The organism is Caballeronia humi, from assembly GCF_001544475.1.
GTDB classification, from domain to species: Bacteria; Pseudomonadota; Gammaproteobacteria; order Burkholderiales; family Burkholderiaceae; genus Caballeronia; species Caballeronia humi.
Map to the genome: position 1 here is coordinate 113849 of NZ_FCNW02000010.1, position 53701 is coordinate 167549.

Below are 53701 nucleotides of genomic sequence, written 5' to 3' on the forward strand. Positions count from 1 at the left end.
AGCGCGCCGAACGTCCGGAAGCCGCAGAACGCCAGGAGCGTCGCGAGCGGCCGGAGCGCGGTGAACGCCGTAAGCCGCAGCCGGAAGCCGCCGAAGCACTGACGCAGGGCGAAACGGCGGCATCGGATATCGTCGAAACCGCGCAGGCCAACGCGGATGCGCAGATTGAAGGCATCGATCCGACGCTCTCGCCCGCTGATCAGGCCGCCGCAGCGCGTGACGGCGAAGAACGCCGTCGCCGTCGCAGGGGCCGTCGCGGTGGACGTCGCGAGCGCGACGAGGAAGGCGTGAACCACGCGGCCGATGTCGCAGAAAGCGAAGGCTCGGCTGAAAGCATGCCGGCGCAAGCGGGCGTGTTTGATACGGGGTCGTCGCAGGAAGCGGGCGAACGGCGCGAAACGCGTCCGGTTGCACCGGTGGAAGCGGCTGTCGCCGCAGTGCCGGTCGCCACAGCGGCTGCTGTTTTCAGCGTGACGGAGCTGCGCGAGGAGATCCGCGCGGAAGCAGTGCAACCTGTGGAATCGAAGCCGGTGCAACCGGTCGAGACCGCTCCGGCAGAAACGCCGCCGGTCGAGCCGACGCCGGAAGTCGCCGCGCCGACGCCCGATCTGTTCGCGAAGCCCGCTGCGCCTCAGCCGGTCGAGAACCCGTTCGGTGCAGAGCCGAAGGTCGCTGAAACGAAGCCGGTCGATCCGTTTGCTCCGGTCGAGCAGGAAGCACCGAAGGCAGTGGAACAAGCGGCGGAAGCGGTCGAAATGCCGGCTGTGCAAGTGGAAGCGCCTGTCGCAGCCGAGCCGGCAGTCGAGGCAGAACCGCTGAAGACGGCTGCGGTCGCCGCGACGCCCGAGTCGGACATCGTCGCTGAGCAGGTCGTGACGCAGGCGACCGAATCGGCCCCGGTCGAATCGGAGCCGGTGAAGGCGTTCGAACCGGTGGCAACTGTCCCCGTTCCCGCGCCCACGCAGACGCCGATCCAGCCGACCCCGCTGAAGGAAGACGCTCTGAAGCCGATGCTTGAAACGGCCGGCCTCGTATGGGTGAACACCGACGCCGACAAACTGCGCGCAGCCAGCGCCGCCGCCGAGCAAGTCGAAGCGCCGAAGCGCGCGCCGCGTGAGCGCAAGCCGCTCCCGCCGCTCGACGCCGCGCCGATGCAGCAAGTCGAAACGGGCAAGGACGCGCACTAAGCGCGTCAGCAGGATCGAAGTGGTACGACGAAGCGCCACCGGCTCACGCCGCGTGGCGCTTTTTTCGTGGGAATAGGTCAAGAATAGGCAGGACAGACCTACCGAAAGGTATAAGCGCCCCGCCGTCCGCATCCGGCTAAAATAGTCATTGCAGCCCGCACACATATCTATAACGACCGCCATGTCCCGACGCATCATTCCCGTTGCCGATGTCAGCACGATCCCGGATTTTTCCGGCATCGCGACGGCGCCGTCGGGCCTGCTCACCGACACTCTCGCGCGGCCGCTGCGCGACCTGCGCATTTCGGTCACGGATCGCTGCAATTTCCGCTGTGTGTACTGCATGCCGCGCGAAGTCTTCGACAAGGACTACCAGTTCCTGCCGCACGCCGCGCTGTTGTCGTTCGAGGAAATCGAGCGGATCGCACGGATTTTCGTCGCGCATGGCGTTGAGAAGATCCGGCTGACGGGCGGCGAGCCGCTGCTGCGCAAGAACATCGAATTTCTGATCGAGCGGCTGGCGCTTTTGCATACCCCGGAGGGCCGTCCGCTCGACATCACACTCACCACCAACGGCTCGATCCTCGCGCGCAAGGCGCGGTCGCTGAAGGATGCGGGCCTGTCGCGCGTGACGGTCAGCCTCGACGCCCTCGACGACCCACTCTTCCGCCGCATGAACGACGCCGACTTCGCCGTCGCGGACGTGCTCGAAGGCATCGATGCCGCGCACGCCGCCGGCCTCGCGCCGCTCAAGGTCAACATGGTGGTCAAGCGCGGCACGAACGACGGCGAAATCCTGCCGATGGCGCGCCACTTCAAGGGCAGCGGCACCGTGCTGCGGTTCATCGAATACATGGACGTGGGCGCGTCGAACGGCTGGAACATGAGCGAAGTGCTGCCCTCCGCGGAGGTCGTCGCGCGCATCGCCCGGCACTTTCCGCTCGCGCCGCTCGAAGCGCACTCGGCCGCCGAAACGGCGCAGCGCTGGGGCTACGCGGACGGCAGCGGCGAAATCGGCGTGATCTCCAGCGTGACGCGCGCGTTTTGCGGCACCTGTACGCGAGCGCGGCTGTCGACAGAAGGCAAGCTCTACCTCTGCCTCTTCGCGAGCTACGGTCACGACCTGCGCGGCCTGATGCGAAACGGGGCGAGCGACGAAACCATCGCGACCGCCGTCGCGCGCATTTGGGAACAGCGCACCGACCGTTATTCGCAACTGCGCGGCAGCAACGCGCTGCCCGCCGCCGACCGCGACGCGCCGCGCGTCGAGATGTCGTACATCGGCGGCTGAAGTGGTTGACGTAACCGATTCGCGCGTCGGCCGCGAGAACATCACGGGCGTCGTGCTCGCTGGCGGACGCGGTTCGCGCATGGGCGGCATCGACAAGGGCATGCAGCCGTTCGACGGCGCGCCGCTCGCGCTCCACGTGCTGCGGCGCCTCGCGCCCCAGGCCGCCGCGATGCTGATCAGCGCGAATCGCAGCATCGATGAGTACGCGTGCCTCGGCGAGCCGTTCGGCGCGAAAGTCGTCACCGATACGCTGCCCGATTTCCCCGGCCCGCTCGCCGGCATCGTCGCCGCGATGCGCGCCGCGCCGACCGGGTATGTGCTGACCGCGCCCTGCGACGCGCCCTTCCTCGACGAAAACCTGGCGCAAACGCTGGCCCATGCCCTCGCCGCGCACGACGCCGATATCGCGACCGTAGTCGTCGAAACGAACGGCCGGCGCGATCTGCATCCCGTGTTCGCGCTCTTGCGCGTGTCGCTCGCCGATGACCTGGAAGCCAGTCTGCGTGCGGGCGAGCGCAAGGTCCGCGCGTGGTACGCGCGCCACAGGACGGTGGAAGTGGCGTTCGCGAATGTGCACGCGTTTTACAATGTCAATGATTTGCAGCAGCTCGCCGAACTGGAACGCCGGTAGTCTTCGGCTCCAGTGGAACCGGTTTTCACCGAGCGCCTTCTCCTCCCGACCCGCCCGCGTCCAGCACAACCGGCGTCGCGAGACACCCGATCCAATCGCCCGACTTCAGTCGCGACCCTCCCGATTCATGACCACGTCCAGGCCATTTCCCGATTGCGTCGCTCATTACGATCCGAACGCCCTGCCCGTCAGCGCGGCGCAGGAAATCGTGCGCCAGTGGGCCGCGCCTCGGGGACCGGCGCCGGCCGAGCGCGTGAGCCTCTTCGATGCGCTCGATCGCGTGCTGGCCGAGGACGTGATTTCACCGATCGACGTGCCTGCGCACGACAATTCCGCGATGGACGGCTATGCGTTCGCGGGCGCGAAGCTCGAAAGCGCGGGGGAAGTCGAACTGACGGTGATCGGCACGGCGCTCGCGGGTCAGCCGTACGCGAATGCGTTGGGCGCCGCGCAATGCGTGCGCATCATGACGGGCGCGCTGATTCCGCCCGGCTGCGACACGGTCGTGCCTCAAGAGTTCGTCAAGCGCGAAGGCGACGCGATTCGCTTCGCGGCGAGCGCGCTGCGTCAGGGACAAAACCGCCGCCTCGCGGGAGAAGATCTCGCGAAAGGCCGGCCGGCGCTTCGCGCGGGACGCATCGTGCGCGCGTCGGACCTCGGCTTGCTGGCGTCGCTTGGGATCGCGGAAGTCGCGGTGCGGCGGCGTCTGCGGGTCGCGTTCTTTTCGACCGGCGACGAGTTGCGCTCGGTCGGCGAGACGCTCGCGCCCGGCTGCGTCTACGACAGCAATCGCTACACGCTTTATGCGATGCTGCGGCGACTAAACGTCGAGCCGGTCGATCTGGGCATCGTCCGCGACGATCGCGCCTCGCTCGAGATCGCACTGCGCCGCGCGACCGAAGTGGCCGACGTCGTCATCAGCTCGGGCGGAGTCTCCGTCGGCGATGCCGATTTCACGCGCGAGCTGATGAATTCGCTCGGCGACGTCGCGTTCTGGAAGATCGCGATGCGCCCCGGCCGGCCGCTCGCCTTCGGCCGGCTGTGGTCCGGTCCGCGCCCGGGCGACGGCGAATCGGCGCTCTTCTTCGGCTTGCCCGGCAACCCGGTCGCGGTGATGGCGACGTTCTACTTCATCGTGCGCGAGGCGTTGCTCGCGATGTCGGGCGCAGCGCGCGAGGCGCTACCGGTGATCGAAGCCGTGAGCACCGAGCCGCTGAAGAAACGCGCGGGCCGCACCGAATTCCAGCGCGGCGTCGCGAGGCGCGGCGACGACGGGCGCTTCACCGTCGTGACGACGGGCCCGCAAGGCTCGGGCGTGCTGAGTTCGATGAGCGAAGCGAACTGTTTCATCGTGCTCGAGCACGAGCGCGGCGACATCGACGCGGGCGACGAAGTCCGCATCGTGCCGTTTGCCGGACTGATCTGAACCACGCAGCAACGCATTTGATACATCGACAGCAGGGGATTTTCCTTCAATGAAAAAGCAGATTTCCTTCATCGCGCCGGGTCAGACGGCCAAGGCGCTGATCCTCGTGTACCTGACGTTCAGCGTGCCGATCGTGCTGATCGGCGTGCTGGTCGCGTTCTTCCGCTTCGGTTCCGTCGAGCTCAGCACGGTGACGAGCGCGCTCCTGCTCAACGCTATCCTCGGCTTCGTGCTGCTGTGGATCGCGTGCCACGCGTACAACTGGGTGGCGTCGCGCTTCGGCGGCATCGAGATCGTGCTGTCCGACGCGCCGGAGGAGGCGTGATGAGCACGTCGATCCGCGCCGCCAAACCCGCCGATATCAGCGCGATCTTCGGATTGATGAGGGAGCTCGCCGAGTTCGAGAAACTCACGCACCTCTTCATCGCGACCGAAGACGGCGTGCGCGACGCACTGTTCGGCGCGCGTCCGGCGGCGGAAGCGCTCGTTGCGGAAGAAAGCGGCCAGATCGTCGGTTATGCGCTCTTTTTTCACAACTACTCGACATTCCTCGGCAAGCGCGGCCTCTATCTCGAAGACCTGTACGTGCGCCCGACATTGCGCGGCAGCGGCCTCGGCACCAAGATGCTGCGCACGCTGGCGGCTCTCGCGATCGAACGCCAGTGCGGCCGTTTCGAGTGGTCGGTGCTCGACTGGAACCAGCCGGCCATCGATTTCTACGAAAAGATGGGCGCGACCGTGCTGCCCGACTGGCGCATCGTGCGCATCACCGGCGAGTCGCTCGACAAGCTGGCGCACCAAAGCTGAAGCTCACGCCTCGTCGGGATCGTCCCCCGGCGACGCCCCGAGCAACCCCGCCGCCTGCTCACCCGGCAACGCCTCCACGTCGCGCAGCTTCTTGCTCATCTGACGCGTGCGCGTCTCCGCCGCTTCGATCGAGCGCGTCACGGTTTCGAGCTGGCGTTTCGTGTTCGCGAGCACATCGCCGAATTTGCGGAACTCCGTTTTCACTGCGCCGAGCACCTGCCAAACCTCGCTCGAGCGCTTCTCGATCGCGAGCGTCCTGAACCCCATCTGCAGGCTGTTGAGCAACGCGGTCAGCGTCGTCGGCCCGGCGATGCTCACGCGGTACTCGCGCTGTAAAAGATCGGTCAGGCCCGGCCGACGCAGGATTTCGGCATACAAGCCTTCGGTCGGCAGGAAAAGCAGCGCGAAATCGGTCGTGTGCGGCGGCGCGACGTACTTCTCCGCGATCGCCTTCGCCTCCGCGCGCACGCGCCCTTCCAGCGCGCGCGACGCTTCCTCCACCGCGACCACGTCCGCGCGCTCCTGCGCATCGATCAGGCGCTCGTAATCCTCGCGCGGAAACTTCGCGTCGATCGGCAGCCACACCGGCGTCGCGATGCTGCCGGCCGTGCCCGGCGCGTCGTGGCGCCCGGGAAGCTTGATCGCAAACTCGACGCGTTCGTTGCTCTTCGGAATCGTCGCGACGTTTTTTGCGTACTGATCGGGCGTGAGCACCTGTTCGAGCAGCGATTCGAGCTGCACTTCACCCCAGGTGCCGCGCGTCTTCACATTCGTCAGCACCTTCTTCAGATCGCCGACGCCGGCCGCGAGCGTCTGCATCTCGCCGAGTCCGCGATGCACCTGCTCCAGCCGGTCCGACACGAGCTTGAACGATTCACCGAGCCGCTGTTCTAGCGTCGCGTGGAGTTTTTCATCGACGGTGCGGCGCATTTCCTCCAGCTTCGCCGCGTTGTTCGACTCGATGTCCTTCAGCCGCGCTTCGAGCGTCTCGCGCACTTCGCCGAGGCGCCGGTCGTTCGTCTCCGAGAGTTGCGCGAGCTGCAGCGTCAGCGCGTCGCCGAAGCGCTTGAGCGCGTTGCCCTGCTCGTCGCGCGCGTGCTGGAGTTGCAGCGCGTTGCTCTCCGTGAGCTTCACGAGTTGCTGCGAAAACCCATCGATCTGCGCGTTCTGCACCGTCGCCATGCTGGCGAGCTGCGTCGCGAGCGTCTGCTGGAATTGCGCGAAGCCGCTGCTCGCCTCGGTGCGCGACGCGCGCGAACTCTCGGTGATGTCGCCGCGCAGGCCGCGTTCGAGCCGTTCCTGCGCGCGGGCATGCGCTTCGCCCATGTCGTTGATGCGATCGGTCAGCGCGCTAAATTCCTGCTCGACATCGTCGCGCGCGTGGCGACGCACCAGCGCGAACAACACGATGAGGGCAATCAGAAGCGCAATCGCGAGCAACGCGACCGCGCCGGGTAACAGCATTGTCATTTCTTGAGAACGTCCGGGTTGATTGGATTCGGGGGATTGCCAGCGCGCGGACCTTCGCCCAAACCGGCGATCAGGTTGTCGGCGGCGAGGTTCGCCATCGCGCGGCGCGTCGCTTCGCTCGCGCTCGCAATGTGCGGCGTGAGCACGACATTCGTGAGCGTCAGGAAATCGCGATTGAAATTCGGCTCGCCTTCGAACACGTCGAGTCCGGCGGCCGCGATCTGACCGCGCCGCAGCGCGTCGATCAACGCCGCATCGTCGACGATTCCGCCGCGCGCGATGTTGGTCAGCGTCGCGCTCGGCTTCATCAGCGTGAGTTCCGTCGCGCCGATCGTGTGATGACTCTCGCGGCTGTAGGGCACGACGAGCACGACGTGATCGGCGCGCTTGAGCAGGTCTTCCTTCGACGCGTATTCCGCGTTCAGTTCCGTCTCGATCTCCGGCGCGACACGCGAGCGGTTGTGATAGATCACACGCATGTTGAATCCGCGCGCGCGCCGTGCCAGCGCCTGCCCGATGCGTCCCATGCCGATCACGCCGAGCGTCGAGCCGTGGATGTCGGAGCCGGTGAACGCGTCGTACGACCATTCCTGCCACTTGCCGGCGCGCAGGTAATGCTCGGATTCGGTAATGCGGCGCGCGGTCGCCATCATCAGCGCCCAGCCGAAGTCGGCAGTGGTTTCGTTCAGCACGTCGGGCGTGTTGGTGCCGAGCACGCCGTGCGCGTTGAACGCCTGCATGTCGAAATTGTTGTAGCCGACCGCCATGTTCGACACCACCTTCAGGTTCGGCGCGCCTTCGATCGCCTTCGCGCCGACGGGGTCGCCCGCGATGAACGCGCCGTCCTTGTCGGCGAGACGCTCGGCGATCTTGTCGGCGGGGAGCGCGGGGCCGTCGTGGGCATCGACTTCGAAATACTGCTTCAGCCGTTCGATCACGTCGGGGAAGATGGGGCGCGAAACGAAAACCTTCTTCATCGATTGCTCCTAGAAAAAAAACCAGCCGGTGACGATAAAAATCGGCAAGAGCACGACCGCCGCCCAGCCGAGATAGGCGAAAAAGCCCGGCATGCGGACGCCGCGCGACTCGGCGATCGCCTTCACCATGAAATTCGGCGCGTTGCCGATGTAACTGTTCGCGCCCATGAAGACGGCGCCCGCCGAGATCGCGGCGAGCGTCGAGGCGCCGGTCGTCATCAGCGTTTGTGCGTCGCCGCCCGCCAGGTTGAAGAACACGAGGTAGGTCGGCGCGTTGTCGAGGAACGACGAGAGCAGGCCCGTCGCCCAGAAGTACGCGATGTCAATCGGCTTGCCTTCGGCGTCCGTCACCAGATGCACGATGCCCGCGAATGCGCCCGCTTCGCCCGCGCGCAGGATCGTGATAACCGGCGCGATCGTGATGAAGATCGCCGCGAAGAGTTTCGCGACTTCCTCGATCGGCGCCCAGTTGAACGCGTTGCCCGCCCGCGCGCTCTTCGGTGTGAGCACGAGCGACGCAAGCGCCACCGCGACGAGCAGCACATCGCGCACTAGGTTCTGAAGCGCGACGTGCGTGCCGAACACGTCGAACTGGATGCCCGGCTTCCAGATGCCGCTCATCAGCACGAGCCCGATCACGGCAGCAAGCAGCACGAAATTGACCTTGCCGTCGATGCCGAGCGGCGGCGTGTCGGGCGTCGGATCGAGGAACGCGGCGCGCGCCTCTTCCTTCATGCGGAAATAGTAGCTGTCGAGCGCGTAGAAGAGCGCGAGCAGCACGGCGCAGATGAAGAGCATTGGCAGCGCGAGATGGACCGTCGTCCAGAAAAAACTGACTCCGTTCAGGAAGCCGAGAAACAACGGCGGATCGCCGAGCGGCGACAGCGACCCGCCCGCGTTCGCCACCAGGAAGATGAAGAACACGACGACGTGAACGACGTGCTTGCGGTTGTCGTTCGCACGCAGGAGCGGCCGGATCAGCAGCATCGCCGCGCCGGTCGTGCCCATGATGCTCGCGAGCGCGGTGCCGAGCGCGAGCAGGCCCGTGTTCAGACGCGGCGAGCCGTGCAGGTTGCCGCGCACGCAGATGCCGCCCGCCACGGTATAGAGCGTGGCCAGCAGAATGATGAAGGGCAGATATTCTTCGAGCATCGCGTGGACGAACGCGCCGAAGGCCGTGCCCGCGCCGAACGCCAGGGCGAACGGAACGAGGAACACGACCGCCCACGCTGCCGAAACTTTGCCGAAATGGTGATGCCAGAACGCCGGCGCGACGAGCGGAAAGACAGCGATCGAAAGCAGGATGCCCGCGAACGGGATGCTCCACAGCGCGGAGAGCGTGGCGCCGTCGAGCGTCGCCGCCGATGCGCCGATCGGCAGCGCAGCGAGCGCGCCGCCGGAGAGCAAACGCCGCATCGTGCTCACGCCCCGCGCACGATGATCACATGCACGCGATACGGCCCATGAGCGCCAAGCACGATGGTCTGTTCGATATCGCCGGTACGCGACGGCCCCGACACGAAATTGACGGCGCGCGGCAACTCGCCCCGCTCGGCACGCATCAGCGCGAACGCGTCCTCGTGCGCCGCGACGATGCGCGATGCCGGCACGATCGCGACGTGCGTCTGCGGCAAGAGCGCGCCCGACGCAGGCGTCTCGGGCCCCGAGAGCAGCACGAGCGAACCGGTTTCGGCCGTTGCGCAAAAGCATCCGGTGATGCCGACGAGATCGGCGTCGGCGGGCTTGCGCAGTTGCACGTCGAGACCCGCGGCGCTCCAAGGAAGATCGCCGAGCGACAGCCACGCGACGGCATCGATGCCCAGGTTCAACGATTGAAGATAGCGATGCGCTTCGGCGGGCGCGTCGTTCAGCGCATTCACTTCGGCCACGGTCGTCGAAAGGCGCTCGGCCTCGAGCGTGAAGCGCGCGACGAGTTCCGCCGGCGTCGACGGCAACTCGGGACGCGGCCCCGTCGGATGGCGCGCGAGGTAGTCTTCGGCGGCGGCGCGCTCGGCGTCCGTGGGCGCGGCCGGCCGGCCCTGAGCGCTGCGAATCCTCGCGAGAATGTTCCGGCGAGCAGCCGATGTATCCATGTTGCTGTCCTCGTTGGCCTTCGTCGATGTGGACACGATTATAGCCAGCGGTCCCTGCGGCAAGCCCTCTGCCGAGCGGCTAAAGCAACTCTTCCTCCACCGGTTGCTCGATGCCGAACACCTGCCGCAGATAGGCGAGATACGCCTTGTCGTCGCACATGTTCTTGCCCGGTGAATCGGAGAGCTTGGCGACCGGCTGGCCGTTGCAGCGAACCATCTTGATGACGATCTGCAGCGGCTGGTAGCCGAGGTCGTTCGTCAGGTTCGTGCCGACGCCGAACGCGAGCTGGCACCGCCCGCGAAAGCGTTCGTAGAGTTGCAGGACTTTCGGGATGTCGAGCGCGTCGGAAAACACGAGCACCTTCGTGCGCGGGTCGCAGCGGTTCTCTTCATAGTGTTTGATGAGGCGCTCGCCCCAGTCGAACGGATCGCCGGAATCGTGGCGGGCGCCGTCGAAGAGCTTGCAGAAGTACATGTCGAAGTCGCGCAGGAACGCCCGCATGCCGTAGACGTCCGACAGCGCGATGCCCAGGTCGCCGCGATATTCCTTCGCCCACATTTCGAAGCCGAAGGTCTGCGAGTCGCGCAGACGCGGGCCGAGCGCCTGGCACGCCTGCAGGTATTCGTGTGCCATCGTGCCGAGCGGACGCAAGCCGTGTTTCATCGCGTAGAAGACGTTGCTCGTGCCCGCGAACTGCGCGCCGAGGCCTTCCTTCAGCGTGAGCGCGACTTCCTCGTGCCACTGCTTCGAGAAACGGCGGCGCGTGCCGTAGTCGGCGATCTTGCAGTCGGAAAATTCGGGCGGTGTGGCGAGCAGCTTGATCTTGTCGCGCAGACGCTCGCGTCCGATCGCGTAATCGGGCTTGCCCTGCGTATTGCGGAAATAGACCTCGTTGACGATCGCGAGCACCGGGATCTCGAAGAGGATCGTGTGCAGCCACGGCCCTTCGATCACGATGTCGATCTCGCCGTTCTTCTTCGCCGACGGCGCGATCGTGATCGATCTTTCGTTCAGGTGAAAAATGGCGAGGAAATCGATGAAATCGCTCTTGATGAAGCGCATCCGCCGCAGGTAATCGAGTTCTTCTTCCCGAAAGCGCAGGTTGCAGAGCTGACGCACTTCGTCGCGAATCTCGTCGATATACGGCACGAGATCCACGTTGGGCGTGCGGCACCGGAACTTGTACTCGACGTTCGCCGCCGGGAAATGATGCAGGACGACCTGCATCATCGTGAACTTGTACAGATCGGTATCGAGCAGCGAATTGATGATCATGGTTTTGGTCGGAACATCGATGAAACGCGGCCAACGCGTAACGGGGCGCACCGCCGGGCCTTCTGCGTCTCATGTTACCCGAATGCGGGCGCCGTCACGGAGCGCGATCGGCGGGCCGTCGTATCCCATAAAGAAATCACGAAACGATATAAAGCCCACGGGCTAAGGCTCGCGCTGAAATTGAGCGGTACGCTACAATATTGGTTTTGGCGCGCGAAGCGTATGAACCTTTGCAAAACCCGGTTCACGGCCCATGTAGCCGCACCGCCGCCGCCCCCACGAATTCCGCATGCAGGAGCCTGAATGACTCACGTTGTGACCGAAAGCTGCATCAAGTGCCGCTATACCGATTGCGTCGACGTGTGCCCGGTGGATTGCTTCCGCGAAGGTCCCAACTTTCTCGCGATCGATCCGGACGAGTGCATCGACTGCGCCGTGTGCGTGGCCGAATGCCCTGTGAACGCCATCTATGCCGAAGAAGACGTCCCCGGCGACCAGCAGCATTTCACCGACCTGAATGCCGAACTCGCGCGCGGCTGGCCGAGCATCACGAAGACGAAAGCGCCGCTTCCCGAAGCCGACGAATTCAAGGACGTGAAGGAAAAGCTCGACCTGCTGGAACGCTGATCGAGGCCGTCCGCGCGCCGCGTAATCCGGTCAAAAAAATGATATCGAGATGAACGCGGGGTGTTGACAGGGTAGAAAACGCTCCATATAATTTCATTTCTGTGCTGCAGATGTTCCCCGATAGCTCAGTTGGTAGAGCGCCGGACTGTTAATCCGTAGGTCCCTGGTTCGAGCCCAGGTCGGGGAGCCAAAAAGATTCGAAGCAAAAAGCCCAATCGAAAGATTGGGCTTTTTGCTTTTCTGCTCGCGTTTTACGCCTTCCGCCCTTCAGGCAGATGTGCGCGGCACCTCGACGAACCCATTCGGTAATCGGGCTGGCGGCCTGAATTGCGCTTCGAGTTTCGTCGGCGAATGGTTGAAAGCGTGGATCGTCAATGACTGCTCTACGCCAGCCAAACAACCGTCAACGACCGCACGCCCTGCGCGCCACGAATCAATACGCCTTCGATATCGGCTGTCGCGGACGGCCCGGTCACGAGCACCGCATAGCGCGCCGACTGAAAATCGTCTCGTCGATACACCTCCTGCAAGCCATCGACGAGTTGCGCCGGATCGAGCAGCACGACGAGATGCTGCACGAGATAGCCGATCGAATTGACGATGTACTCGGCTTCGCTGAACCACACCGATCCCGTCTCCGCAACGCCGAACCGCCCGCGCACCACGCCTACATCAACATCCTGCAGCGAGGCCGGCGGCGTGTCGGCCGCGAGCGCGCGAGTGCCCTCGATCCCGTCGACCGCCGATGCCACCACCGCTTCCGGCCCGAAGCGCTCGGCCAAGAGCGCGCGCACGTCGTCGAGACGCTCAGCCTCAACGCACGTGCCGCCCATCAGCGCGAGCGCAGCGGTGAATCGCTCGCGGCGATCGCCGTCCGGCACGGTGAACAGCGGCACGTCGGGAAGCGGGCGCGGCCCGGGCTGCGCTGCGCGGATCTTCGAGAGAAAAGCGTCGCGAGTCGTCATTTCGGTTGCTTCCGGTTTTTGCGATACCACTCATGGAAAGTTTCGGCGGGCGCGTCAGGCAGATCGCGCTGGCGCCCCCAGATATTCAGCGGGTTGTAGAGCACGAAGTTCGGCAAGCGTTTCAGCGCACCGCCGAGCGATGCCACCGTCGCGCGATACAAGGTCGGACTCGCGAGCAGCCGCCCCGCCATCTTGAGCACTTCCTTCTTTACGAACGGCACTTCGTGGCGCTCGGCGATCACCTCGCGCCATTTGTAGATCTGCTCGTGGATATTCACGCGCACGGGACACACGCTCGTGCAACTGCCGTTCATCGTCGAGGCGAACGGCAGGCTGCTGTAGCGCTTGAGGTCAAACGTCGGATTGATGATCGCGCCGATTGGGCCCGAATACGTCCCGCCGTACGACAAACCGCCGCTCCTTCGATACACCGGGCACGTATTCATGCAAGCGCCGCAGCGGATGCACTTGAGCGAGTACCAGAAATCGTCCATCGCGAGGCGCTCGGAGCGGCCGTGATCGACGAGGATGTAGTGCATCTCGGTGCCGGGACGCGGCGCGCGAAAGTGCGACGTGTACTGCGTGATCGGCGAGCCGAGCGCGCTTCGCGACAGCATCCGCACGAATACGCCGAGATCGGACACCCTCGGAATCAGCTTTTCGATGCCGATCGACGCGATATGCAGCGGCGGCACGTTCGCAGACAAATCCGCGTTGCCCTCGTTCGTGCAGACGACGACCGTCCCCGTCTCCGCCACGGCGAAGTTGCAGCCGGTCATGCCCGCCGTCTGCTCGCGCACGAAATACGGCCGCGTATGCATGCGCTGGCTTTCGGCGAGATAGTGGATGTCGCTGTTGGCCGGATCGGTGCCGATCGTGCGTCCGAAGAGTTCGGCGACGTCCGCGCGCAGCTTGTGGACCGCCGGCACGACCATATGGCTCGGGTCCTGATGATCGAGTTGCTGGATGCGCTCGCCGAGATCGGTTTCCATCACCGTGATACCGCGCGGCTCCAGGAATTCGCGCATCTTGCATTCGTCGGTGAGCATCGACTTGCTCTTGACGAGCGTCGTCATGCCGCGCTCGCTCATCAGCCTGTGCACGATCGCGTTGTGCTCCTCGGCATCCGCCGCGAAATGCACGACAACGCCGTTCTTCTCCGCCTGTGTCGCAAATTGTTCGATGTAGTCGGCGAGATGCGAGAGCGTGTGCTCCTTGATCCCCGACGCCAGATCGCGCAGCGTCTCCCATTCGGCGATGCCATGCGCCTGCGCATCGCGCTTCATGCGCAGGTCCCAGAGACGCTTGTCGTGGAACGCGACGTGATCCTCCTTTTGCAGGAACGCGCCCGCCGCTTTCGCGTGATCGATCCGCACGGTCTTGGTCATCCGCGTGCTCCGTTGAGAATCTGCGCGATGTGGATGAAGCGCGCGTCGAGTTTCAGGCGCTCGGCGCAGCCTTGCTGGTGCATGAGACACGACATGTCGCCGGACACGATGTACTGCGCGCCCGCGCCGACGTGGTCGCGCACCTTGTCCTGCCCCATCCTCACCGAGACCGCCTCCTCAGTCACGGAAAACGTGCCGCCAAATCCGCAGCATTCGTCGGGCCGGGCAGGCGAGACGAATTCGATGCCTTTCACGCGTTCCAGGAGCGCGCGCGGCTTGGAAAACGGCGTCTGCGCGATCTCCGATGCCGACGCCTCGCGCAGATGCCGCACCGCGCTGCAACTGTTGTGCAGCCCCACGCGATGCGGAAATTCGGCCCACGGAAACTCGCGCACTTGCAGCACGTCGTGCAGGAATTCGGTCAGTTCGAATGCGCTCGCCCGCACCTTGCGCACGGCGGCGGTCTGCTCGATGGCGTTGAAATGCTCGCGAACGTGGTGCACGCAACTCGCCGACGGCCCGACGATGTAGTCGTAATCCGCGAAATTGCGGGCGAACACGCGCTCGGCGCCGGCCGCTTCCTTCTGCGCGCCGCTGTTCGCCATCGGCTGGCCGCAGCAGGTCTGTTCCTGCGGGTAATCGACGTCGAGGCCCAGCCGTTCGAGCAATTCGAGCGTGGCGATGCCCACTTCGGGATAGAAGGCATCGATGAAACAGGGGACGAACAGGGCAACTTTCATATGTGGGGAACGCGCCTCGCGACGCCTTTGGTCAGCTTGGTCTGACCAAGACTTTAAAGATTGTGTTCTTTCGTGTCAAACTAGGGAAATCCGCCAGCTTCGTCCAATCGATGACCTTCCAGCCCGTCCATTCCTATTCGCGCGTGCGCCTGTCCGATGTCGTCTCCGGCCAGATCCGGTCGCTGATTTCGAGCGGCGCGCTCTTGCCCGGCCAGCGCCTGCCCGCCGAGCGGGAGCTTGCCGAGCAGTTGAACGTGTCACGGCCGTCGCTGCGCGAAGCACTGATCCGGCTTGAATCCGACGGCTTCATCCGGGCGGTCGCGCGCGGCGGGTTCATCGTATCGGACGTGACGGCGCCGCTCGTCTCCGATCCGCTCGCTGCCCTCCTTCAGCAGCATCCGAACGCGTCCGCCGACGTGCTCGAACTGCGGCGCGGGCTCGAAACGCTCTCGACGGCCTATGCCGCCGAGCGTGCCACCGACGCGGACCTGCAACGCATCGCGGATGCCTTCGATGCGCTCCAGTCCGCCGCCGCCGAGCCGAAGCGCACGCGCATCGCGGAAAAAGACGCGGCGTTCCATCTCGCCATCGCCGATGCCACGCACAACGTCGCGCTTGCGCACGTGATGCATGGGCTGCACGAGCTGATCCGCGAATCGATGCTGACGTCGCACCGGCTGGTCGATTACGACGACGAAGTCGAAGCGAACCTGCTCGCCCAGCATCGCGCGATCTTCGATGCGATCGTCGCGCGCGATCCCGAACTCGCCCGTGAGGCAGCGGGCGCGCATCTCGATTACGTGCAGACGCTGTATCGCGAGCGGCCGATCAGGACGGCGCGTTCTGTATGAGCAAAGCATGGCGATTGCCCCGCATAGGACTACACCTACACGCGTTTCGGACAGCCTCGACTACCGCCAAGAAAGCTCTCACTCGATACTGAAGCCGTCTAATCAGAAAACGAATGGAGGAACATCAAATGCCCTATCTTCTCGGCTGGCTGCTTGGCGTACCGGTTATCGTCCTCGTGATCCTGTATTTGATTTTTCATTGAACGCGTTGCAAGAAGCGCGTCATCGCAAAAGGCGTCGTTACAATACGACGCCTTTTCTTTTTCCCGAGGGAATCCGATGAAACGCGCTCTCAGCTTCGCCGCTTTGCTCAGTGTGCTCGCCACCTTTGTTGCGCCTTGCGCGCAAGCGGAGGAAATCGCGAGCGTCAATACGAATTTCCGCTTCACCGGCTCGGATCGCGTGAGCGTCGAGGCGTACGACGATCCGCTCGTCGCCGGGGTGACGTGCTACGTGTCGCGGGCGCGCACGGGCGGCGTGAAGGGCACGCTCGGCATCGCCGAAGATCCGACGGAAGCGTCGATTGCGTGCCGTCAGGTCGCGCCGATCAAGATCGCCGAGCCGCTCAAGCAGAAAGCCGATGTCTTCAGCGATCGCATGTCGTTCATCTTCAAGACGCTGCACGTCGTGCGGATCGTCGATGCGAAGCGCAACACGCTCGTCTATCTGACCTATAGCGACCGGATCACGACCGGCAGCGCGAAAAACAGCGTGACCGCCGTTCCGGTGCCCGAAGGCACAACGATCCCCGTCAAATGACGGCGCGCGTTGCAGGCAGCCGCTGAAAAGGGCGCGGCGTGTAAGATCATTCGTTCGATCTCAAAAAAACGCCGCGCTTTCCCATGACCGTCAACCGATTCAGCGATTCCGCACGCTACTGGCGCTCCCCGCTCGCGCCCGGCGCGGACATGCTGACCGCCGAGTATCACGACCACTCGTTCACGCCGCACTGGCACGACGCGTACACCGTTCCCGTGATCGAAGCGGGTGCCGAGTGCTACGACTATCGTGGCTCGCACTATGTCGCGGAGGCCGGCTCGGTGCCGGTCATCAATCCCGGCGAGCTGCATACGGGCGCGCGGGCGGTCGATGCGGGCTGGCGGTATCGCGTGTTCTATCTGCCGGTGGAGTTCGTGCAGTCGATCGCGAGCGAAGTCTCGGGGCGCGCCGAGCCGCTGCCGTGGTTCCCCGCCGAGATCATTCGCGACGGCGATCTCGCGCGGCGCCTGGCTTTGGCGCACCGCGCGCTCGAAGCCGGCGGCGATCCGCTCGCCGCCGAGACCGCGCTGCTCGACGCACTTTCGACACTGCTCGCGCGGCACGCGAGCGAGCGGCCATCGGTCAGGCAAATCGGCAGCGACGCGGTGCGCGCCGAAGCGATGAAAGCGCGTCTCACGGACGATCTCACCGCGCCCGTCACGCTCGCGGAACTCGCGGCGAGCGTCGGCTTGTCGACGTTTCATGCGGCGCGACTTTTCACGCGCGAGACGGGTCTCGCGCCGCACGCGTGGCGCAACCAGATGCGGCTCACGCGCTCGCTCGGCGCGTTGCGCGCGGGCGTCTCGGTGACTGAGGTCGCGGCCGCGAGCGGTTTCACCGATCAGAGCCATTTCACGCGGCATTTCAAGCGTGCGTTCGGCGTGCCGCCGGGCCGCTGGCGGTAAAGTTTCACGCGCCGCGCGACCGCAAGAACGTACAAGCGCCCGCCCGCCGTTGCGCCCTATCCTCGCTGCCAAAGGAGGACATCTTGAAATCACCCGGCAACCGTTTAAGCGAATTCGCCGCCGGCGCCCGCGACACGCTCCCGATGATGATCGGCGCCGCGCCGTTCGGCGTCATCTACGGCACGCTCGTGACCGCCAGCCCGTTGAGCCCGTGGCACGGCCAGTTGATGTCGCTGGCCGTCTTCGCGGGCTCGGCGCAGTTCATCGCGGTCGGGTTGATCGCGGGCCATGCGAGCTTCGCCGTCATCTGGGCGACGACGCTCATTGTCAACCTGCGCCACATCCTCTACTCCGCGACGCTCGCGCCGTACGTCTCGCACCTGCCCGCGCGCTGGCGCTGGACGCTGGGCGCGCTGATGACCGACGAGGTTTTCGCCGTCGCCTATGCGCATTACCAGAAACGTCCGCCGGGCGAGACCGGTCCGTACTACTTCTTCGGCTCCGGCCTAGCGATGTACCTGAACTGGCAACTGTGGACGGTGCTCGGACTCGTTTTTGGCTCCGCATTTCCGGGGCTACAGTCACTCGGACTCGATTTCGCGATGGTCGCGACGTTCATCGCGATCGTCGTGCCGCAGCTCGTCGCGCTGCGGTTCGTGGCGGCATCGCTGGCGGCGGGCGTGCTGTCGTTCGCGTGGCAGGGCTGGCCGTACAAGCTCGGGCTGCTGGCGGCGGTGCTCGTCGGCGTCGCGGTGGGAACGGCGCTGACGCTGATCGAAAGCCGTCCGCGCAATCAGCATGCGCAAGGAGGCACGCGATGAATACACTGGCGCACACGCTGTCTTCGAGCTACGTCCTGCTTATCCTCGGCATGGCACTCGTGACCTATTTGATCCGCGCGGCCGTTTTCGTTTTCGGCGACAAGCTCGCGTTCCCGCCGCTCGTGCGCACCGCGCTCTCCTTCGTGCCCGTGACGGTACTCACTGCAATCATCGTCCCGATGACCGTGTCGCCGCACGGCAACGGTGCCGAACTGACGTGGCGCAATCCGCAACTGGTCGCGGCGATCGTCGCGATCGGGGTGTGCTTCGCGACGCGCCGGCCGTTGCTGACGATCGCCGTGTCGCTCGCGGTGTTTTTCTTCTGGCAACTGGTCGTGGTGGCCTGAACAGTCACCTGAAGCCGCGCCCGAATCCCCTCAAGTTCCCGGCCCGCGCGCCGTTATAAGAGTCGAATGGCTTCGCCCTCGCGGCGCGGCCGACTGCACTCCCGCCATCAGCACGGTCTGAGCGCGGAACCGGGAACCATCATGCGTCAAATCACCCTTTCGCTGCGCGACGAAACGATCGCTGCACTGCATCGCGACTTCGAGTCGTTCACGCGGCTGTCGCTCAAGATCGATCCGCAGTTCATCACGCCGTCGTTCGAGGACTTCCTGCGCGCGAAGCTCCTCGACAACCCGACGCCGCTCACCGAGCAAGCCGTGCAGCGCATGCTGACGCACGGCCAGTACGCCTGGGCGAAGCGCGCGCTCGACAAGGAGTTTCCGGACGTCGTCGAGATCCTGATCCGGCAGGCGGCTGAGCACGGCTTCAGTTTCGCGATCCGTTCCGACTGGACGGCCGACGACCTGATCAAGCAGTCGCGCGCATGGGCGACCGCGATCGTGACCGAGGCGAACGGCGATGCGTCGCAGATCGACGTGCTCGCGTCGCAGATCAAGTCGGCGGCGATGGATATCCGCGAAGTCGAGGAGAAGATGCAGACGCCGGCGTGGCGTCTCGCCGATTCACTGCGCCAGCGTGTTTATGAGACGAAGATCGCGGTGGAGCACAGCGTGGGATCGACGGCGCGGGAGAAGCTGGGCGAGCTGCGGTGTTTGCTGCGGCTGGGGATTTTTCACGGGTCGATTCAGAAGCAGGAGGCGCAGCAGGTGCTGGAATATCTGCGGTCGCTGAAGCCCGAGCTTTTCGTCGAGGAACCTTACGATGGGTTCACGCGGTTCGCCAACTGGCTGAGGAGCGTGTTTGCGCCGGTCGCGAAGGCCCCGCGGGCTTCGCGTCCGGCGCAGCGGTGAGGTTAAAGTGGGCGCTTAATCCCACATCCCCTTCAACCTGGCCGCGATATCGATCTTCGCTTTGGCCGCGGCCGCCAGCCCCGCTGCCGTCGGCGCGGCGGCGACCGGCACCACCGGCCACGCTGCCGCTTCGAACCTGTCCATCAACTGCGCCGGAATGAAGCGCGTGCGCGACGCCCAGACATGCCGGTCGCCCAGATGTGTCTGGTTGTGAACGTAGAACCGCTGCGGCGTGATGACGTGCAAATCCTCTTTCGCCCGCGTCATCGCGACATATAAAAGCCGACGCTCTTCGTCGATTTCCTCGTCGCTGCCTGTGCCCAAATCCGATGGAATACACCCGTCGACGCCGTTGAGCACGAAAACATTGCGCCATTCCTGCCCTTTCGCGGAATGAATCGTCGAGAGAATCAGGTAATCCTCATCGATAAGCGGCACGCCGGACTCGTCGCTCGTCGCGTCGGGCGGATCGAGCGTCAGTTCGGTGAGAAAGCGCTCGCGCGTCGGATACGTCGACGCGATGCTTTCCATCTGCAGCACATCGCCGTGACGGATCGCGGCGTCCTCGTGATTGCGCTCCAGATGCGGCTCGTACCAGCGCCGGATCATCTCGAATTCAGCGGGCCAACCTGTATCGCGCCCGCACACCTTCGCCATCAGCGCGACGAACTGCGGCCAGTCCTCGCTCGCCCGCGCGGGCGCCGCGAACGATGCGAGCGCTTTCGGCGCCTCGCCGCGCGACACCTCATCGAGCACACGCCCCGCGATCGCCGGCCCGATGCCCGGCAGCAATTGCACGACCCGAAACCCCGCGACACGATCGCGCGGATTTTCCGCCCAGCGCAGCACGGCGAGCACGTCCTTCACATGCACCGAATCGAGAAACTTCAGCCCGCCGAATTTCACGAACGGAATGTTGCGCCGAGTGAGTTCGATTTCGAGCGTTGCGCTGTGACTCGACGTGCGAAACAGCACGGCCTGCGACTTGAGCGTCATGCCCGCCTCGCGCGCCTCCAGTACCTTTTCGACGACGTAGCGCGCCTGATCGGCCTCGTCCGCTACGGAGACTACGCGCGGCTTCTGCGCGCACGCCTTGTCGGTCCAGAGATTCTTCGTGAAACGCTCGGTCGCGAGCCCGATCACCGCATTCGAAGCCTCCAGAATCGGTTGCGTCGAGCGGTAATTGCGCTCGAGCGTCACGCTGCGCGCGGGCGGATCGAAGTGACCCGGAAAATCGAGGATGTTGCGCACGGTCGCGCCGCGAAACGAATAGATCGACTGCGCATCGTCGCCGACGACGGTCAGGCCGCGCCCGTCCGGCTTCATCGAAAGGAGAATGGACGCCTGCAATCGGTTCGTGTCCTGATATTCGTCGACGAGGACGTGATCGAAGCGGCTCGACAGATCGGCGGCGATGCCCGGCTCCGCGGCCAGATGCGACCAGTAGAGCAGCAAGTCGTCGTAGTCCAGCACGCTTTGCGACTGTTTCGCGGCGACGTACGCGGCGAAGAGGCGGCGCAGGTCGGCCTCCCACTCGCGGCACCACGGAAACGCCTGATCGAGCACGGTCGCGAGCGACGCGCCCGTGTTCACGACGCGCGAGTAGATCGCGAAACACGTCGATTTCGCGGGGAAGCGCTTCTCTTTCGACGACAGCCCGAGTTCGTGCCGCACGAGGTTCATCAGATCAGCGGAATCTTCGCGGTCGTTGATCGTAAACGACGGCGACAAGCCGACGAGATCCGCGTAATCGCGCAACAACCGCGCGCCGACGCCGTGAAACGTGCCCGACCACGTGAGCCCTTGCGCGATCGCGCTCTTGCTGCCGAGCGCGCCGATTGCGATGCGTGACACGCGACGCGTCATTTCGAGCGCGGCGCGGCGCGAAAACGTCAGCAGCAGGATTCGATGCGGATCGGCGCCCTTCACCAGCAGATGCGCGACGCGATGCGCCAGCGTATTCGTCTTGCCTGACCCCGCGCCCGCGATTACCAGCAGCGGACCGCCCGGCGCGCCCGGCGCCTCGGTGCCGAACTCGACTGCCTCCCGCTGCGCGTCGTTGAGCTTCGCCAGGTAGGACGCGACGGCGGGATCGGCGGTGGGGGTTTCGGTGAGCACGGATGTAAAAAAGTGGGCGGGCGGGAGTGACGCACACTGTATATCCATACAACCCGCGCACGCAAGTGCCCGAAAATAACGAGGCCCCGCGCGCGGGGCCTCCGGTTCAGATCGAACGCTTTCGCCGCTTTACTGCGCTTTCTTCGCGTTCTTGAGGTTGGCATCGGCGGCGGCTTCGTTCGCCTCCGATTGCGATTCGGTCTTCTTCTTGTCGGCCTTCGCCTGCGCGACGGCGGCGTCCTTGTTGGCTTCGTCCTGCTTCTTCGCGGCCTTTTTGTCGGCGTGCGTCATCGGCGCGGGATCGGCTGTCTGTGCAAACGATGCCGTCGCGGCCGTCGCGATACGCCGGCCAGAAGCGCGGCGCAAAGTCTGGATGTGGTCGTCATGTAGTTCTCCCGTGTTGGGCGGAGTCGGCGCTGGGCGCCTACCCAGTCCCATGTATCGTGTTATTCGTGGCGCGGCCGCCGGATTGCGGCGACCGCTGCTCCTTCCCGGCCCGGCTTAATGCTGCAGGCCGGAGTCCTTCGGCGTGGCCGGTTCGGCCGCGTTCAGTTCGGCCTTGGCGGCATCCTTGTCCGCCTTGCGGTTGATCTTGGCGTTGCGCACTTCTTCCTTGTACTGCGCCTTGGCCTGCTGACTGGTCGCCTTCAGTTCCTGCTTGGACGCCTTCTTCGACGCGCTATATTCCGCGTTCGCCGCAGCATTCGCATTGCGCTTCTGAACGAGCGGATCGGTCGGCGCCGGCGCGACCAGATTTTGCGACGGCGGCGTCACGCCCGGCTGTCCTTGTACTTGCGCGGACATCTGAGCGCCACCGTCCACGGGTTGAGCGGTCTGCGCGAAGGCGGACGTCGTAGCGATTGCAGCGAAAGTGGAGCCAATCAGCAGCGTTTGAATCTTCTTCATGAGTTATTCCTCTCTTGGTTGCTCTCGGGCGAAGCGGATAAACCCCGTGCCTGCCCGACTTCTTCGATTGATGAAATGAACGACCAGAATGCATCGATCACACGGTCAGACCCGCTAGCCGCCAAACGGGTTCGCCATAATCAGTCATTGTTACCGACCGTTTCACTTGGCTACATTTGCCGACATCGGCGACAGCGACGCGTTTCTGTCCGCCCGTTGGCTACAGCACGCCGTGTGCCCGCGTGGTTTATGATGGGCGCCCTTCCACGTACCGACGCCGTCAAAAGCGCCCCGCCCACCATGCCGCAACTCGAATTCACACTGACGGGCGAGTTCATCGAACTGCACAACCTGCTCAAGCTGATGGGCCTCGCCGACAGCGGCGGCTCGGCGAAGGCGCGCGTCGCGATGGGCGACGTGAAGGTCGACGGCAAGGTCGAACTGCGCAAGACGTGCAAGATCCGCGCGGGGCAAACCGTCCTGCTCGACGGATCGAAGATCAAGGTTCTGAAGGCGGTCTGAAGCGCGCCGGCATCGACAGGCCGCCGCGCAGGCAATAAGCTAGTCGTCTTCGGTTCACGGCTCCGCAATACGTTTCGATGCACGCGAACCAGGCAGGCGACCCATCGCCCGCCAGCGTCTTTACCTCCGGCGGCGCGCTTGCGCGGCCGTCTTCACTCCGATCCGACATGCAACCCCGCTTCACGCACGCGGCCACGCCGCCGCCCAGCTTGTCCCGCCATGCCGTCGATACCGCTCGGCTCGCCGCGCCGCTTGCCATCGCGCAGTTGTCGCAGATGGCGATGGGCGTCACCGACACGATCCTCCTCGGCTCGCTCGGCCCCGACGCACTCGCGGCCGGCGGCCTCGGCGCCAATTTGTTCTTCGTCGTCGTGACGCTGTTGCAGGGCGTGCTGACGTCGGTGAGCGTGTCGGTGGCGCACGCGCGCGGTGCCAACGACGACGATCGCGTCCCGCATATCTACTGGACGGGGCTCGTGCTCTCTATCCTGCTCGCGATTCCCGCGTTCGTGCTTTTGAGCTACGCCGAGCCACTGATGCTCGCGTTCAACGAGCCCGCGACGCTCGCGAGGAACGTCGGCGAATACTGCGCGGTGTTGCGCTGGGGCGCGCCGGGCAGCCTGATCGGCATCGGGATGATGCGCGCGTTCCTGCCGGCGATCGGCGCGGCGCGGCGGCTCTTGTGGGTGTCGATCGGCGGGGTGTTCGTCAACGGCTTTTTGAACTACGGGCTGATCCACGGCGCGTACGGTCTGCCGAAATACGGCTTCCTCGGCTCGGCGGCGGCGACCACGATCACCGTCTGGGCGATCGCGTTGGCGCTCGTCGCGTTTTTGCACCTGCGGCCGCGCTACCGGCATTTCGTTGTCGCATCGCGCCCGCGCCTGCCGCTGATGGGCGAGCTATTTGGCATCGGCTGGCCGGTCGCGATCACTTACGGTGTCGAGTCGACGCTTTTTCTCGCGACCGGGATGACCGTCGGCCTGCTCGGCGAGGCGCCGCTCGCCGCGCACCAGATCGCGCTCAACGTGGCGTCGGTGGCGTTCATGGTGCCGCTTGCGATCGGCCAGGCGGCGAACGTGCGCGTCGGCTACTGGATCGGCGCAGGCGTGCCGGTCGCGGCGCGGCACGCGGGGTTTGTCGCGATCGGGCTGGGCGTCGTGTTCATGATGCTGTCGGGGGTGGTGCTGATCGTGGCGCCGCATGCGATCGTCGGCCTGTACCTCCATCTCGACGATCCCGCGAACGCCCAGACCGTCGCGCTCGCGACTTCGTTATTGGGCGTGGCGGCGGTGTTCCAGATCGTCGACGGGATGCAGACGGTCGGCTCCGGCTGCCTGCGTGGCCTGAAGGACACGCGCATTCCGATGCTCGCCGCCGCGTTCGGCTACTGGGGCATCGGCTTTCCGACGGGCTATGTGCTCGCGTTCCACTTCCAGGCGGGCACGAAGGGCCTTTGGTGGGGGCTCGCGGCCGGCCTGGCGAGCGTCGCCGCGCTGATGACGTGGCGCTTTCACCGGATGAGCCGGCGGATGATCGAGAGCGGTATCGGGAAAGGCGCGGGCGAGTTGCAGCGGAATGCATAAGCGCCGTACAGGCGACGCGATAAGCAAAGCACGCATACTTGGTTGGAGCGGCGCCGATCGGGCGCTAGGATTAAGCCGTCTCCTCCTTGAGACTCTAGTGACAGGGGTATTGAGCCCGCCTTGATGGCGGGCTTTTTTTCGTTTGGGGGTCAATCGGGTTCTTCTTGCTGCGACACCTTGAGATACGGCTTCAGCTCAGGGTTCGAGATGGCCAGCAAGTTGAGCGTGGCACTGCCGAATCGTCGTGCGAACTCGTCGTCGATCGTGTTGTCGTAGTCGGCCAAAGGGAGTTCCAGGGGAAACAAGCGCTCGGTGACCGCCAGCACCTTCTGCACATCGAGCGTGTACGACACCAGTGACTGTGTTTCTTCCGACCACATCACGACGACGCAGCGCTTTTCGTTGTTGGCGGCCATTAGTAACCTCGACATTGCTGGTAAGCCATAAAGGCTCGCTGCGAACACATATCCATGAAACGTCCTCCTCCCATCGCGCTTTTGTACGCCCGGCACTCGTCCATGTCCCGTTCGAATTGCTGGTAACACTCGGCTTCGTCGGCTTCACTGACTCCGCGCGCCGCAATTTCCGTCACTTCGTCGGATAACGTGCTTTCACCCAGCTCGAACGGCTGCGCATCACCAAGCAGCGTTGAGGGGGAAACGGCGCCGTCTTTTCCTTTGTCTTCTTCCCATTTGGACAAGTCAGGAAGACCGTATTTGCTGATCCAACCCGCGCGGGCGAAGAGAGGCAGCATACCAAGAGGATCCGCCAGAACCGCAGTGTGCATAAACTTCGCATTAATCTCGTCGTTCATGGCCTCGATTTCCTCCCACGGAGTCTCGTTGGCCTGCCATTCCGCAAGCTGCGCCTCATACTGTTCCTGCACGCTCGCATAGCGCGGTGGATCGTAGTCCTCGACGCCCCAGAACGACGTCGTTGCATCGTTATGGGGCGCCCGCGCAAGGCCGTAGTTGCTGACCGGTTTTTCGGGAATCACGACGACACAACCGCCGCGCACCATGTCCATCAGTGTTTCGACGACATCGAGATCCGTGCCGCTGTTGGCGAGCCGGCCGTGCCAATGAAAATTCTCGCTGAGGAAGACGCGCACGCGCTTGACTAGTTCCGCGTCCTTGGCCCACACGTCCGCATAAGCCGACGCCGTGAATTTCCTGCCGGCTTCGACCGATATCTTTCGCGTCTCTTCAAGTTCAAACGCCAGGTAGCGCTCTGCGTTCCGATACAACATGTATCGATGCCACGCGTCCGTCTTGAGTTCTGTCGCCATTCACCGTCCATTCAATATTCGATGGCTGTGGAATCGGGATCGCCACCGGGTTGCACAAAACGATTTCAATCAGCCATCCAAACTATTTTCATGAAACTATAGCGAAATGATCGGACGATTGAAAATTCGTCTATCGATTACGTGATCAGAAATCCTGCCGCAAGCCCAAATCGCTTCTCGCATAACGATTTCCCATAAAATGATCCCCAGATGCCTATCAAGCACGAACCTTGCTATGAGCGAGGTTCCAAGCCGCGCATCGGTGTCACGCATCGCGCGGATAAAAAAAGAGGACAGCTCGTGTTGGAAAGCCGGGGAAGTTCAGCATCTTCAGTACATGCGGCAACGCGTGATCACATAACCAGCATGAGCCGATTCGGCGCGACGGCCGCGGCCGTTCTCGCGCTCACGCTCACAGCCTGCGCGACGCGCCCGCCCGCTACTGCCTTCGATCGCCCCGTCTCTCACGCGCTCGAAGCCACCGCGCCGACGCCGCTCCAGACCGCGCTCGCTCCGCTCGAAACCGCGCATCCGGGCGAATCCGGCGTGCGCCTGCTGCCGAGCGGCACCGACGCGCTGCAGGCCCGCATCGCGCTCGCCCGCGCGGCGACGAAGACGCTCGACATGCAGTACTACATCGCCAACGAGGACAGCACCGGCAAGCTGCTGCTCGGCGCCGCGCTTTATGCGGCGGATCGCGGCGTGCGGGTGCGCATGCTGGTCGACGACCTGAATTTCAAGGACATCGACCAGATCATGGCGGCGCTCAATTCGCACGACAACATCGAGATTCGCGTGTTCAACCCGTTCGGCAGCGCGCAGCAGAGCTTCGCGCAGCGCACGCAGAACATCTTCACGCAACTCGGCCATTTCACGCGCCGGATGCACAACAAGTCGATGATCGCGGACAACCAGATCGCGATCGTCGGCGGCCGCAATCTCGGCGACGAGTATTTCAGCGCGAGCCCGACGCTGCAGTTCCGCGATCTCGACGTCTTTACCGCCGGCCCGGTCGCGCACCGCATCTCGGCGAGCTTCGACGATTACTGGAACAGCGCGCTCGCCTATCCGCTGCGCGCGCTGAACAAGCAAACCTTCGATGCCGCCGATCTCGACAAGACCCGCGACGATCTGCGCCACCACTGGCGCACGCAGGCCGATCCGCTCAACGCGAAGCCGCTGAACCGCACGCCGCTCGCGGAGCAGATCGCGCACGAGCAACTGGAACTCATCTGGGCGCCAACTGAATTCGAAGCCGATTCGCCGTCGAAGATCGAACATCCCAGCGACGACTACAAAAGCCCGCCGATGGAACGTCTGGCCGCCCTGATCAAGGAGGCAAAGAGCGAATTCCTGATCCTTTCGCCCTATTTCGTGCCGCACGAGGTCGGCGTGAAGGCGCTCAGCGCGCTCACGCAGCGCGGCGCGCGCGTCGCGGTGCTGACCAATTCGCTCGCCGCCACGGACGCCGTCGCAGTCCAGTCGGGCTACGCGCCGTATCGCGTGCCGCTCCTGAAAAGCGGCGTTGAACTGTACGAATTCAAGGCGATTCAGGGCGAAGGCGAAGGAAAGCCGACCGCCGGCCTCTTCGGTTCGCAGTCGCGCGCGAGCCTGCATGCGAAGGCGTACGTCATCGATCGGAGTATTCTCGTGATCGGCTCGATGAATCTCGATCCGCGCTCGGCGCTTCTGAATACCGAGCTCGCGCTCGTGATTCACAATAAGACGATTGCGGAACAAGCCATGTTGCTCTTCGAGCGCAGCGTGCGGCCACAATCGGCCTATCGCGTCGAGCTGGCGTCGCCGGATGAGCTCGCGCGGTTGAAGTCGACCGGTTCGCCGGTTTCTCCGCTCATCTGGACGACGGAGGAACGCATCGGCACCGTCACCTATAACTTCGATCCGGAAGCGGGCTTCTACCGCAACGCGATGACCGGTCTTTTCACTTTGCTGCCCGTCGACGAGCAGCTTTGAAGGAGCTTCGAAGCCATGTCTGATCAAGCGTCAAACGATGTACGGCTGGAAAAGGACACTTTCGGCGAAATCGCCGTCCCGAACGCGAAACTGTGGGGCGCGCAGACGCAGCGCTCGCTACAGAATTTCAAGATTTCGAGCGAAAAGCAGTCGCCGGAACTGATCACCGCGCTCGCGATCATCAAGCGCGCCGCCGCCGAAGTGAATGCGGAACTGAAGGTGCTCGACGAGAAGAAGGCGCGCGCGATCATCGAGGCCGCCGACGAGATCATCGACGGCCGTCATCCGGACGAGTTCCCGCTCGCAGTCTGGCAGACGGGCTCCGGCACGCAGACCAACATGAACCTGAACGAGGTGATCGCCAACCGCGCGAGCGAGCTGATGGGCGGCCAGCGCGGTGAAGAGCGCCTCGTGCATCCGAACGACGACGTGAATCGCGGGCAATCGTCGAACGACGTGTTTCCGACCGCGATGCACATTGCTGCGGCCTACGGGATCGTGAAGCATCTGGTGCCGTCGCTAAAAACGCTGCGCGATACGCTCGACCAGAAATCGAAGGCGTTCGAGCACATTGTCAAGATCGGTCGCACGCATTTGCAGGATGCGACGCCACTCACGCTCGGGCAGGAGTTTTCCGGCTATGTCGCGCAACTCGAGCAGGGCATTCGCCACGTCGAGGCGACGCTGCCGCATCTGTATCAACTGGCGCAAGGCGGCACGGCGGTCGGCACGGGGCTGAACGCGCATCCGGAATTCGCGGCGAAGGTCGCGGGCGCGATCGCCAAGCTGACCGGCCTGCCCTTCGAAACCGCGCCGAACAAGTTCGAAGTGATGGCCGCCGCCGATGCGCTCGTCGCCGCGCACGGCGCCCTGAAAACCATCGCGGCGGGCATGATGAAGATCGCGAACGACGTCCGCTGGCTCGCGAGCGGCCCGCGCTGCGGTCTCGGCGAACTGTCGATTCCGGAGAACGAGCCGGGTAGCTCGATCATGCCGGGCAAGGTGAACCCGACGCAGTCGGAAGCCGTCACGATGCTTTGCTGCCAGGTGTTCGGCAACGATGTCGCGGTGAATTTCGGCGGGGCGAGCGGCAATTTCGAGCTGAACGTCTTCCGTCCGATGATCGCGCACAACGTGCTGCAGTCGATCCGTCTCCTCGCCGACGGCGCGCAGAGCTTCAACGACAATTGCGCGGTCGGCATCGAGCCGAACGGGAAACGCATCGAGAGCCTCTTGAACGAATCGCTGATGCTCGTGACGGCGCTCAATCCGCACATCGGCTACGACAAGGCCGCCAAGATCGCGAAAAAGGCGCACAAGGAAGGCACGACGCTGAAGGAATCGGCGCTCGGGCTTGGCTATGTTACCGAGCAGCAGTTCGACGAGTGGGTGAAGCCGGAAGATATGGTCGGCAAGCGCTGAAGTCGGGCGAAAAAAAAGCGCAGCGGCTGGGAGCCGCTGCGCTTCGGTGCTTCGGGCCTCTTGGACTGCAGCCTTATTTCCCGTGCCAGAAGTCGTTGTCGTCGCATAGGGCGAGGAGCGCGGGGCCGGAGTCCGCGAGAATCTTGCGAATCGCCGCCGGCATTTCCTCGCGCGGCGTAATGCGATCGCCGACGTTCAGATTCAGCCCGGTGTTCGACAGCGAACGCTCGACGTGCATGACGATTTCGTCGATTTCGCTCGTCAGCGCGCCCTTCGGGTCGCGCTTCGCGCGCAGCGGCGCGATCAGCAACTGGTCCAGCAAGCCGACCGACACACCGCCCGCGAACCTGGGCGACGCCAGCGCGTCCCACTTCTCTCCGCGTTCCGCCTGATCCAAGAGCACCGTGTTCAGGCGATCGGCGGCCGCGCGCGGCTGCACGTCGCCATACCGGAGGGACGTCTCGCCGACGGCCAGCGAAAAACGCACGATCTGCATGATCGTATCGATGCCGTGGCCGGCGAGTTCGGGCGCATCGAAGAGCTGGTCGAGGGTCATTTCCGGCGCTCGGCGCAGCAGGTCGTAAAGAGGCCGATGCGCTTCCTCGCTGCGATTAACCGATGCATGCTCGAGCTTGGCCGTCGGCTGATACTCGACCTTCACGTTGGCCCACAGATGGATGCGCTTCGCGTGTTCGCGCAGGCGCACGTCGTTGAGCGCCGCCTTGCCGCGCACGAAGATGTCGGAGCGGAACGAGCGATTGCAGAAGTAATCGCGGACTTCCTCGGCGAACATCGGGTCCCGGATCTCAGCGACGACGGCGGCCTGCGCGTCCGTGAGCCACGCGACCGGCTGCATTTGCCCGTAGCGCGCGCTGCCCGCGAACACGAGCTTGGCGTCGGTCAGTTCGTTCGCGATGTCGGTGAAATGGAACGGAGTCCACTGCTCGTGCATGTATTCGTGCACCAGATAGCGCTGATCGGACGTGGCGAACGAATTCACGCGCGCGGCCGCGTCCGGGTTGCGCTGGAAATGCAGCGAGCCCGTATCGACCAGTTCCTTCGCGAAAGCGGCCGCGCCCGCCCAGTTCTCGCCGCGATTGTTCGCATGCATCGTCAGGAGGCGCTGCAGCGGCTGCACCTGCGCGCATGCGGTCTTCGCGTTGTAGCTGATCTGCACGACGCCACCCGGCTTCAGATAACGCGCGAGAAACCGCACGATCTGCGCGCGCGTCTCGTCCGACACCCACGACACGATGCCGTGCAGCGTCACGAAATCGAACATCGGCAGCTCGACTTCGCCGTCGGCGAGCTGGCCGAAGCTGTTCTCGAGGAGCGTGAGGTTCGGCAGCTTCGCGTCGTTGCGGATCGCGGACGCCGCGATGACGTGCAGCGGATTGAAGTCGCAGGCGTAGAAGTCGCCTTCCGGATGGGTCGCCGCGAGGATCAGCGATGTCAGGCCCTGGCCGCAACCCAGTTCGCAGTAAGTGAACTGGCCCTCGGCGGGCGGCGCGATGCGCTGCATCACGAGCGCCGCCTTCAGCCACGTGGGACTCTGTTCCTGATAGTAGCCGGTCGTATACGCGACCGAATTGTTGTAACCCGCAGCCCAGCTCATGCTTGCTCCCTTCATCGATTTCAAGTGGTGAATCCTCGCGGCGCGGCGTTCAGACGCGCCAGCAAGATTGCGCTGCACTATGCCCGCCAGGGACGGATCGATGAATGAGAAGCCTCCTATTTGCCACTGAAATTGACAAAATCAGGGCAAAAGACGGCGCTTTTTAGGCTTTTTAGATCTTGCCGGCGACGACTTCTTCCGGCTTCAACTCGACGATCGCGTCGAGCGCGTCCTTCACGTCCATTGCGTATTTCGCGAGGCGCTTTTGTTCGTCCGTCACCGGGACGAACGCGGGGACCGGCACCGGCTGCCCTTTTTCATCGACGGCGACGAAGACGACGAGACAATCCGTCGTCTGCTGGAGCGTGCCGCCTTTCGGGTCGCCCGCGTGGACGGCGATGTGCAGGTGCATGCTGGTGCGCCCCGTGGCGACGACGCGCGCCCGCAGTTCGACCAGGTTGCCGACGAGAATCGGGCGGCGGAAGCGAATGTTGCCGACGCTCACCGTCACGCAATAGCGTCCCGACCACATGGCGGCGCATGCGTAGCCGGTTTCGTCGATCCACTTCATCAGCGCGCCGCCGTGGACCTTGCCGCCGAAGTTGACCGAAGTCGGCTCGGCGAGGAAGCGGAAGGTGGTTTCGGAGCGGTCGGCCGGGACGGCGTCGGCGGTGGGCGATTGTGTGGGCGTGTTCATGGCGGCTCGCGGTGCGGGGCGGTGCCCGCGTGGGATGTGGGGTGAAAGGATTATAGGGGCACGAAAGGCGTGGCAAAAAGGCCGAGGGCCGGGGCGCACGCCAGGTCCCCGCGCGCAGCCAAACGCGTTTCAAACATCAGGAGCGCGCGCCTTTCGTGCGCCGCTCGAAGCGCGCCGCCGACTACTTGCGGATCGTTACGCCTTGATCGATCGTGCCATACATCGTGATCCCGCTCGAATCACCCGACGACGAAGACGGCACGCCCGAACAGCCCCCACACAGCAGCAACGCGGCACAACCCGCCGCCAGAATGACCTTGAACATATGCATTTCCTTGCAACGGCATCGATAAACGGGGTCAACCATTCTAGCCTCGTCGCCGCTGACGGCGTGCATCGACGTTTCAGGCCGCGCTGAAACATCGGATGCCAGGAGCGGCTAAAGTGAGACGATGAAACCCGAGGAAACATCATGACGCACGATGACGCCGATCCCCGCGCCCGCCATTTCCCTGGACTCTCGCGCATCGGCGCACTGCTCGCCGATCCAGGACGCGCCGCGATGCTGTGGTCGCTGATGGATGGCACCGCGCGCCCCGCCGGCGAGCTGACGATGATCGCTGGGCTCTCGCCGTCGGCGGCGAGCGGCCATCTCGCGCGGCTGACCGAGGGCGGACTGCTCGCGATGGAGGTGAGCGGCCGGCATCGCTACTACCGGATCGCGACGCCCGACATCGCGACGGCCATCGAGGCGCTCGCCAATCTCGCGCACGCGAGCGCGCCGCAGCGCACCCCCGAGCGGCCACCGAGCGCGGTGCCGCTGGAGATGCGCTATGCCCGCACCTGCTATGACCACTTGGCGGGCGAACTCGCCGTGCAGATCTTCGACCGGATGCTCGCGCGTCACTGGCTCGCCGCTGACGGCCGCGAGCAAAACGGCCCGACGCAACTCGAACCCACACCCGAAGGCGCGCGGGAATTCGCGCAGCTCGGCATCGATTTGAAGGCGCAGCGAGCGCGTCGGAGGCGCTTCGCGTGCACCTGTATCGACTGGAGCGAGCGGCGGCCCCATCTCGGCGGTGCGCTCGGCGCGGCGTTTCTCGAAAGCTGCGCGGCGCATGGCTGGCTGGAACAGACGACCAAACGCCGCGTGCTGCGCGTCACGCCCGCGGGACGCAGCCATTTCGAACGGTTTTTGTCGGATCGATAAAAGCAAAACGCGCGGTTGGAGCCGCGCGTTTCATGAAAAAAATCTTTTAAACCGCCATTGGCGCCTTCAGCGCCTCATGATGCCGATACCCTTCGAGCGCGAAATCCGTCGGCTCGATCTTTTCCAGCCATTCCGGCTCGTAGCGGCCTGTTTTCGCGTAATCAGGTACACGATCCGACAAAATCAACTGCGGGCTCGCGAACGGCTCGCGCTTCAACTGCTCGTTGAGCATCTCGAGCTGGTTCTCGTAAATATGCGCATCGCCGATGAAATACGAAAACCAGCGCGGCGTGTAGCCCGTCAGCCGCCCGACCAGATGCAGCAGCGCCGCGCCCTCGGTCAGGTTGAACGGCGTGCCCAGCCCGACATCATTGCTGCGGATATACAGGCAGAGCGAAATCTCCCGCTTCGTCACGTTCGGGATGAACTGATACAGCAGGTGGCACGCGGGCAGCGCGATTTCGTCGAGTTTCGCCGGATTCCATGCGTGGAACAGGATGCGCCGGTCGGCCGGGTTCTCGATGATCGTATCGAGGCACTGACGCAACTGGTCGATCGCCTTGTACAGCAACACCTTCTCGCGTCCGCCCTCCACGAAGCTCGTCACGACCTGATAGCCGCGATTCGTGGCATCGGCGATCTGTTCACCACCCGCGTTCGCGTCGATGACCTTGTACGCCGGCCACTCGCGCCACTGCACGCCGTAGACATCGCCTAGATCGTCCGGGCCCTGGCGATACGGATTCGCGAGCCACTGCGGGTTTTCGTTCGCGTTGGCGTCCCAGACCTTGCAGCCGAGCGCGCGAAAGTCCGCCGCGCTCTTCGATGCGCGCAGAAAACCCACCATCTCGCCGATTGCCGACTTGAACGCGAGCTTCTTCGTCGTCACCGCCGGGAAGCCCTGCTGCAGGTCGAAGCGCAGCATCGCGCCGGGCATGCTGATCGTGCGGATTCCCGTGCGGTTTTCCTGCCACGAGCCGGTATCGAGAATCGTGCGCACGAGCTCGAGATACTTTTTCATTCGATTTCCTTCGACGCGCCTATGCGGCTCGCTCAATTAAAAAGCATAAGAGCGTGATTTTACCAAGGGCACGAAAGGCACGCCGGACGCGACGATCATTGCGAGGGATAAAAAAAACGGGCGCTCGAATGGCGCCCGTCGATGAATGTTTGGGTGTCTCTCAGCCGCGTGTCGCGTGCTCCGTGGGCGCGTCGACTTCGATATGGCGCATGCCGTGCGCGCTCAGCAACCGATACAGCGTCACGCGGGAGATGCCGAGTTCGTGGGCCGCGTCGCCGAGGCGTCCGCGATGGCGCAGCAGCGCCAGTTCGATCGCCTGCCGCTCGGCGGCTTCACGCGCCTGCGCCAGCGACACCGGCGCGACTTCAACGTACTCGCCGAGTTCGAGATCGCGCGCGGTGATCTGCCGCCCTTCCGACATCACGATCGCGCGACGCACCCGGTTGATCAGCTCGCGCACGTTGCCGGGCCAGCCGTAGTTGTGGATCGCGGCAATCGCGCAAGGCGAGAAACCGCGCAGCCGCCGGCTCGCGTCCTTCTTGAAACGGTCGAGCATGTGTTTCGCGAGCAACTCGATGTCCTTGCCGCGCGCGCGCAGCGGCGGCTCGTCGATCTGCAGGACGCACAGGCGGTGATACAAGTCCGCGCGAAAACGCCCTTCGATCATCGCCGTCTGCATATCGACGTGGGTCGCCGAAATGATGCGTACGTCCACCGGCGTCGAGCCGTGACCGCCCAGCCGTTCGACCTTGCGCTCCTGCAGGAAGCGCAGCAGGCTCGCCTGGCTTTCAAGCGGCAGATCGCCGATTTCATCGAGGAAAAGCGTGCCGCCATTCGCCGCTTCCACGCGGCCGATCTTGCGCTGGTTCGCGCCGGTAAATGCGCCACGTTCGTAGCCGAAAAGCTCCGATTGCAGCAGATGCGCGGGGATCGCGCCGCAGTTGATCGCAACGAACGGCTGGTCGCGCCGCGCGGAACGCTCGTGGATCGCTACCGCGGTGAGTTCCTTGCCCGTACCCGATTCGCCGGAGATGAAGACGGGCGCGTCGGTCATGGCGACCTTGCGGATCGAGCGGAAGAGCGCGAGCATCGCGTCGCACGAGCCCACCATTTCGCCCTCGGCGCGTCCTTCGCCGCCGATCGCGCGGGCGTCGTTCGAGGCTGCGTCGTGCAGCGCCACCATGCCGTACGCGTGGCCGACGGAATCGACGATGCGGTCGTTCGAAGTCGGCAACGTCACGTAATCGAAACAGTAATCGCGGATCAGCCTGCGTACGGCCGCGTCTTCCAATTGGCCGGAGACCGTTGCGGCCACCCAGCCGACATTCGTCATAGTGAGCGACGCTTCGAACGCCGCCAGTTCATGCGATTCGAAACGGCTCGACAGGTCGAGCAAGCCGCCGATCGCCAGATCGTTGCGCAGCGACTTGCGCGCCTCTCGCGCGCTCGCCACGACTTCAATGTGCCATCCGCGCTCCTCGAATCGCGCGCATAGCGTCTCGCTTGGATCGCGAGTGACATAAATGAGTTGCCGCCGAGCGACTTCCATTATTCAGATCCTTTCTTCAACGGTAGTTGAAAAGGTCGCGTAGTTCAGGCCCTCTGTACATCGAGACTTCGACGCAAGCACGCTACTCGGTACGACCATGCAATTATTTCAAACACCGTGACCCCCGAAATGCATAAATTACTTTGACGCCTGTGTCCTCCATTACCTTTTGTCTGATTGTGCTATTTTGAGAGACTACTATAACGCAGAAAATTGGAAAACAAATATCCTTAAAAAGTCTCCTCGTTCGCCTCAATCCCTTATCAGGCGGGGCTTTCGGGATTTCGTCATTCGATTAATAAATGCGGTCGTGTCGTTAAAAACACGACGTCCGTCTGTACGCAATTCCACTCATTTCTGCGTCTTTCGGGCGTGCCGTTTCAGACGTGAAACGTTTTCGCCGGCTTTTTATCTCGCGTTCTTCATCAATTTGGGCAACGCCTAACTCCGACAAGGCTTTCAGCGTGATGGCATAAAACTCGCTAAATAAGAATGCCACCGGAGTCAGCAATGTGTATTAAGGCACGTACGTTCGAAAATCCCGATTCGAATTCAACTCTCGTTTTCGCCAATACCGGCCTGACTGTCACCTCTGCGTCGGAGGTTGAATCGGCCGCCGAGGCTGACGTGCGGGAGACGGCGATAGAAACCGGTGTCGTTACGGCCAGTGTTGCGACCATCACGCTGTGGGACGAGATCACGGCGCCCACGCCCGCACCTGCTCCCGCGCCGACGCCGACGCCCCTTCCGCAGCCGGTCCCGGTTCCCGTCGATGCCGGCCGGGTCAGCGCCTGAAAGCGCAACGTCAGATACGCAGCGGAACGCCGATCGGACGCAATCCGCCTCGGTTAGAATTGGGGCCCGCCGCCGGCCTTGGCGCCGGTGCAACCTGGTTCTACCTCTTCCCCTGACATGACGACGCTGACCCTGATCGTCGCCCGCGCGCGCAATGGCGTGATCGGACGCGACAACGACCTGCCCTGGCGCCTGCCGGAAGACCTCGCGTTCTTCAAGCGCACGACGATGGGCTCGCCCATCATCATGGGCCGCAAGACGCACGAATCGATCGGCCGGGTGTTGCCGGGACGTCGCAACATCGTCATGTCGCGCGACGCCGCGCGCCGTTACGAAGGCTGCGACATCGTCACGAATCTCGACGACGCCCTCGTCCTCGCCACGCGGGACGAAGCGCGCGAGGCGTTCGTGATCGGCGGCGCGCAGTTGTTTCGCGATGCCATCGGCCATGCGGACAAGCTGGTCGTCACCGAGATCGATGCCGACTTCGAAGGCAACACAAAGCTCGATGCGATCGATCCGTCGCAGTGGATCGAGGAATCGCGCGAGACGCACCGCGCCGCCGCGCCGAACGATTTCGAGTACGCGTTCGTGGTGTATCGGCGCAAGGCTTGAGCGAGCGCCAAAGAAAAAACCCCCGGCTAGCGGGGGTTTTTACAGGCACTGAAGCAGGGTTATTGCCCCGCGATCGTCATCTTCTCGATCAGCACCGAGCCGATTTCCTTGTTGCCGCGCACGACGGTGTCCGCGCCGACCGCCTCGATGTGCCGGAACATCTCCTGCAGCGTGCTCGCGACCGTGATTTCCTCCACCGGATACTGGATCTTGCCGTTCTCGACCCAAAATCCCGACGCGCCGCGCGAATAATCGCCCGTCACGTAGTTCACGCCCTGCCCCATCAGCTCGGTCAAGAGCAAGCCAGTGCCGAGCTTCTTCAGCATTTCCTCGAAATCGTCCTCGGGCTTCGTCAGCGAGCTGCGCATCGACAGATTGTGCGACCCGCCCGCGTTGCCGGTCGTCTTCATGCCGAGCTTGCGCGCCGAATACGTCGAAAGGAAATAGCCCTGCACGACGCCGTCGTCCACCACGTTGCGATGCTGCGTGCGCACACCTTCCTCATCGAACGGCGCGCTGCCCATGCCACCGCGCACGTGCGGATCCTCGACCACCTGGATGTGCGGTGCGAACACCGGCTTGCCGAGGCTGTCGACGAGGAACGTCGTCTTGCGATACAGCGCGCCGCCGCTCACCGCCTGCACGAACGAGCCGAGGATGCCCGCCGCGAGCGGCGCTTCGAACAACACGCGGCACTTGCGCGTATCGAGGCTGCGCGCGCCGATGCGCGAAAGCGCGCGTTCGGCCGCGTATCGTCCGACGGCTTCCGGCGCCGCCAGATCAGCCGCGCTGCGACGCGACGTGTACCAGTCGTCGCGCTGCATGTCGCGGCCGCTGCCGGCGATCGGCGCGCACGCGATGTAGTGGCGCGAGTACGGATAGCCTGCGAGGAAACCGCGCGAAGTGGCGAGCACGAACTGCGAGTGCTGCGCCGACACGCTCGCGCCTTCCGAATTCTTGATGCGCGGATCGACGTCGAACGCGGCGGCTTCGGCGCGACGCGCGATCTCGGCGGCTTCCTCCGCATCGATGGCCCACGGGTGATAGAGATCCAGATCCTGCGGCGACTTTTCGAGCAATTCCTCTTCAGCGAGACCGGCGGCGCTGTCCTCGGCGGTGAAGCGCGCGATGTTGTACGCCGCCGCGACCGTGTCCTTCAGCGCTTCGCGCGAGAAGTCCGCCGTGCTCGCGTTGCCGCGCTTCTTGCCGATGAACACCGTGACGCCGACCATCTTGTCGCGGTTGTGCTCGATGGTCTCGACTTCGCCGCGACGCACGCTGACGGAAAGACCGTCGCCTTCGGAGATTTCGGTGGCCGCATCGGTCGCACCGAGTTCCTTCGCGTGACGCAGGATGTCGGACGCAATTTCCTTCAGCTCGTCCTGGGTGTGCGGGAAAAAGCGTTGCTTGACGTCCATGTCTGCTGCCATTTTTCGTGACCTGTGGGAGTCGGGCCGACCGTGGCCCGCGGGTTCTCGTTACGTAGGATCGCTGCTGCGTCGCTGCAAGCTTCGCGTATCACGCGATCATAGCAAGGTCGGCGCGGCTTCACTCGCCATCGTCGAACGGGGCGGCCGCGCGGTTCGACGCATCGCGGGAAAACCCCTGCAGGCGGGCAAGCTACAATATCGATATGAACCGTAAAACCCGCATTCAACCGATCGAAACCGCGCCCGCCACCGAGCAGGACGTGGACGATAACGGCTACGACCGTCCCAGCAAATCCCAGTTGAAGCGCGACATGCACGCGCTGCAGGAACTGGGCGAGGCGCTCATCGCGCTGCCGAAAGATGCGCTGAAGCGCATGCCGATGCCCGAAAAGCTCGACGAAGCCGTGCGCGAGGCGCGCCGCATCACCGATCACGAAGGCAAGCGGCGCCAGGTGCAGTACGTGGGCCGCGTGATGCGCTCGCTCGTCGATGACGAAACCGCCGCGTTGCGCACCGCGCTCGACAGCTATCGAGGCGTGAATCGCGCCGAGACGGCGAAGCTGCACTGGATCGAGCGCACGCGCGAAAAGCTGCTCGCCGACGACGCCGCGCTGACCGAATTCATCCGCCAGCATCCGGGCGTCGATGCGCAGGAAGGCCGCACGCTGATCCGCAACGCGCGCAAGGAACGCGAGCAGCAGAAGCCGCCGCGCTATTTCCGCGAACTGTTCCAGTGGATCAAGAACGCGGCAGGCGTGGAAGACGACGATGCCCCGGAAGACGACGATGACCAAGCCGACGCGTAATCATCCCGACGAATTGATCGTCGGGCTCGTGTCGATTAGCGACCGCGCGTCGGCGGGCGTGTATGAGGACAAGGGGATTCCGTCGCTGGAAACGTGGCTCGGCGAGGCGCTTGCGTCGCCGTGGCGCACCGAAACGCGCCTGATCCAGGACGACGCCGCTACGATTTCCGCGACGCTCATCGAACTGGTGGATGAGGCCGGATGCGACCTCGTATTGACGACCGGAGGCACTGGCCCTTCGCGCCGCGACGTGACGCCCGAGGCGACGCTCGCCGTCGCTACGAAGCCGATGCCAGGCTTCGGCGAGCAGATGCGCCAGATCAGCCTGAACTTCGTGCCGACGGCGATTCTGTCGCGGCAAGTGGCCGTGATCCGCGAAACCGCCGATCACGCCGCGCTGATCATCAACCTGCCGGGCCAGCCGAAATCGATCCGCGAGACGCTGGAAGGCCTGAAAGACGACGAAGGCAATACAAGAGTGCCCGGCATCTTCGCCGCGGTGCCGTATTGCATCGATTTGATTGGCGGGCCGTATATCGAGACGCAGCCGGAAGTCGTGGCCGCGTTCCGGCCGAAAACCGCGATCCGGCCAGCCAAAGCTTAGGAGGCGGCTGCTTCGCCGTCAGCCGAAGCAGCCGTCGGCGCCGACGGAATCAGGAAATGCTCGCGGTAATACTTGAGTTCGTCGATGGATTCGTGGATATCGGCGAGCGCGGTGTGCATCGCTCGCTTCTGAAAGCCCTTGTAGATCGCCGGCTGCCAGCGGCGGCACAGTTCCTTCAGCGTGCTGACGTCGAGATTGCGATAGTGGAAGAACGCTTCCAGTTCCGGCATCCAGCGCGCCATGAAACGGCGGTCCTGGCAGATCGAATTGCCGCACATCGGCGACTTGCCCGGCGGCACGTATTGCCCGAGAAACTCGCGAATCTGCCGCGTGGCCTCGGCTTCATCGACCGTCGAGGCGCGCACGCGCTCCGTCAGTCCCGAGCGGCCGTGCGTGTTGCGATTCCACTCGTCCATCTTGCCGAGCGCTTCCTCGCTCTGGTGAATCGCGAGGACCGGCCCTTCCACCAGCTTGTCGAGCGTCGAATTCGTCACGACGACCGCGATTTCGATGATGCGGTCGTTATCGGGTTCGAGCCCCGTCATTTCCATGTCGAGCCACACGAGGTTCATGTCGCTGCGCGCGAGGGTCTGTTCGCTGGAAGAGTCGAGGATGTCGGTCATGTAGGAAGCCTGGATGGGGGTAGGCGCCGCGCCGCTGGAAAGTCGCGCCGGGCAAAAAGCCCGCTGCGGCGGCCGGCGCGAGCGCGGCCAAGAACCTATAATTCTCGCATAGTTCAATCGGAATCCTCGGATGTCCAATCTCAATCTCGTCGTCTCCGTGGTGTTCGTCGTTGCGCTCGTCGCGATGGTCGGAACCAAGCTCTGGCTGGCCTCGCGCCAGATCCGCCACGTCGCGGCGAACCGCAACGACGTGCCGCAGCAATTCACCGGCACGATCGCGCTCACCGCGCACCAGCGCGCCGCCGACTACACCGTCGAGCGCACGCGCCTGACGATGATCGAAGTCGTCGTGAGCGCGGCCGTGCTCGTCGCGCTGACGCTGCTTGGCGGCGTGCAGCTGCTCGATCTCGCGATCAGCGGCTGGCTGGGGCGCAGCTATCTCGGGCAGATCACGCTCGTGGCATCCGTCATCGCGATCACGAGCCTGATCGACCTGCCGTTCGATTACATCCGCCATTTCGTGATCGAGGAAAAATTTGGCTTCAACCGGATGTCGAAAAAGCTTTTTTTCGTCGATCTGGTGAAAGGCGTGCTGCTCGGCATCGCGGTCGGCTTGCCGCTCTTGTTCGTCACGCTCTGGCTGATGGACCGCGCGGGCGCGTTCTGGTGGCTCTGGACGTGGATGGTCTGGGTCGCGTTCCAGTTGCTCGCGATGATCATCTATCCGACCTTCATTGCGCCGCTTTTCAATAAATTCGAGCCGCTGAAGGACGAAGCGCTGCGCGCGCGCATCGAAAACCTGATGTCGCGCACCGGCTTCGCGGCGAAGGGCCTGTTCGTGATGGACGGCAGCCGCCGCTCCGCGCACGGCAATGCGTATTTCACGGGCTTCGGCGCGGCGAAGCGCATCGTTTTCTTCGATACCCTGCTCGCGCGCCTCTCAGGCAGCGAAATCGAGGCCGTGCTCGCGCATGAGCTCGGCCATTTCAAGCGACGTCACGTGCTGAAACTGCTGATCGTCATGTTCGCGATCAGCCTCGTCATGCTCGCGCTGCTCGGCTGGCTCGCGCAGACGGTGTGGTTCTACGAAGGCCTCGGCGTGCGTCCGTCGCTCACCGGCGGCAACAACGGCCTCGCGCTGGTGCTCTTCATGCTCGCACTGCCGGTTTTCATGTTCTTCGTCACGCCGCTCGGCAGCCTCAGTTCGCGCAAGCACGAATTCGAAGCCGACGCGTTCGCCGCCAGCCAGACCGATCCGAAGGACCTCGTCAATGCGCTCGTCAAGCTGTACGAGGACAACGCATCGACGCTCACGCCCGATCCGCTCTACACCGCGTTCTACTATTCGCATCCGCCAGCGTCGCAGCGGATCGACCGCCTGATGCAGCACGCCGCATGACGGGGCGCACGGCGAAGGCGTCGCGCGCATCGGGTACGCGGATCGAAGGCACGGTGATCGCGGCGCACGGACGGCACTATCTCGTCGCCCCCATCGATGGCAGCGCGATGCTGCAATGCTTCCCGCGCGGCAAGCGCAGCGAAGTCGCAGTCGGGGATCGCGTGATTTACGAGCAGTCGTCGGCGGATCAGGGTGTGATCGTCGAGATTGGCGAGCGGCGCAACCTGCTTTATCGATCTGATCAGTTCAAGTCGAAGCTCTTCGCGGCAAATCTCGATCAGTTGCTCATCGTGCTCGCCACCGAGCCGCATTTCAGCGAAGACCTGCTCGGCCGCGCGCTGATCGCGGCCGAGGCGCACGGGCTGGAACCGCTCATCGTGCTGAACAAGATCGACGTCGAAACGGCGTTGCCGCTCGCGCGGAAGCGGCTCGCGCTGTATCGGGGGCTGGGATATACGGTGGTCGAATTGTCGGCGAAAGTCGCGCCGGGCGCCGTGCATCCACAACTCGACGCGCGCCTGAAAGACCGCGCGACGCTTCTCCTCGGCCAGTCGGGCATGGGCAAATCGACGCTCGTGAATATTCTCGTGCCGAACGCGGAAGTCGCGACGCGCGAAATATCCACGGCGCTCAATAGCGGCCGCCACACGACCACGTTCACGCGTCTTTACCCTTTGCCGGGCGGCGGGTCGCTGATCGATTCGCCGGGGTTCCAGGAGTTTGGGCTGCACCATTTGTCGGAGGGGCAACTGGAGCGTGCATTCGCCGATTTCCGGCCGTATCTCGGCAAATGCCGCTTCTACAACTGCCATCACCTGCACGAGCCGGGCTGCGCGATCCTCGAAGCCATCGACGAAGGCGCGATCACGCCCGAGCGCCACGCGCTCTACGCGCAACTCGTGCACGAAGCCAGCCAGATCGTTCGATGACACTCGGCGCCTCGTCATGAAGCGCCTCACGCGCGCGCCGAACCTGATCACGGCCCAGCATTGGATGAACGTGCTGTCGACGGCGGGGGTGCCGTGTCAACTACACAATCGCTATCTGAACGGGGCGCTCGGCGAGATTCCGGCGGATCAGTGCGCGCCGGAAATATGGATCGTCGACGATCGCGACGAAACGCTCGCCTTGCGGATTCTGGAGGGAGCGCGCAACGGGCCGGCGTCGAATGCGCGGCCCTGGCGTTGCGCGAAGTGCGGTGAAGTGCTCGAAGCGCAGTTCACCGTGTGCTGGCAGTGCGGAACGGCGCGCGATCCGCTGAACGATTGAAAGCGACTGAAGCGCGGCTCAGGCAAGCCAGACGGCGATCGTGAGCATCAGCAAGAGCAGCATCCACAGAATCACCGCGCGCCACACGAGCCCGACGGCCGATTGCAGCGTGCGCGGTGTGCAGTCGTCGCCGACGGGCAGCGGGCTCGCATCGCCGACAGCGAGCGCTTCCACGCTCAGCGGCTCGGCGAGCGGCCCCGCGAGCCGCGCGCCCAGCGCCCCGCTGCCCGCCGCGAGCAGCACGCCTTCGTTCGCATCCGGCCATTGCCGCGCGTGATTGCGCCACGCATAGATCGCGTCCTCGAAGTTGCCGACGATCGCGAACCCGAGCGACGTCAACCGCGCCGGCACCCAGTCGATGAAGAAGAACGCCTTCCGCGCAAACGACGAAAACGGCGCCGAACGCTCCTCACTGGGCGTGCCCCACGACCGCGCGAGATACTCGGCGATCCGGTAGAACACCGCGCCAGCCGGCCCGACCGGGATCAGGAACCAGAAGAACACACCGAACACATGCCGATGCGACGCCACGACCGCATGGACGAGCGTGTGGCGCACGATTTCGCTGACGGGCATGTCGACGGTGTCGAGCCCGGTCCACTCCGCGAGCACTTCGCGGGCGCGCGGAACGTCGTCGTTATTGAGCGCGAGGTGGATATCGGTGAAATAGTGGCTGAACTGCCGGAAACCGAGCGTGAAGTACACGATCACGACGTTCCACAGGAACGCCAGCACGAAATTGATCCGGAACAGCACGTAATAGATGAGGCCGACCGCGAGCGTCCACGGCAGCACGACGACGAGCCACGCGAGAATGCCGTGCTTCTGCTTGCCGGCATCGAACCCATGCGCGGCGGATTCCGCATGATATTTGAGCAGCGCGGCGACGGGATTGTGCGGCGAGAGCGCGCGCACCTGCTCGATGATGAGAGCCAGCAATACAGAGAAAAAAGTCATGCGAAGCGCCGAGACATTCGGGTTATACGAATTTCGCGTAACGATAGCACAGGGCCACACGCGTTTAGTGCACTAACGAATTGGCCACCATAACGCCTGGCTTGCCCTCGCGCGGTCACGCCGCGAGGAAGCGGTAGAAATTGCGCAACATGCCGGCCGTTGCGCCCCAGATGAAATACGGAGCCTGCTTTTCACTGGCGGCGTAAGGCATCGCAAAAAAACGACGCTCGCCGTTTTCCCACTGGAAGAGGCGCACCTGGTGATTCGCGGGGTTCATCAGCCAGGCGAGTGGCACCTCGAAGATGTCGGCAACTTCGAGCGTATCGGCCTCGAGCGCGAACGGCGGATGCACCAGCGCGACGACCGGCGTCACGCGAAAGCCGGTGCCCGTCAAATAGTCAGGCAGCGCGCCGAGCACCTCGACGTGCTCCGACGCCAGTCCCACTTCCTCTTGCGATTCGCGCAAGGCGGTGGCGGCGGCATCGGCGTCTTCGGGTTCACGGCGCCCGCCCGGGAAGCTGATCTGTCCCGCGTGTTCCGAGAGGTGATCGGCCCGCTGCGTGAGCAGCACCGTCAGCCCCGTTTCGCGCACGACGAGCGCCACAAGCACCGACGCCACGCGCGGATCGCCGCCGATCGCCTTGATCCGCGCCTCGGGCGCTTCCTGCGACCAGTCGAGCGTCTGTGCGAAACGCGCGCGCAGGCCTTCGGGCGTCAAGCGCTCCGGGGGCACGGGCCGCAGATTGTCTCCGGTCGAAACGACGGGCAGAAGTTCAGGCTCGAGGATGCGCGGGGTCGATTGCTTGCTTGGGGACACAGAGGGAACGGAGGGAGGCGGAAAACCAATTTGAACACACCAAAGAAAAAAGCACCCAAACGGGTGCTTTTTCCGGTGTGCAACTCTTAAGCCTTGGAAGCAGCACGGTCCTTCGAGACCAGCTTTTCCTTGATCCGAGCCGACTTGCCCGAGCGATCGCGCAGGTAGTACAGCTTTGCACGACGCACGTCACCACGACGCTTCACGACGATGCTCGCGAGCAGCGGCGAGTAGGTCTGGAACGTACGCTCGACGCCTTCGCCCGACGAAATCTTGCGGACGATGAAATTCGAGTTCAGACCACGATTGCGCTTGGCGATCACGACGCCTTCGTAAGCCTGGACACGCTTGCGCGTACCTTCGACCACGTTGACGCTGACGATCACCGTATCGCCGGGAGCGAATTCGGGGATGGTCTTTTCGCCGAGTGCGCGCGCGATTTCTTCCTGCTCGAGTTTTTCAATCAGATTCATGATTGTTTCCTTGTGCCATCTTGCCGGAGTTGTGTGCCTCGCATTGCGTGGCCCCGGTAGAGGATGGGTTTGCAACTGGCGCCTTCCTTCGGACGGCGCCGCCTGGGTTCCCGCGACGTCCGGATCGCCGGCCTAGTCGGCCTTCGATGCCTCTTTCGCGAGATTTGCGAGCCATACCTCGTCGGCACGGCTCAACATCTTGTTCCTGCGCGCCCGCGCAATCAGATCGGGGCGCTTCAACAGCGTGTTCTTCAGCGCTTCACGGCGCCGCCACGCTTCGATTTCCTTGTGATGGCCGCCGAGCAGCACATCGGGAACGCGCGCGCCTTCGTATTCCTCGGGACGCGTGTAATGCGGACAATCGAGCAGCACGTCGACGAAACTGTCCTGCACCGCCGACTGCGAATCGTTCAGCACGCCCGGAAGCTGCCGCACGACTGCGTCCATCAGGGCCATCGCCGGCAACTCGCCGCCGGACAACACGAAATCGCCGAGACTCACTTCTTCGTCGACGACGCGGTCGATCAGACGCTGGTCGATCGCTTCATATCGCCCGCACAGCATGATGAGACCCGGCTCCTGCGCGAATCGCATGACGCGATCGTGGTCGAGCGTGGCACCTTGCGGCGACATCATCACGACCCGCGAACCCGCGATTCCCTGCTGCGCCTGCGCCGCTTTCGCCGCGGTAATCGCGTCTTCGAGCGGGCGCGCCAGCATCACCATGCCGGGACCACCGCCATAAGGACGATCGTCGATGGTCCGGTAGTTGTCGGTCGTGAAATCGCGTGGATTCCACGTACGCAGACCGAACCGTTCCTGCTTCACCGCCCGGCTGGTGATGCCCCAGTCGGTCAGCGCGCGAAACATCTCGGGAAAGAGCGTCACGACATCGAACTGCATCGCTCTCTCCGTTCGTTACAGGTTTTAATAGTCGGCGTCCCAGTCGACGACGATCTTCTTCGCCGCCTGATCCACCGCCTTCACATACACGCCGACAAACGGAATCAGCCGCTCGCCGGTGGTCGGCTTGCCGTCTTTCGACGTCGCCGGATATTCGATGCGCATGATGGAATGCGCGCCGTTGTCGATCATGTCGGCGACCTGGCCCAAAACCACGCCCGCCTCGTTCACGACATCGAGGCCGATCAGATCGACCCAGTAGAACTCGTCTTCGTCGGTGAGCTTCGGGAAGTCGCTGCGCGAAACGTGCACCGTGTGGCCGCGCAGCGCGAGCGCTTCATCGCGGTCGCCGCAGCCAGCGAGATGCGCGACGATCGTGTCGCTATGCACCTTCGACTGCACGCAACGCGCCGACTTGCGATCCGCGCCCTTCACGAGCCACCAGCGTTTCGCGGCCAGCATCGCGTCACCGCCGCGACCGGCATTTGCGTGCGGCACGACCTTGACCCAGCCCTTCAGGCCATACGCATCGACGACGGCACCGACCTCGATTGCATCGTCCGGCAGGTTTTCGACCGGCTCGATGACGCCCGCTTGCTCGCCGCCAGAAACGTCAGCAGCCACGCGGCGCGCTCCCGGCTTGCGGACGAACGCACCGAACGTGGCAGCCTCTTTGCCTTCCAGCTTCGCCGCTGGCTTCACTTCACGCGCGGACATTGGCGAATCCTTCAGCAAATCTCGACCGAACCTCGGCAGCGAATCTCGACTGGATGTTGCGCGCTGGCTTGCAGCGCGCGCCACCGCCGAACTTCACTTAGGCAGCCGGCTGAGCTTGTTGCGATTGCTTGACCAGCCGCTCGACGGTCGGCGACAGTTGCGCGCCAACGCCTTGCCAGTAGGTCAGGCGGTCTTGCGCGATGCGCAGCGATTCGCCTTTGGTCGCGACGGGGTTGTAGAAACCCACGCGCTCGATGAATCGGCCGTCACGGCGGCTACGCGAATCGGTTGCGACGATGTTGTAAAACGGGCGCTTCTTGGAGCCGCCACGAGCCAAGCGGATGATGACCATGCTGAAATCCTTAGAAAACCGGGGTTCGGAACTACCAGAACACGCGATTATAGCGGGAAACCGGAGCCTTAACAAACACTTAACCGGATTAATCGCGACATGTGCCGACGACGCGAGGCGCTTCGCCTTCGACGGGACGGGAAATGGCCGGCATTTTAACCCCGCCGCATCAGACCGGCCGACTCCGCGCAGCGTAGAATGCGGGCGTCAAGCGTGTCGTCGCTTTTTTCACTCCGCTTTCCAGCCTTCGCCGATGAATTCCTCGTCCTCTGTCACGCAACCGCCCGCATCGAATGTGTCCGGCAAACCAGCCGTCCAGCGCTTCCGCTCGAAAACGCTGACCGCCGCGCTCGCCTTCTTCTTCGGCAGCATCGGCGCGCATCGCTTCTATCTATATGGAATGCGCGACAAGTTCGGCTGGGCGCATATCGTCGGGATCGCGCTTGGGGTCGTCGGGTACATGCTGCTCGCCGCTACCGAGCGTGCGTCGATGCTCGGCTGGGTTCTCGCGTTTCCCGGCGCCGTGTCGTTGCTGGCGGCGTTTTTGTCGGCGATCGCCTATGGGCTGCGCCCCGACGCGAAGTGGGACGCGCAGTTCAACGCGCACACCGGCCGCCACAGCCGTTCGGGATGGACGGTGATCTTCGTGGTGATGTTTTCGCTGCTGATCGGCGCGTTTTTGCTCATGACCGGCCTCGCGCTCACGTTCCAGACCTATTTCGAAGGTCAGGTGCAGGCGGCGAAGCAACTCTCGCAGTAAGCGCAGGCGTCAGAACAGCCTCATTTGCGGGCTAGCGGGCGCCTTTGCTTGCTCACGCTCCGGCCGGCTGAATCCCGACATATCCAGAATCCCGCGCTGTCGGGCGTTTAGCCCCAGCCGCTTTGTCGCCTTCTGGAAACGTTGCTTCAGCATGTCGGCCCAGAGTCCCTCGCCTTTCATCCGCGTCGCGAAATTCGAGTCGTAATCCTTGCCGCCGCGCATGTCGCGCACACGGCTCATCACGCGGTCCGCGCGATCCGGAAAATGCGCGGCGAGCCAGTCCTTGAATAGCGGCGCCACTTCCCACGGCAGACGCAGCACGATATAGCTCGCGCTCGTCGCGCCCGCTTCCGCGCAAGCTTCCAGCACGCGCTCCATGTCCTGCTCGGTGACGAACGGAATCACCGGCGCGATGCTCACACCGACCTGAATCCCCGCCTCGCTCAGCGTGCGGATCGTGCGCAGGCGCCGCGACGGCGTTGCCGCGCGCGGCTCCAAAGTGCGCGCGATATCGGCGTCAAGCGTGGTGATGGTAACTGCCGCCATCACTTGGCCGCGCTCGGCCATCGGCGCGAGCAGGTCGATGTCGCGCTCGATCAGCGACGACTTCGTGATCGCCGCGAACGGATGCCCGCGCTCGTACAGGATTTCGATGACCCGGCGCGTCAGCCGCAAATCGCGCTCGACCGGTTGATAAGCGTCCGTGTTGACGCCGAGCGCGATCGGCTCCGGTTGGTACGAAGGCTTCGCGAGTTCACGTTCGAGCAACTCGCCCGCGTTGATCTTCGCGTAGATGCGGCTTTCGAAATCCAGCCCCGGCGACAGGCCGAGATAGCTGTGCGTCGGCCGGGCGAAGCAGTAAATGCAGCCGTGCTCGCAGCCTCGATACGGATTCAGCGACACCGAAAACGGAATATCCGGCGACGAATTGCGCGTGAGGATGCTTTTCGCGCGCTCTTCGAACACTTGCGTGCGCAGGGGCGGCGCGTCGTCCTCGCTATCTGTGGCGTGCAGCCAGCCGTCGTCGATACGTTCGCGCTCGTCTTTTTCGTAACGTCCTTGCAGGTTCGTGACGGCGCCCCGGCCTTTGAGCGGCATCGGCGGAGCGACGGGAAATTCGCGGTCGTCTGAGGACATGGCGGGTGGCCGTGGACACAAAAATACTGTACAAATATACAGTACTCACGTGCAGCCCGCAAAGGGGAAATCAGACGTTGACGGGAATCGTCAGCGTCTCCTTGATTTCCTCCATCACTACGTAACTCTTCGACTGCACCGCGCCCGGCAATTGCAACAGGATGTCGCCGAGGAGCTTCCGGTAATCGGCCATCTCACCGATGCGCGCCTTGATCAGATAGTCGAAATCACCGGAAACCAGGTGGCATTCCAGCACCTCCGGAATGCGCTGCACTTCGCGGCGGAACTGCTCGAACATGTTGCCGCTCTTGTGATCGAGTGTAATTTCCACAAAAACCAGTAGCGCCGCGCCCAGTTCGACCGGGTTCACGCGCGCGTAGTAGCCGGTGATCACGTTGTCGCGCTCCATCCGCTTCACGCGCTCGATACAAGGCGTCACCGACAACCCGACGCGCTCCGCGAGGTCCTTCATTGCGATCCGCCCATCCTGTTGAAGGATAGAAAGAATCTTGTGATCGAGCTTATCTAGCGCGCGGACCGGATTACGCTGCGTTCTCATGTTTTTCCACTGAAAATCGACCAAAAACAATAACAAAAACTACTGATCTGTCAATAGTATAGTCGATAACACTGGTCCAACCGTCAATCACGGCTTCGATCCACTTTCGAACGCGCATGAGTGACGACAATCTCGAATTCAGCACGGAGAACTCATGCGTATCGTCATCCTGGGAAGCGGCGTCGTCGGCGTCACGAGCGCCTATTACCTCGCCCGCGCGGGTCACGAAGTCACGGTCATCGACCGCGAAGCCGGCCCCGCCCTCGAAACGAGCTTCGCCAATGCCGGTCAGATTTCGCCCGGATACGCGTCGCCGTGGGCGGCGCCGGGCGTGCCGCTCAAGGCCGTCAAGTGGATGTTCGAAAAGCACGCGCCGCTCGCCATCCGCCTCGACGGCACGGCGTTCCAGTTGCAGTGGATGTGGAAGATGCTGCAGAACTGCACGCAGGATCGCTACACGGTCAACAAGGGCCGCATGGTTCGCCTCGCCGAATACAGCCGCGATTGTCTGCAAGCGCTGCGCGCGGACACCGGCATCCAGTACGAAGGCCGCACGGGCGGCACGCTGCAGGTGTTCCGCACGCAGCAGCAACTCGACGGCGCCGCGAAGGACATCGCCGTGCTGAAGGACGCGAACGTGCCGTTCGAGCTCCTCTCGCCCGCTGAACTCTTCAAGGCAGAACCGGCGCTCGCCGCCGTATCGCACAAGCTGACGGGCGGCCTGCGCCTGCCGAACGACGAAACCGGCGACTGCCAGAAGTTCACCACGCGCTTGGCCGCGATGGCCGAAGCGCTCGGCGTGAAGTTCCGCTACAACACGTCGATCGACGCGCTCGCCATGGCTAACGGCCGTATCGCCGGCGTCAAATGCGGAAACGAACTCGTGCAAGGCGACTCGTATGTCGTCGCGCTCGGCTCGTATTCGAAGACGCTGCTTGGCGACCTCGTCAAGATCCCGGTCTATCCGCTGAAGGGCTATTCGATCACCGCGCCGATCGTGAACGCGGCGTGCGCGCCGGTTTCGACCGTGCTCGACGAGACCTACAAGATCGCAATCACGCGTTTCGACGACCGGATTCGCGTCGGCGGGATGGCGGAGATCGTCGGTTATGACAAGAGCCTGAAGAAGGCGCGCCGCGAAACGCTCGAAATGTGCGTCAACGACCTGTTCCCCGGCGGCGGCGATACGTCGAAGGCATCGTTCTGGACGGGTCTGCGCCCGATGACACCGGACGGCACACCGATCGTCGGCCGCACGCAGGTGCCGAATCTGTTCCTGAACACCGGCCACGGCACACTCGGCTGGACGATGTCGTGCGGTTCAGGCCAGTTGCTCGCCGATCTGATGTCGGGCAAGCAGCCGGCGATCCAGTCGGACGATTTGTCGGTGCATCGCTACTTCGGCGAGACGCGCGTGAATACGCGACCGTCCTACGCGAAGGCTTGAGCGAGGCTTGAACGAAAACGGCGCCCCACAGGGCGCCGTTTTTACATCTGCGACACAAATTTCAGAACTGATCTTCGCGCAATGCGAGGATGCCTTGATCGCCGCTCGCGCTGACGATCGACGCCTCGATCCCCGGCGCCATCGACAGCACATGCTCCGCGAAAAACTGCGCGGTCGCGATCTTGGCGCTGTAGAAAGACTCGTCCTCGGCGCGCTTGTCGCTCGCCGCGAGCAACGCCCGCGCCATCTGCCAGCCTGACAACACGATCCCCGCCAGCTTCAGATACGGCACGCTGCCGGCGAACACGGCGTTCGGATCGCTCTTCACCTTCGCGACGACGAACTCGATCGTACGCGCGAGCGACAAACTTCCCGCGCTCAAATGCCGATGCATCGACGCGAACGGCTGGCCCTCGCGTTCGGCGAGCGCGGCAATCGTCTGGTCGATTTGCGCGAGCAGCGCCTGCGCGGTCGCGCCGCCGTCGCGCATGGTCTTGCGGCCAATCAGGTCGTTCGCCTGGATCGCGGTCGTGCCCTCGTAGATCGTCAGGATGCGCGCGTCGCGGTAATACTGCGCGGCGCCCGTCTCCTCGATGTAGCCCATCCCGCCGTGCATCTGCACGCCGAGGCTCGCGACATCGATCGACATTTCCGTGCTCCAGCCCTTCACGATCGGCACGAGGAATTCGTAGATCGCCTGATGGCTCGCGCGCGCCTTTTCGTCCGGAAGATGGCGCGCGAGGTCGGAATGCGCCGCCGCCACGTATGCGAGCGAGCGGGCGCCTTCGGTCAGCGTGCGCATCGTGGCGAGCATGCGGCGCACGTCGGGGTGGTGGATGATCGTCACCGGCTGTTTCGCGGAGCCGTCGGCCGGGCGGCTTTGCACGCGCTCCTTCGCGTAGGCGACGGCTTTCTGGTACGCGCGATCCGCCACTGCGATGCCCTGCATGCCGACCGCAAAGCGCGCCGCGTTCATCATGATGAACATGTACTCCAGCCCGCGATTCTCCTCGCCGATCAGATAGCCGGCCGCGCCGCCGTGGTCGCCGTATTGCAGGACGGCGGTCGGGCTCGCCTTGATGCCGAGCTTGTGCTCGATAGAAACGCACTGCACGTCGTTGCGATCGCCGAGCGAGCCGTCCGCGTTGACGTTGAACTTCGGCACGAGGAATAACGAGATGCCTTTCACGCCTTCGGGCGCATCGGGCGTGCGCGCGAGCACGAGATGGACGATGTTCTTCGCCAGATCGTGCTCGCCGTACGTGATAAAAATTTTTGTGCCGAAGAGCTTGTAGCTGCCGTCGCCTTGCGGCTCGGCGCGGGTGCGGACCTGGGCGAGGTCGGAGCCCGCCTGCGGCTCGGTGAGATTCATCGTGCCGGTCCATTCGCCCGAAATCAGTTTCGGCACGTAGAGCTGCTTCTGTGCGTCGGTGCCGGCGGTCAGCAGCGCTTCGATCGCGCCGTCCGTCAAGAGCGGACACAGCGCGAACGACATGTTCGCGGCGTTCAGCATTTCGATACAGGGCGTCGCAATCAGCTTCGGCAAGCCCTGACCTTCGTATTCGACCGGATGCATCACGCCCTGCCACCCGCCGTCGCTGAACTGGCGGAAGGCGTCCTTGAAACCGGGCGTCGTCGTGACTTCGCCGTCACGCCACGCGCTCGGATTTTTATCGCCTTCGAAATTGAGTGGCGCGAGCACTTCGCCGTTGAACTTCGCGGCTTCGTCGAGCACCGCCTGCGCGGTGTCGAGATTCGCGTCCTCGAAACCCGGCAGCGCCGCGATGCGCTCCAGATCAGCGAGTTCCTTCATGACGAACAGCATGTCCTTCACGGGTGCGGCGTAGCTCATGGTCTGCTCCTGCTTCAGATGTGCAAAGGGCGCGAACAATCGTCGCGCCCCTTTTTTTGCCCTGCATGCTGGCCGTTTCGGTTTCGGCGAATCAGCCGAGTTCTTTCACCAGATCCGGTACGACGGTGAACAGGTCGCCGACGAGGCCGTAATCGGCGACGCCGAAGATCGGCGCTTCCGCGTCCTTGTTGATCGCGACGATGACTTTGCTATCCTTCATCCCGGCCAAGTGCTGGATCGCGCCCGAGATGCCGACAGCAACGTACAACTGCGGTGCGACGATCTTGCCGGTTTGGCCGACTTGGTAATCGTTCGGGACGAAACCTGCATCGACCGCTGCGCGCGATGCGCCAAGCGCCGCGTTGAGCTTGTCGGCGAGCGGTTCCAGAACTTTCGTGTAGTTTTCGCCGTTGCCCAGACCACGACCACCCGAAACGATGATCGACGCCGATGTCAGTTCCGGACGATCCAGCTTCGTGAGTTCGCGCGACACGAATTGAGAAATGCCCGCGTCCGCCGCCGCTCCGATCTTCTCCACCGATGCACTACCGCCTTCGGCCGCCACCGGATCGAACCCCGTCGAGCGGACGGTGATCACCTTGATCGGATCGCTCGATTGGACGATGGCGATTGCGTTACCGGCATAGATCGGACGCTCGAAGGTATCGGCGGAATCGACTGCGGTGATGTCGCTGATTTGCGCGACATCTAAATGCGCCGCGATGCGCGGTGCGATGTTCTTACCGTAAGCGGTAGCGGGCGCGAGAATGTGCGAATAATCCTTCGCGATGTTCAGCACCGTTCCTTC

At 63.8% G+C, this 53701-nt stretch carries 56 protein-coding genes, 1 tRNA gene and 1 pseudogene (1 of these 58 only partly in view); 28 read left to right on the plus strand and 30 right to left on the minus strand.

Annotation, left to right across the window (positions count from 1 at the left end; translation table 11 throughout):
- The 6 genes from AWB65_RS12830 to AWB65_RS12855 form a co-directional block, all read left to right on the plus strand.
- Window positions 1-1187, plus strand: partial view of an Rne/Rng family ribonuclease gene (locus AWB65_RS12830; protein WP_087667523.1) — the 3' portion only. Its footprint begins 2125 nt before the window's first position; only the last 1187 of its 3312 coding nucleotides appear in the window; the start codon falls outside the window, past its left edge; it ends in the stop codon at window positions 1185-1187.
- Window positions 1188-1368: 181 nt separating this feature from the next.
- Entirely contained in the window at window positions 1369-2478 is a 1110-nt protein-coding gene (gene moaA / locus AWB65_RS12835; RefSeq protein ID WP_087667524.1) for a GTP 3',8-cyclase MoaA, read from the plus strand.
- A 79-nt stretch (window positions 2479-2557) separates the two neighbouring features.
- Window positions 2558-3109, plus strand: a complete 552-nt coding sequence (gene mobA, locus AWB65_RS12840; RefSeq protein WP_235007614.1) for a molybdenum cofactor guanylyltransferase MobA — start codon at window positions 2558-2560, stop codon at window positions 3107-3109.
- A 127-nt stretch (window positions 3110-3236) separates the two neighbouring features.
- Entirely contained in the window at window positions 3237-4535 is a 1299-nt protein-coding gene (gene moeA, locus AWB65_RS12845) for a molybdopterin molybdotransferase MoeA (RefSeq protein WP_087667526.1), read from the plus strand.
- 49 nt (window positions 4536-4584) lie between these two features.
- The gene (locus tag AWB65_RS12850) at window positions 4585-4860 is read left to right on the plus strand and encodes a hypothetical protein (RefSeq protein WP_087655699.1); all 276 of its coding nucleotides are present in this window, start codon (window positions 4585-4587) and stop codon (window positions 4858-4860) included.
- The gene (locus AWB65_RS12855; protein ID WP_087667527.1) at window positions 4860-5342 is read left to right on the plus strand and encodes a GNAT family N-acetyltransferase; all 483 of its coding nucleotides are present in this window, start codon (window positions 4860-4862) and stop codon (window positions 5340-5342) included. The genes AWB65_RS12850 and AWB65_RS12855 overlap by 1 nt, the downstream gene beginning before the upstream one ends.
- A 3-nt stretch (window positions 5343-5345) precedes the next feature.
- Here AWB65_RS12855 and AWB65_RS12860 read toward each other — a convergent pair whose 3' ends face one another.
- From AWB65_RS12860 to pncB, 5 genes are all read right to left on the minus strand, one after another.
- Window positions 5346-6812 carry a DNA recombination protein RmuC gene (locus AWB65_RS12860; protein WP_087667528.1) on the minus strand — a complete coding sequence of 489 codons (1467 nt, stop codon included), beginning with the start codon at window positions 6810-6812 and terminating at the stop codon, window positions 5346-5348.
- Window positions 6809-7789 carry a 2-hydroxyacid dehydrogenase gene (locus tag AWB65_RS12865; protein WP_087667529.1) on the minus strand — a complete coding sequence of 327 codons (981 nt, stop codon included), beginning with the start codon at window positions 7787-7789 and terminating at the stop codon, window positions 6809-6811. The genes AWB65_RS12860 and AWB65_RS12865 overlap by 4 nt, the downstream gene beginning before the upstream one ends.
- A 9-nt stretch (window positions 7790-7798) precedes the next feature.
- Window positions 7799-9205 carry a sodium:proton antiporter gene (locus AWB65_RS12870; protein ID WP_087667579.1) on the minus strand — a complete coding sequence of 469 codons (1407 nt, stop codon included), beginning with the start codon at window positions 9203-9205 and terminating at the stop codon, window positions 7799-7801.
- Between the two features lie 5 nt (window positions 9206-9210).
- The gene (locus tag AWB65_RS12875) at window positions 9211-9882 is read right to left on the minus strand and encodes a LutC/YkgG family protein (RefSeq protein WP_087667530.1); all 672 of its coding nucleotides are present in this window, start codon (window positions 9880-9882) and stop codon (window positions 9211-9213) included.
- A 79-nt stretch (window positions 9883-9961) separates the two neighbouring features.
- Window positions 9962-11158 carry a nicotinate phosphoribosyltransferase gene (gene pncB, locus AWB65_RS12880; protein WP_087667531.1) on the minus strand — a complete coding sequence of 399 codons (1197 nt, stop codon included), beginning with the start codon at window positions 11156-11158 and terminating at the stop codon, window positions 9962-9964.
- A gap of 303 nt (window positions 11159-11461) precedes the next feature.
- Between pncB and fdxA the strand changes: the two genes are divergently transcribed.
- Both fdxA and AWB65_RS12890 read left to right on the plus strand, forming a co-directional pair.
- Window positions 11462-11785, plus strand: coding sequence for a ferredoxin FdxA (fdxA, locus tag AWB65_RS12885; protein ID WP_087667532.1), 324 nt, complete (start codon window positions 11462-11464; stop codon window positions 11783-11785).
- A gap of 114 nt (window positions 11786-11899) precedes the next feature.
- A tRNA-Asn gene (locus AWB65_RS12890) sits at window positions 11900-11975 on the plus strand.
- A gap of 193 nt (window positions 11976-12168) precedes the next feature.
- On the opposite strand, the gene AWB65_RS12895 is transcribed toward AWB65_RS12890, so the two are convergent.
- The 3 genes from AWB65_RS12895 to AWB65_RS12905 are packed head-to-tail and all read right to left on the minus strand — an operon-like array spanning window position 12169 to window position 14878.
- Window positions 12169-12750 (minus strand): LutC/YkgG family protein, encoded by a 582-nt coding sequence (locus AWB65_RS12895; RefSeq protein ID WP_087667533.1) that lies wholly within the window; start codon window positions 12748-12750, stop codon window positions 12169-12171.
- The gene (locus AWB65_RS12900; RefSeq protein WP_087667534.1) at window positions 12747-14138 is read right to left on the minus strand and encodes a lactate utilization protein B; all 1392 of its coding nucleotides are present in this window, start codon (window positions 14136-14138) and stop codon (window positions 12747-12749) included. Before AWB65_RS12900 ends, AWB65_RS12895 begins: the two co-directional genes overlap by 4 nt.
- A complete protein-coding gene (locus AWB65_RS12905) occupies window positions 14135-14878 on the minus strand; it encodes a (Fe-S)-binding protein (RefSeq protein ID WP_087667535.1) in 744 nt (247 codons plus the stop codon). Before AWB65_RS12905 ends, AWB65_RS12900 begins: the two co-directional genes overlap by 4 nt.
- A gap of 110 nt (window positions 14879-14988) precedes the next feature.
- On the opposite strand from AWB65_RS12905, the gene AWB65_RS12910 reads away from it, so the two are divergent.
- The 6 genes from AWB65_RS12910 to AWB65_RS12935 all read left to right on the plus strand — a co-directional run bounded on the left by AWB65_RS12910 (window position 14989) and on the right by AWB65_RS12935 (window position 19470).
- Window positions 14989-15729, plus strand: a complete 741-nt coding sequence (locus AWB65_RS12910; protein WP_087667536.1) for a FadR/GntR family transcriptional regulator — start codon at window positions 14989-14991, stop codon at window positions 15727-15729.
- A 279-nt stretch (window positions 15730-16008) separates the two neighbouring features.
- Window positions 16009-16488, plus strand: coding sequence for a CreA family protein (locus tag AWB65_RS12915; RefSeq protein WP_087667537.1), 480 nt, complete (start codon window positions 16009-16011; stop codon window positions 16486-16488).
- Between the two features lie 83 nt (window positions 16489-16571).
- Window positions 16572-17393: a helix-turn-helix transcriptional regulator gene (locus tag AWB65_RS12920; protein WP_087667538.1), complete on the plus strand. Its 822-nt coding sequence runs from the start codon at window positions 16572-16574 to the stop codon at window positions 17391-17393.
- A gap of 143 nt (window positions 17394-17536) precedes the next feature.
- The gene (locus tag AWB65_RS12925; RefSeq protein ID WP_087667580.1) at window positions 17537-18214 is read left to right on the plus strand and encodes an AzlC family ABC transporter permease; all 678 of its coding nucleotides are present in this window, start codon (window positions 17537-17539) and stop codon (window positions 18212-18214) included.
- A complete protein-coding gene (locus AWB65_RS12930) occupies window positions 18211-18561 on the plus strand; it encodes a branched-chain amino acid transport AzlD family protein (protein ID WP_087667539.1) in 351 nt (116 codons plus the stop codon). Before AWB65_RS12925 ends, AWB65_RS12930 begins: the two co-directional genes overlap by 4 nt.
- Before the next feature lie 141 nt (window positions 18562-18702).
- Entirely contained in the window at window positions 18703-19470 is a 768-nt protein-coding gene (locus tag AWB65_RS12935) for a DUF4088 family protein (protein WP_087667540.1), read from the plus strand.
- Between the two features lie 15 nt (window positions 19471-19485).
- Here AWB65_RS12935 and AWB65_RS12940 read toward each other — a convergent pair whose 3' ends face one another.
- The 3 genes and pseudogenes from AWB65_RS12940 to AWB65_RS12950 form a co-directional block, all read right to left on the minus strand.
- On the minus strand, window positions 19486-21636 hold the full coding sequence (locus AWB65_RS12940; RefSeq protein WP_087667541.1) for an ATP-dependent helicase: 2151 nt from the start codon (window positions 21634-21636) through the stop codon (window positions 19486-19488).
- An 81-nt stretch (window positions 21637-21717) separates the two neighbouring features.
- Window positions 21718-21974, minus strand: a pseudogene (locus tag AWB65_RS12945) (hypothetical protein).
- Between the two features lie 115 nt (window positions 21975-22089).
- A complete protein-coding gene (locus AWB65_RS12950) occupies window positions 22090-22494 on the minus strand; it encodes a hypothetical protein (RefSeq protein ID WP_087667542.1) in 405 nt (134 codons plus the stop codon).
- A gap of 300 nt (window positions 22495-22794) precedes the next feature.
- Here AWB65_RS12950 and AWB65_RS12955 point away from each other — a divergent pair, with 300 nt between their 5' ends.
- Together AWB65_RS12955 and AWB65_RS12960 are read left to right on the plus strand one after the other, a co-directional pair.
- Window positions 22795-23016 carry an RNA-binding S4 domain-containing protein gene (locus AWB65_RS12955; RefSeq protein ID WP_087667543.1) on the plus strand — a complete coding sequence of 74 codons (222 nt, stop codon included), beginning with the start codon at window positions 22795-22797 and terminating at the stop codon, window positions 23014-23016.
- A 167-nt stretch (window positions 23017-23183) separates the two neighbouring features.
- A complete protein-coding gene (locus AWB65_RS12960; protein ID WP_087667544.1) occupies window positions 23184-24602 on the plus strand; it encodes an MATE family efflux transporter in 1419 nt (472 codons plus the stop codon).
- A gap of 149 nt (window positions 24603-24751) precedes the next feature.
- On the opposite strand, the gene AWB65_RS12965 is transcribed toward AWB65_RS12960, so the two are convergent.
- On the minus strand, window positions 24752-25018 hold the full coding sequence (locus AWB65_RS12965; RefSeq protein WP_087667545.1) for a hypothetical protein: 267 nt from the start codon (window positions 25016-25018) through the stop codon (window positions 24752-24754).
- Complete coding sequence (locus AWB65_RS12970; protein ID WP_087667546.1) at window positions 25018-25890, minus strand: hypothetical protein; 873 nt, start codon at window positions 25888-25890, stop codon at window positions 25018-25020. Before AWB65_RS12970 ends, AWB65_RS12965 begins: the two co-directional genes overlap by 1 nt.
- A 366-nt stretch (window positions 25891-26256) precedes the next feature.
- On the opposite strand from AWB65_RS12970, the gene AWB65_RS12975 reads away from it, so the two are divergent.
- A complete protein-coding gene (locus AWB65_RS12975; RefSeq protein ID WP_087667547.1) occupies window positions 26257-27864 on the plus strand; it encodes a phospholipase D family protein in 1608 nt (535 codons plus the stop codon).
- Between the two features lie 15 nt (window positions 27865-27879).
- Window positions 27880-29286 carry a class II fumarate hydratase gene (fumC, locus tag AWB65_RS12980; RefSeq protein ID WP_087667548.1) on the plus strand — a complete coding sequence of 469 codons (1407 nt, stop codon included), beginning with the start codon at window positions 27880-27882 and terminating at the stop codon, window positions 29284-29286.
- Between the two features lie 73 nt (window positions 29287-29359).
- Here the strand turns inward: fumC and AWB65_RS12985 are convergent, their stop codons facing one another.
- The 3 genes from AWB65_RS12985 to AWB65_RS36660 form a co-directional block, all read right to left on the minus strand.
- Window positions 29360-30901 (minus strand): class I SAM-dependent methyltransferase, encoded by a 1542-nt coding sequence (locus tag AWB65_RS12985; protein ID WP_159907624.1) that lies wholly within the window; start codon window positions 30899-30901, stop codon window positions 29360-29362.
- A 172-nt stretch (window positions 30902-31073) separates the two neighbouring features.
- Window positions 31074-31598 carry an acyl-CoA thioesterase gene (locus AWB65_RS12990; RefSeq protein WP_087667550.1) on the minus strand — a complete coding sequence of 175 codons (525 nt, stop codon included), beginning with the start codon at window positions 31596-31598 and terminating at the stop codon, window positions 31074-31076.
- A 181-nt stretch (window positions 31599-31779) separates the two neighbouring features.
- Window positions 31780-31923 (minus strand): hypothetical protein, encoded by a 144-nt coding sequence (locus AWB65_RS36660; RefSeq protein ID WP_200821714.1) that lies wholly within the window; start codon window positions 31921-31923, stop codon window positions 31780-31782.
- 147 nt (window positions 31924-32070) lie between these two features.
- Between AWB65_RS36660 and AWB65_RS12995 the strand changes: the two genes are divergently transcribed.
- Window positions 32071-32808 (plus strand): ArsR/SmtB family transcription factor, encoded by a 738-nt coding sequence (locus AWB65_RS12995; protein WP_087667551.1) that lies wholly within the window; start codon window positions 32071-32073, stop codon window positions 32806-32808.
- Window positions 32809-32854: 46 nt separating this feature from the next.
- Here AWB65_RS12995 and AWB65_RS13000 read toward each other — a convergent pair whose 3' ends face one another.
- Both AWB65_RS13000 and AWB65_RS13005 read right to left on the minus strand, forming a co-directional pair.
- Entirely contained in the window at window positions 32855-33829 is a 975-nt protein-coding gene (locus AWB65_RS13000) for a thymidylate synthase (protein ID WP_087667552.1), read from the minus strand.
- A gap of 160 nt (window positions 33830-33989) precedes the next feature.
- Window positions 33990-35378, minus strand: coding sequence for a sigma-54 dependent transcriptional regulator (locus AWB65_RS13005; RefSeq protein ID WP_087656139.1), 1389 nt, complete (start codon window positions 35376-35378; stop codon window positions 33990-33992).
- A gap of 510 nt (window positions 35379-35888) precedes the next feature.
- On the opposite strand from AWB65_RS13005, the gene AWB65_RS13010 reads away from it, so the two are divergent.
- A complete protein-coding gene (locus AWB65_RS13010) occupies window positions 35889-36173 on the plus strand; it encodes a hypothetical protein (protein WP_087667553.1) in 285 nt (94 codons plus the stop codon).
- A gap of 117 nt (window positions 36174-36290) precedes the next feature.
- Window positions 36291-36788, plus strand: coding sequence for a dihydrofolate reductase (locus AWB65_RS13015; RefSeq protein ID WP_087667554.1), 498 nt, complete (start codon window positions 36291-36293; stop codon window positions 36786-36788).
- 59 nt (window positions 36789-36847) lie between these two features.
- On the opposite strand, the gene pmbA is transcribed toward AWB65_RS13015, so the two are convergent.
- Complete coding sequence (pmbA, locus tag AWB65_RS13020) at window positions 36848-38218, minus strand: metalloprotease PmbA (protein WP_087667555.1); 1371 nt, start codon at window positions 38216-38218, stop codon at window positions 36848-36850.
- A gap of 203 nt (window positions 38219-38421) precedes the next feature.
- On the opposite strand from pmbA, the gene yjgA reads away from it, so the two are divergent.
- Together yjgA and mog are read left to right on the plus strand one after the other, a co-directional pair.
- Entirely contained in the window at window positions 38422-39024 is a 603-nt protein-coding gene (gene yjgA / locus AWB65_RS13025) for a ribosome biogenesis factor YjgA (RefSeq protein WP_087667556.1), read from the plus strand.
- Entirely contained in the window at window positions 39005-39628 is a 624-nt protein-coding gene (mog, locus tag AWB65_RS13030; protein ID WP_087667557.1) for a molybdopterin adenylyltransferase, read from the plus strand. The genes yjgA and mog overlap by 20 nt, the downstream gene beginning before the upstream one ends.
- On the opposite strand, the gene orn is transcribed toward mog, so the two are convergent.
- Window positions 39625-40251, minus strand: coding sequence for an oligoribonuclease (orn, locus tag AWB65_RS13035; RefSeq protein ID WP_087667558.1), 627 nt, complete (start codon window positions 40249-40251; stop codon window positions 39625-39627). The two genes, mog and orn, sit on opposite strands and share 4 nt — an antisense overlap.
- 130 nt (window positions 40252-40381) lie before the next feature.
- Between orn and AWB65_RS13040 the strand changes: the two genes are divergently transcribed.
- From AWB65_RS13040 to AWB65_RS13050, 3 genes are read left to right on the plus strand one after another with little or no spacing between them, the layout of a single operon-like run.
- Entirely contained in the window at window positions 40382-41650 is a 1269-nt protein-coding gene (locus AWB65_RS13040; RefSeq protein WP_087667559.1) for a M48 family metallopeptidase, read from the plus strand.
- Window positions 41647-42579: a ribosome small subunit-dependent GTPase A gene (rsgA, locus tag AWB65_RS13045; protein WP_087667560.1), complete on the plus strand. Its 933-nt coding sequence runs from the start codon at window positions 41647-41649 to the stop codon at window positions 42577-42579. The genes AWB65_RS13040 and rsgA overlap by 4 nt, the downstream gene beginning before the upstream one ends.
- 16 nt (window positions 42580-42595) lie before the next feature.
- Window positions 42596-42919: a putative signal transducing protein gene (locus AWB65_RS13050; RefSeq protein ID WP_087667561.1), complete on the plus strand. Its 324-nt coding sequence runs from the start codon at window positions 42596-42598 to the stop codon at window positions 42917-42919.
- A gap of 18 nt (window positions 42920-42937) precedes the next feature.
- On the opposite strand, the gene AWB65_RS13055 is transcribed toward AWB65_RS13050, so the two are convergent.
- The 6 genes from AWB65_RS13055 to rpsP form a co-directional block, all read right to left on the minus strand.
- Window positions 42938-43876, minus strand: coding sequence for a CobD/CbiB family protein (locus AWB65_RS13055; protein WP_087667562.1), 939 nt, complete (start codon window positions 43874-43876; stop codon window positions 42938-42940).
- 115 nt (window positions 43877-43991) lie between these two features.
- The gene (locus tag AWB65_RS13060; RefSeq protein WP_087667563.1) at window positions 43992-44693 is read right to left on the minus strand and encodes a CoA pyrophosphatase; all 702 of its coding nucleotides are present in this window, start codon (window positions 44691-44693) and stop codon (window positions 43992-43994) included.
- Window positions 44694-44779: 86 nt separating this feature from the next.
- On the minus strand, window positions 44780-45166 hold the full coding sequence (gene rplS, locus AWB65_RS13065; protein ID WP_087656151.1) for a 50S ribosomal protein L19: 387 nt from the start codon (window positions 45164-45166) through the stop codon (window positions 44780-44782).
- 132 nt (window positions 45167-45298) lie between these two features.
- A complete protein-coding gene (gene trmD, locus AWB65_RS13070) occupies window positions 45299-46069 on the minus strand; it encodes a tRNA (guanosine(37)-N1)-methyltransferase TrmD (protein ID WP_087667564.1) in 771 nt (256 codons plus the stop codon).
- Between the two features lie 24 nt (window positions 46070-46093).
- On the minus strand, window positions 46094-46786 hold the full coding sequence (gene rimM, locus AWB65_RS13075) for a ribosome maturation factor RimM (protein ID WP_087667565.1): 693 nt from the start codon (window positions 46784-46786) through the stop codon (window positions 46094-46096).
- Window positions 46787-46883: 97 nt separating this feature from the next.
- A complete protein-coding gene (gene rpsP / locus AWB65_RS13080) occupies window positions 46884-47138 on the minus strand; it encodes a 30S ribosomal protein S16 (protein WP_035925539.1) in 255 nt (84 codons plus the stop codon).
- A gap of 253 nt (window positions 47139-47391) precedes the next feature.
- Between rpsP and AWB65_RS13085 the strand changes: the two genes are divergently transcribed.
- Entirely contained in the window at window positions 47392-47898 is a 507-nt protein-coding gene (locus AWB65_RS13085) for an NINE protein (protein WP_087667566.1), read from the plus strand.
- 9 nt (window positions 47899-47907) lie between these two features.
- Here the strand turns inward: AWB65_RS13085 and AWB65_RS13090 are convergent, their stop codons facing one another.
- Window positions 47908-49035 carry a PA0069 family radical SAM protein gene (locus AWB65_RS13090; RefSeq protein WP_087667567.1) on the minus strand — a complete coding sequence of 376 codons (1128 nt, stop codon included), beginning with the start codon at window positions 49033-49035 and terminating at the stop codon, window positions 47908-47910.
- Window positions 49036-49105: 70 nt separating this feature from the next.
- Window positions 49106-49594, minus strand: coding sequence for an Lrp/AsnC ligand binding domain-containing protein (locus tag AWB65_RS13095; RefSeq protein WP_087667582.1), 489 nt, complete (start codon window positions 49592-49594; stop codon window positions 49106-49108).
- Window positions 49595-49748: 154 nt separating this feature from the next.
- Between AWB65_RS13095 and AWB65_RS13100 the strand changes: the two genes are divergently transcribed.
- Window positions 49749-51041, plus strand: coding sequence for a D-amino acid dehydrogenase (locus AWB65_RS13100; RefSeq protein ID WP_087667568.1), 1293 nt, complete (start codon window positions 49749-49751; stop codon window positions 51039-51041).
- Window positions 51042-51102: 61 nt separating this feature from the next.
- Here the strand turns inward: AWB65_RS13100 and AWB65_RS13105 are convergent, their stop codons facing one another.
- Window positions 51103-52893, minus strand: a complete 1791-nt coding sequence (locus tag AWB65_RS13105) for an acyl-CoA dehydrogenase (RefSeq protein ID WP_087667569.1) — start codon at window positions 52891-52893, stop codon at window positions 51103-51105.
- Between the two features lie 91 nt (window positions 52894-52984).
- Window positions 52985-53701: electron transfer flavoprotein subunit alpha/FixB family protein (locus tag AWB65_RS13110; RefSeq protein ID WP_087667570.1), on the minus strand; the 717-nt coding region annotated here is incomplete at its 5' end.

Bases quoted from the DNA above. Each gene is read 5' to 3' on its own strand.
- AWB65_RS13000 (WP_087667552.1), bottom strand. From the start codon at position 33,829: ATGAAAAAGTATCTCGAGCTCGTGCGCACGATTCTCGATACCGGCTCG.
- AWB65_RS12940 (WP_087667541.1), bottom strand. From the start codon at position 21,636: ATGGATATACAGTGTGCGTCACTCCCGCCCGCCCACTTTTTTACATCC.
- moeA (WP_087667526.1), top strand. From the start codon at position 3,237: ATGACCACGTCCAGGCCATTTCCCGATTGCGTCGCTCATTACGATCCG.
- AWB65_RS13050 (WP_087667561.1), top strand. From the start codon at position 42,596: ATGAAGCGCCTCACGCGCGCGCCGAACCTGATCACGGCCCAGCATTGG.
- orn (WP_087667558.1), bottom strand. From the start codon at position 40,251: ATGACCGACATCCTCGACTCTTCCAGCGAACAGACCCTCGCGCGCAGC.
- AWB65_RS12960 (WP_087667544.1), top strand. From the start codon at position 23,184: ATGCAACCCCGCTTCACGCACGCGGCCACGCCGCCGCCCAGCTTGTCC.
- AWB65_RS12920 (WP_087667538.1), top strand. From the start codon at position 16,572: ATGACCGTCAACCGATTCAGCGATTCCGCACGCTACTGGCGCTCCCCG.
- AWB65_RS12900 (WP_087667534.1), bottom strand. From the start codon at position 14,138: ATGACCAAGACCGTGCGGATCGATCACGCGAAAGCGGCGGGCGCGTTC.
- mobA (WP_235007614.1), top strand. From the start codon at position 2,558: ATGGGCGGCATCGACAAGGGCATGCAGCCGTTCGACGGCGCGCCGCTC.
- AWB65_RS12950 (WP_087667542.1), bottom strand. From the start codon at position 22,494: ATGAAGAAGATTCAAACGCTGCTGATTGGCTCCACTTTCGCTGCAATC.
- AWB65_RS12910 (WP_087667536.1), top strand. From the start codon at position 14,989: ATGACCTTCCAGCCCGTCCATTCCTATTCGCGCGTGCGCCTGTCCGAT.
- AWB65_RS12965 (WP_087667545.1), bottom strand. From the start codon at position 25,018: ATGGCCGCCAACAACGAAAAGCGCTGCGTCGTCGTGATGTGGTCGGAA.
- fdxA (WP_087667532.1), top strand. From the start codon at position 11,462: ATGACTCACGTTGTGACCGAAAGCTGCATCAAGTGCCGCTATACCGAT.
- pncB (WP_087667531.1), bottom strand. From the start codon at position 11,158: ATGATCATCAATTCGCTGCTCGATACCGATCTGTACAAGTTCACGATG.
- AWB65_RS12860 (WP_087667528.1), bottom strand. From the start codon at position 6,812: ATGACAATGCTGTTACCCGGCGCGGTCGCGTTGCTCGCGATTGCGCTT.
- rplS (WP_087656151.1), bottom strand. From the start codon at position 45,166: ATGAATCTGATTGAAAAACTCGAGCAGGAAGAAATCGCGCGCGCACTC.
- AWB65_RS12905 (WP_087667535.1), bottom strand. From the start codon at position 14,878: ATGAAAGTTGCCCTGTTCGTCCCCTGTTTCATCGATGCCTTCTATCCC.
- AWB65_RS12915 (WP_087667537.1), top strand. From the start codon at position 16,009: ATGAAACGCGCTCTCAGCTTCGCCGCTTTGCTCAGTGTGCTCGCCACC.
- AWB65_RS12925 (WP_087667580.1), top strand. From the start codon at position 17,537: ATGATGATCGGCGCCGCGCCGTTCGGCGTCATCTACGGCACGCTCGTG.
- AWB65_RS12970 (WP_087667546.1), bottom strand. From the start codon at position 25,890: ATGGCGACAGAACTCAAGACGGACGCGTGGCATCGATACATGTTGTAT.
- AWB65_RS13055 (WP_087667562.1), bottom strand. From the start codon at position 43,876: ATGACTTTTTTCTCTGTATTGCTGGCTCTCATCATCGAGCAGGTGCGC.
- mog (WP_087667557.1), top strand. From the start codon at position 39,005: ATGACCAAGCCGACGCGTAATCATCCCGACGAATTGATCGTCGGGCTC.
- AWB65_RS12930 (WP_087667539.1), top strand. From the start codon at position 18,211: ATGAATACACTGGCGCACACGCTGTCTTCGAGCTACGTCCTGCTTATC.
- AWB65_RS12875 (WP_087667530.1), bottom strand. From the start codon at position 9,882: ATGGATACATCGGCTGCTCGCCGGAACATTCTCGCGAGGATTCGCAGC.
- yjgA (WP_087667556.1), top strand. From the start codon at position 38,422: ATGAACCGTAAAACCCGCATTCAACCGATCGAAACCGCGCCCGCCACC.
- rpsP (WP_035925539.1), bottom strand. From the start codon at position 47,138: ATGGTCATCATCCGCTTGGCTCGTGGCGGCTCCAAGAAGCGCCCGTTT.
- rsgA (WP_087667560.1), top strand. From the start codon at position 41,647: ATGACGGGGCGCACGGCGAAGGCGTCGCGCGCATCGGGTACGCGGATC.
- AWB65_RS13085 (WP_087667566.1), top strand. From the start codon at position 47,392: ATGAATTCCTCGTCCTCTGTCACGCAACCGCCCGCATCGAATGTGTCC.
- AWB65_RS12870 (WP_087667579.1), bottom strand. From the start codon at position 9,205: ATGCGGCGTTTGCTCTCCGGCGGCGCGCTCGCTGCGCTGCCGATCGGC.
- AWB65_RS13095 (WP_087667582.1), bottom strand. From the start codon at position 49,594: ATGAGAACGCAGCGTAATCCGGTCCGCGCGCTAGATAAGCTCGATCAC.
- AWB65_RS13040 (WP_087667559.1), top strand. From the start codon at position 40,382: ATGTCCAATCTCAATCTCGTCGTCTCCGTGGTGTTCGTCGTTGCGCTC.
- AWB65_RS13010 (WP_087667553.1), top strand. From the start codon at position 35,889: ATGTGTATTAAGGCACGTACGTTCGAAAATCCCGATTCGAATTCAACT.
- AWB65_RS12850 (WP_087655699.1), top strand. From the start codon at position 4,585: ATGAAAAAGCAGATTTCCTTCATCGCGCCGGGTCAGACGGCCAAGGCG.
- AWB65_RS12975 (WP_087667547.1), top strand. From the start codon at position 26,257: ATGAGCCGATTCGGCGCGACGGCCGCGGCCGTTCTCGCGCTCACGCTC.
- AWB65_RS12990 (WP_087667550.1), bottom strand. From the start codon at position 31,598: ATGAACACGCCCACACAATCGCCCACCGCCGACGCCGTCCCGGCCGAC.
- AWB65_RS12895 (WP_087667533.1), bottom strand. From the start codon at position 12,750: ATGACGACTCGCGACGCTTTTCTCTCGAAGATCCGCGCAGCGCAGCCC.
- AWB65_RS12865 (WP_087667529.1), bottom strand. From the start codon at position 7,789: ATGAAGAAGGTTTTCGTTTCGCGCCCCATCTTCCCCGACGTGATCGAA.
- AWB65_RS36660 (WP_200821714.1), bottom strand. From the start codon at position 31,923: ATGTTCAAGGTCATTCTGGCGGCGGGTTGTGCCGCGTTGCTGCTGTGT.
- AWB65_RS12855 (WP_087667527.1), top strand. From the start codon at position 4,860: ATGAGCACGTCGATCCGCGCCGCCAAACCCGCCGATATCAGCGCGATC.
- AWB65_RS13105 (WP_087667569.1), bottom strand. From the start codon at position 52,893: ATGAGCTACGCCGCACCCGTGAAGGACATGCTGTTCGTCATGAAGGAA.
- AWB65_RS12985 (WP_159907624.1), bottom strand. From the start codon at position 30,901: ATGAGCTGGGCTGCGGGTTACAACAATTCGGTCGCGTATACGACCGGC.
- AWB65_RS12955 (WP_087667543.1), top strand. From the start codon at position 22,795: ATGCCGCAACTCGAATTCACACTGACGGGCGAGTTCATCGAACTGCAC.
- AWB65_RS12995 (WP_087667551.1), top strand. From the start codon at position 32,071: ATGACGCACGATGACGCCGATCCCCGCGCCCGCCATTTCCCTGGACTC.
- AWB65_RS13015 (WP_087667554.1), top strand. From the start codon at position 36,291: ATGACGACGCTGACCCTGATCGTCGCCCGCGCGCGCAATGGCGTGATC.
- pmbA (WP_087667555.1), bottom strand. From the start codon at position 38,218: ATGGCAGCAGACATGGACGTCAAGCAACGCTTTTTCCCGCACACCCAG.
- rimM (WP_087667565.1), bottom strand. From the start codon at position 46,786: ATGTCCGCGCGTGAAGTGAAGCCAGCGGCGAAGCTGGAAGGCAAAGAG.
- AWB65_RS13090 (WP_087667567.1), bottom strand. From the start codon at position 49,035: ATGTCCTCAGACGACCGCGAATTTCCCGTCGCTCCGCCGATGCCGCTC.
- AWB65_RS12935 (WP_087667540.1), top strand. From the start codon at position 18,703: ATGCGTCAAATCACCCTTTCGCTGCGCGACGAAACGATCGCTGCACTG.
- moaA (WP_087667524.1), top strand. From the start codon at position 1,369: ATGTCCCGACGCATCATTCCCGTTGCCGATGTCAGCACGATCCCGGAT.
- AWB65_RS13100 (WP_087667568.1), top strand. From the start codon at position 49,749: ATGCGTATCGTCATCCTGGGAAGCGGCGTCGTCGGCGTCACGAGCGCC.
- trmD (WP_087667564.1), bottom strand. From the start codon at position 46,069: ATGCAGTTCGATGTCGTGACGCTCTTTCCCGAGATGTTTCGCGCGCTG.
- fumC (WP_087667548.1), top strand. From the start codon at position 27,880: ATGTCTGATCAAGCGTCAAACGATGTACGGCTGGAAAAGGACACTTTC.
- AWB65_RS13005 (WP_087656139.1), bottom strand. From the start codon at position 35,378: ATGGAAGTCGCTCGGCGGCAACTCATTTATGTCACTCGCGATCCAAGC.